This window comes from Clostridium niameyense, from assembly GCF_001243045.1.
Lineage (GTDB): Bacteria > Bacillota > Clostridia > Clostridiales > Clostridiaceae > Clostridium_F > Clostridium_F niameyense.
Map to the genome: position 1 here is coordinate 1,545,760 of NZ_LN849007.1, position 57,671 is coordinate 1,603,430.

52 protein-coding genes (1 of these 52 running past the window's edge) are annotated in these 57,671 nt (G+C 27.1%); 8 read left to right on the forward strand and 44 right to left on the reverse strand.

Annotated elements, in window-relative coordinates; translation table 11 throughout:
• Together BN1711_RS08305 and BN1711_RS08310 are read right to left on the reverse strand one after the other, a co-directional pair.
• Positions 1 to 957, reverse strand: partial view of a DUF2804 domain-containing protein gene (locus BN1711_RS08305; RefSeq protein ID WP_050607691.1) — the 5' portion only. 84 nt of this gene lie to the left of the window's left edge; 957 of the gene's 1,041 nt are visible here — the first part of the coding sequence; the start codon lies at positions 955 to 957; the stop codon falls past the left edge of the window.
• A gap of 181 nt (positions 958 to 1,138) precedes the next feature.
• A complete protein-coding gene (locus BN1711_RS08310) occupies positions 1,139 to 1,861 on the reverse strand; it encodes a DUF3298 and DUF4163 domain-containing protein (RefSeq protein ID WP_243128237.1) in 723 nt (240 codons plus the stop codon).
• 134 nt (positions 1,862 to 1,995) lie between these two features.
• Between BN1711_RS08310 and BN1711_RS08315 the strand changes: the two genes are divergently transcribed.
• The gene (locus BN1711_RS08315) at positions 1,996 to 2,445 is read left to right on the forward strand and encodes a staygreen family protein (RefSeq protein WP_050607692.1); all 450 of its coding nucleotides are present in this window, start codon (positions 1,996 to 1,998) and stop codon (positions 2,443 to 2,445) included.
• 784 nt (positions 2,446 to 3,229) lie between these two features.
• Here BN1711_RS08315 and BN1711_RS08320 read toward each other — a convergent pair.
• The 5 genes from BN1711_RS08320 to BN1711_RS08340 all read right to left on the reverse strand — a co-directional run bounded on the left by BN1711_RS08320 (position 3,230) and on the right by BN1711_RS08340 (position 7,923).
• Positions 3,230 to 4,063 (reverse strand): undecaprenyl-diphosphate phosphatase, encoded by an 834-nt coding sequence (locus tag BN1711_RS08320; RefSeq protein WP_050607693.1) that lies wholly within the window; start codon positions 4,061 to 4,063, stop codon positions 3,230 to 3,232.
• Entirely contained in the window at positions 4,063 to 4,806 is a 744-nt protein-coding gene (locus tag BN1711_RS08325; RefSeq protein ID WP_050607694.1) for an ABC transporter permease, read from the reverse strand. Before BN1711_RS08325 ends, BN1711_RS08320 begins: the two co-directional genes overlap by 1 nt.
• Positions 4,799 to 5,719, reverse strand: a complete 921-nt coding sequence (locus tag BN1711_RS08330) for an ATP-binding cassette domain-containing protein (protein WP_481128489.1) — start codon at positions 5,717 to 5,719, stop codon at positions 4,799 to 4,801. The genes BN1711_RS08325 and BN1711_RS08330 overlap by 8 nt, the downstream gene beginning before the upstream one ends.
• Before the next feature lie 152 nt (positions 5,720 to 5,871).
• Positions 5,872 to 6,486 carry a helix-turn-helix domain-containing protein gene (locus BN1711_RS08335; RefSeq protein ID WP_050607696.1) on the reverse strand — a complete coding sequence of 205 codons (615 nt, stop codon included), beginning with the start codon at positions 6,484 to 6,486 and terminating at the stop codon, positions 5,872 to 5,874.
• 603 nt (positions 6,487 to 7,089) lie between these two features.
• Positions 7,090 to 7,923, reverse strand: coding sequence for a pyridoxamine kinase (locus BN1711_RS08340; protein WP_050607697.1), 834 nt, complete (start codon positions 7,921 to 7,923; stop codon positions 7,090 to 7,092).
• Positions 7,924 to 8,290: 367 nt separating this feature from the next.
• On the opposite strand from BN1711_RS08340, the gene BN1711_RS08345 reads away from it, so the two are divergent.
• Positions 8,291 to 8,773 carry a hypothetical protein gene (locus BN1711_RS08345; RefSeq protein ID WP_050607698.1) on the forward strand — a complete coding sequence of 161 codons (483 nt, stop codon included), beginning with the start codon at positions 8,291 to 8,293 and terminating at the stop codon, positions 8,771 to 8,773.
• 43 nt (positions 8,774 to 8,816) lie between these two features.
• On the opposite strand, the gene BN1711_RS08350 is transcribed toward BN1711_RS08345, so the two are convergent.
• From BN1711_RS08350 to BN1711_RS08435, 18 genes are all read right to left on the reverse strand, one after another.
• Complete coding sequence (locus tag BN1711_RS08350) at positions 8,817 to 9,446, reverse strand: ABC transporter ATP-binding protein (protein ID WP_050607699.1); 630 nt, start codon at positions 9,444 to 9,446, stop codon at positions 8,817 to 8,819.
• A 48-nt stretch (positions 9,447 to 9,494) separates the two neighbouring features.
• Positions 9,495 to 10,262, reverse strand: a complete 768-nt coding sequence (locus BN1711_RS08355) for an ABC transporter permease (RefSeq protein WP_050607700.1) — start codon at positions 10,260 to 10,262, stop codon at positions 9,495 to 9,497.
• Positions 10,234 to 11,241 (reverse strand): ABC transporter substrate-binding protein, encoded by a 1,008-nt coding sequence (locus BN1711_RS08360; protein WP_050607701.1) that lies wholly within the window; start codon positions 11,239 to 11,241, stop codon positions 10,234 to 10,236. The genes BN1711_RS08355 and BN1711_RS08360 overlap by 29 nt, the downstream gene beginning before the upstream one ends.
• 187 nt (positions 11,242 to 11,428) lie before the next feature.
• A complete protein-coding gene (locus BN1711_RS08365; protein WP_050607702.1) occupies positions 11,429 to 12,109 on the reverse strand; it encodes an N-acetylmannosamine-6-phosphate 2-epimerase in 681 nt (226 codons plus the stop codon).
• Positions 12,110 to 12,123: 14 nt separating this feature from the next.
• Positions 12,124 to 13,659: a glucose-specific PTS transporter subunit IIBC gene (gene ptsG / locus BN1711_RS08370; protein WP_050607703.1), complete on the reverse strand. Its 1,536-nt coding sequence runs from the start codon at positions 13,657 to 13,659 to the stop codon at positions 12,124 to 12,126.
• Between the two features lie 106 nt (positions 13,660 to 13,765).
• A complete protein-coding gene (locus tag BN1711_RS08375; protein ID WP_050607704.1) occupies positions 13,766 to 14,587 on the reverse strand; it encodes a MurR/RpiR family transcriptional regulator in 822 nt (273 codons plus the stop codon).
• Positions 14,588 to 14,760: 173 nt separating this feature from the next.
• On the reverse strand, positions 14,761 to 16,104 hold the full coding sequence (locus BN1711_RS08380) for an APC family permease (RefSeq protein ID WP_050607705.1): 1,344 nt from the start codon (positions 16,102 to 16,104) through the stop codon (positions 14,761 to 14,763).
• A gap of 204 nt (positions 16,105 to 16,308) precedes the next feature.
• On the reverse strand, positions 16,309 to 16,665 hold the full coding sequence (locus BN1711_RS08385; RefSeq protein ID WP_050607706.1) for a C-GCAxxG-C-C family (seleno)protein: 357 nt from the start codon (positions 16,663 to 16,665) through the stop codon (positions 16,309 to 16,311).
• Between the two features lie 116 nt (positions 16,666 to 16,781).
• Positions 16,782 to 17,492, reverse strand: a complete 711-nt coding sequence (locus BN1711_RS08390) for an ABC transporter ATP-binding protein (RefSeq protein ID WP_050607707.1) — start codon at positions 17,490 to 17,492, stop codon at positions 16,782 to 16,784.
• 33 nt (positions 17,493 to 17,525) lie between these two features.
• Positions 17,526 to 20,030, reverse strand: a complete 2,505-nt coding sequence (locus BN1711_RS08395; RefSeq protein WP_050607708.1) for an ABC transporter permease — start codon at positions 20,028 to 20,030, stop codon at positions 17,526 to 17,528.
• 762 nt (positions 20,031 to 20,792) lie between these two features.
• Complete coding sequence (locus BN1711_RS08400) at positions 20,793 to 23,366, reverse strand: 3'-5' exonuclease (RefSeq protein WP_050607709.1); 2,574 nt, start codon at positions 23,364 to 23,366, stop codon at positions 20,793 to 20,795.
• 105 nt (positions 23,367 to 23,471) lie between these two features.
• The gene (locus BN1711_RS08405) at positions 23,472 to 24,917 is read right to left on the reverse strand and encodes a TrkH family potassium uptake protein (protein ID WP_050607710.1); all 1,446 of its coding nucleotides are present in this window, start codon (positions 24,915 to 24,917) and stop codon (positions 23,472 to 23,474) included.
• The gene (gene trkA / locus BN1711_RS08410) at positions 24,914 to 26,281 is read right to left on the reverse strand and encodes a Trk system potassium transporter TrkA (RefSeq protein ID WP_050607711.1); all 1,368 of its coding nucleotides are present in this window, start codon (positions 26,279 to 26,281) and stop codon (positions 24,914 to 24,916) included. The genes BN1711_RS08405 and trkA overlap by 4 nt, the downstream gene beginning before the upstream one ends.
• A gap of 423 nt (positions 26,282 to 26,704) precedes the next feature.
• A complete protein-coding gene (locus BN1711_RS08415; protein ID WP_243128238.1) occupies positions 26,705 to 28,447 on the reverse strand; it encodes a DUF4153 domain-containing protein in 1,743 nt (580 codons plus the stop codon).
• 92 nt (positions 28,448 to 28,539) lie between these two features.
• Positions 28,540 to 29,787, reverse strand: coding sequence for an NAD(P)-dependent oxidoreductase (locus BN1711_RS08420; protein WP_050607712.1), 1,248 nt, complete (start codon positions 29,785 to 29,787; stop codon positions 28,540 to 28,542).
• A gap of 99 nt (positions 29,788 to 29,886) precedes the next feature.
• Positions 29,887 to 30,609, reverse strand: a complete 723-nt coding sequence (gene bioD, locus BN1711_RS08425) for a dethiobiotin synthase (RefSeq protein ID WP_050607713.1) — start codon at positions 30,607 to 30,609, stop codon at positions 29,887 to 29,889.
• A complete protein-coding gene (gene bioB, locus BN1711_RS08430; RefSeq protein ID WP_050607714.1) occupies positions 30,602 to 31,579 on the reverse strand; it encodes a biotin synthase BioB in 978 nt (325 codons plus the stop codon). The genes bioD and bioB overlap by 8 nt, the downstream gene beginning before the upstream one ends.
• 149 nt (positions 31,580 to 31,728) lie before the next feature.
• Positions 31,729 to 32,298 carry a biotin transporter BioY gene (locus tag BN1711_RS08435; protein ID WP_050607715.1) on the reverse strand — a complete coding sequence of 190 codons (570 nt, stop codon included), beginning with the start codon at positions 32,296 to 32,298 and terminating at the stop codon, positions 31,729 to 31,731.
• Positions 32,299 to 32,479: 181 nt separating this feature from the next.
• On the opposite strand from BN1711_RS08435, the gene BN1711_RS08440 reads away from it, so the two are divergent.
• Positions 32,480 to 32,713: a glycine zipper domain-containing protein gene (locus tag BN1711_RS08440; RefSeq protein WP_050607716.1), complete on the forward strand. Its 234-nt coding sequence runs from the start codon at positions 32,480 to 32,482 to the stop codon at positions 32,711 to 32,713.
• Positions 32,714 to 32,826: 113 nt separating this feature from the next.
• On the opposite strand, the gene BN1711_RS08445 is transcribed toward BN1711_RS08440, so the two are convergent.
• The 4 genes from BN1711_RS08445 to BN1711_RS08460 form a co-directional block, all read right to left on the reverse strand.
• Positions 32,827 to 33,942 carry a YibE/F family protein gene (locus tag BN1711_RS08445; protein ID WP_050607717.1) on the reverse strand — a complete coding sequence of 372 codons (1,116 nt, stop codon included), beginning with the start codon at positions 33,940 to 33,942 and terminating at the stop codon, positions 32,827 to 32,829.
• A 116-nt stretch (positions 33,943 to 34,058) separates the two neighbouring features.
• Positions 34,059 to 34,610, reverse strand: coding sequence for a GGDEF domain-containing protein (locus tag BN1711_RS08450; RefSeq protein WP_050607718.1), 552 nt, complete (start codon positions 34,608 to 34,610; stop codon positions 34,059 to 34,061).
• Positions 34,611 to 34,792: 182 nt separating this feature from the next.
• Positions 34,793 to 35,197, reverse strand: coding sequence for a DUF1284 domain-containing protein (locus tag BN1711_RS08455; RefSeq protein ID WP_050607719.1), 405 nt, complete (start codon positions 35,195 to 35,197; stop codon positions 34,793 to 34,795).
• A gap of 17 nt (positions 35,198 to 35,214) precedes the next feature.
• Positions 35,215 to 35,778 carry a biotin transporter BioY gene (locus tag BN1711_RS08460; protein ID WP_050607720.1) on the reverse strand — a complete coding sequence of 188 codons (564 nt, stop codon included), beginning with the start codon at positions 35,776 to 35,778 and terminating at the stop codon, positions 35,215 to 35,217.
• Between the two features lie 195 nt (positions 35,779 to 35,973).
• Between BN1711_RS08460 and BN1711_RS08465 the strand changes: the two genes are divergently transcribed.
• Complete coding sequence (locus tag BN1711_RS08465; protein WP_050607721.1) at positions 35,974 to 36,405, forward strand: hypothetical protein; 432 nt, start codon at positions 35,974 to 35,976, stop codon at positions 36,403 to 36,405.
• A gap of 129 nt (positions 36,406 to 36,534) precedes the next feature.
• On the opposite strand, the gene BN1711_RS08470 is transcribed toward BN1711_RS08465, so the two are convergent.
• The 3 genes from BN1711_RS08470 to BN1711_RS08480 all read right to left on the reverse strand — a co-directional run bounded on the left by BN1711_RS08470 (position 36,535) and on the right by BN1711_RS08480 (position 39,024).
• Positions 36,535 to 37,323, reverse strand: coding sequence for a methyltransferase domain-containing protein (locus BN1711_RS08470; RefSeq protein WP_050607722.1), 789 nt, complete (start codon positions 37,321 to 37,323; stop codon positions 36,535 to 36,537).
• A 76-nt stretch (positions 37,324 to 37,399) separates the two neighbouring features.
• Entirely contained in the window at positions 37,400 to 37,984 is a 585-nt protein-coding gene (locus BN1711_RS08475; RefSeq protein ID WP_050607723.1) for a TetR/AcrR family transcriptional regulator, read from the reverse strand.
• Between the two features lie 125 nt (positions 37,985 to 38,109).
• Positions 38,110 to 39,024, reverse strand: coding sequence for a metal ABC transporter substrate-binding protein (locus BN1711_RS08480; RefSeq protein ID WP_082174089.1), 915 nt, complete (start codon positions 39,022 to 39,024; stop codon positions 38,110 to 38,112).
• 105 nt (positions 39,025 to 39,129) lie between these two features.
• Here BN1711_RS08480 and BN1711_RS08485 point away from each other — a divergent pair, with 105 nt between their 5' ends.
• Together BN1711_RS08485 and BN1711_RS08490 are read left to right on the forward strand one after the other, a co-directional pair.
• Positions 39,130 to 39,786 carry a metal ABC transporter ATP-binding protein gene (locus BN1711_RS08485; RefSeq protein ID WP_050607724.1) on the forward strand — a complete coding sequence of 219 codons (657 nt, stop codon included), beginning with the start codon at positions 39,130 to 39,132 and terminating at the stop codon, positions 39,784 to 39,786.
• On the forward strand, positions 39,786 to 40,622 hold the full coding sequence (locus tag BN1711_RS08490) for a metal ABC transporter permease (protein ID WP_050607725.1): 837 nt from the start codon (positions 39,786 to 39,788) through the stop codon (positions 40,620 to 40,622). The genes BN1711_RS08485 and BN1711_RS08490 overlap by 1 nt, the downstream gene beginning before the upstream one ends.
• Before the next feature lie 25 nt (positions 40,623 to 40,647).
• Here the strand turns inward: BN1711_RS08490 and BN1711_RS08495 are convergent, their stop codons facing one another.
• Entirely contained in the window at positions 40,648 to 41,157 is a 510-nt protein-coding gene (locus BN1711_RS08495) for a hypothetical protein (protein ID WP_050607726.1), read from the reverse strand.
• Positions 41,158 to 41,350: 193 nt separating this feature from the next.
• Between BN1711_RS08495 and BN1711_RS12435 the strand changes: the two genes are divergently transcribed.
• The gene (locus BN1711_RS12435) at positions 41,351 to 41,545 is read left to right on the forward strand and encodes a hypothetical protein (RefSeq protein WP_129582151.1); all 195 of its coding nucleotides are present in this window, start codon (positions 41,351 to 41,353) and stop codon (positions 41,543 to 41,545) included.
• Between the two features lie 238 nt (positions 41,546 to 41,783).
• On the opposite strand, the gene BN1711_RS08500 is transcribed toward BN1711_RS12435, so the two are convergent.
• The 11 genes from BN1711_RS08500 to BN1711_RS08550 form a co-directional block, all read right to left on the reverse strand.
• The gene (locus BN1711_RS08500) at positions 41,784 to 42,587 is read right to left on the reverse strand and encodes an ABC transporter ATP-binding protein (RefSeq protein ID WP_050607727.1); all 804 of its coding nucleotides are present in this window, start codon (positions 42,585 to 42,587) and stop codon (positions 41,784 to 41,786) included.
• Positions 42,581 to 43,384 (reverse strand): ABC transporter ATP-binding protein, encoded by an 804-nt coding sequence (locus BN1711_RS08505; RefSeq protein WP_243128240.1) that lies wholly within the window; start codon positions 43,382 to 43,384, stop codon positions 42,581 to 42,583. Before BN1711_RS08505 ends, BN1711_RS08500 begins: the two co-directional genes overlap by 7 nt.
• 95 nt (positions 43,385 to 43,479) lie before the next feature.
• On the reverse strand, positions 43,480 to 45,075 hold the full coding sequence (locus BN1711_RS08510; RefSeq protein WP_050607728.1) for an ABC transporter substrate-binding protein: 1,596 nt from the start codon (positions 45,073 to 45,075) through the stop codon (positions 43,480 to 43,482).
• 45 nt (positions 45,076 to 45,120) lie between these two features.
• Positions 45,121 to 45,921: an ABC transporter permease gene (locus BN1711_RS08515; RefSeq protein WP_050607729.1), complete on the reverse strand. Its 801-nt coding sequence runs from the start codon at positions 45,919 to 45,921 to the stop codon at positions 45,121 to 45,123.
• Position 45,922: 1 nt separating this feature from the next.
• Complete coding sequence (locus BN1711_RS08520; protein ID WP_050607730.1) at positions 45,923 to 46,888, reverse strand: ABC transporter permease subunit; 966 nt, start codon at positions 46,886 to 46,888, stop codon at positions 45,923 to 45,925.
• Between the two features lie 475 nt (positions 46,889 to 47,363).
• The gene (locus tag BN1711_RS08525) at positions 47,364 to 49,082 is read right to left on the reverse strand and encodes a methyl-accepting chemotaxis protein (protein ID WP_050607731.1); all 1,719 of its coding nucleotides are present in this window, start codon (positions 49,080 to 49,082) and stop codon (positions 47,364 to 47,366) included.
• Between the two features lie 302 nt (positions 49,083 to 49,384).
• Positions 49,385 to 50,152 carry an NAD-dependent DNA ligase LigA gene (locus BN1711_RS08530; RefSeq protein ID WP_050607732.1) on the reverse strand — a complete coding sequence of 256 codons (768 nt, stop codon included), beginning with the start codon at positions 50,150 to 50,152 and terminating at the stop codon, positions 49,385 to 49,387.
• A 54-nt stretch (positions 50,153 to 50,206) separates the two neighbouring features.
• Positions 50,207 to 51,976 carry a VWA domain-containing protein gene (locus BN1711_RS08535; RefSeq protein ID WP_050607733.1) on the reverse strand — a complete coding sequence of 590 codons (1,770 nt, stop codon included), beginning with the start codon at positions 51,974 to 51,976 and terminating at the stop codon, positions 50,207 to 50,209.
• A 19-nt stretch (positions 51,977 to 51,995) separates the two neighbouring features.
• Positions 51,996 to 53,237, reverse strand: coding sequence for an AAA family ATPase (locus BN1711_RS08540; RefSeq protein ID WP_050607734.1), 1,242 nt, complete (start codon positions 53,235 to 53,237; stop codon positions 51,996 to 51,998).
• Between the two features lie 120 nt (positions 53,238 to 53,357).
• A complete protein-coding gene (locus tag BN1711_RS08545) occupies positions 53,358 to 54,443 on the reverse strand; it encodes a putative NPN-dependent ornithine cyclodeaminase (protein ID WP_050607735.1) in 1,086 nt (361 codons plus the stop codon).
• 60 nt (positions 54,444 to 54,503) lie between these two features.
• The gene (locus BN1711_RS08550; RefSeq protein ID WP_050607736.1) at positions 54,504 to 55,580 is read right to left on the reverse strand and encodes a putative NPN-dependent ornithine cyclodeaminase; all 1,077 of its coding nucleotides are present in this window, start codon (positions 55,578 to 55,580) and stop codon (positions 54,504 to 54,506) included.
• Between the two features lie 672 nt (positions 55,581 to 56,252).
• On the opposite strand from BN1711_RS08550, the gene BN1711_RS08555 reads away from it, so the two are divergent.
• Positions 56,253 to 57,671, forward strand: a complete 1,419-nt coding sequence (locus tag BN1711_RS08555) for an APC family permease (protein ID WP_050607737.1) — start codon at positions 56,253 to 56,255, stop codon at positions 57,669 to 57,671.

A 57,671-nucleotide genomic window follows, 5' to 3' on the forward strand; every position in this document is an offset into this window, starting at 1 on the left:
TGAAAATTCCCCAATCATTTGATGTACTTTAGAATTTAATATTATAGCATTTGTTTCTGCTAATCTATCATAAAAAGGTGTGAATTTTAAACTTACTTTATCAGAAGTTTCTGTAGTTATACTCCATGGTTTCATTAAATTATTTTCATCGTAATGATATATAACTTTTTCACTAATCTTTATTATCTTACCGTTTATAAATAAAGCATTTTCTGTAATCCCTGTTCCATCTGTCCATTTTGCTCCTAAATTAAAACCTACAGTTCTACCATCCTGAATACCTGAAGCAGTAGCCCAATTCCACATTATTTTAAAAGGCCATACACCTCTACCAAAATCTAATCCTGCAAAACTATCATTTGTATGAAATATATACTTCTTATTATTTAATATTATTTGCCCTTCTACTGGAAGACAAGTTTGTTTTGAGGTGAATTGAAATTTACTTTTGCTCCAAGGTATTACTACATTTAAAGTTTCCTGTTCTTCATTATAGTGAACTTTAAAATTTGCAGTTAGATTTCTACCATTAAAGTTTTTACATTCTGTTATTATATTCATTATTTTTTTATATTTATTCCACCTAAAAAATATATTCATTTTATTGTGATAAAATTCTGTAGTGTCTAATACTTTATCTGGTAGAGAGCACCCTTTACCTAGAGGACAAATTAAAGTTTTTTCTATAAATTCCCCTGTATTAAAATCATAAAAATAAGCAAATACCATCCCTAAGTAATCCACGTTAGATATAGTTACAGAAAATAAACAATCTTTATTAAGCATATACCAATAATTCCATTTCTTCTTCCTAAACTGATGATATTTTAGATTACAGTTTATTATAGGATTTCTGCTCCATCCTATACTTCTTGCTTGTAAATTTCCCCTATCATCACAAAGATTTGTAGCTTTAAACAACTCTCTTTCCTTAAAATAATCCCCGTTATTTTTCATAATCTTAACCTCATCCCCTAATATATTTATTAAAAAGAATAAGTATAGTATATATACTAATTTATTTGTAAAAATATATCATTTATTTCAATTATAACATTTATATCTTAAATTTAAAACACAGTAATATATAATATTTATTTTTATTATATACTACTGTATTTCTTAAATAATTAGAACTTTATAACAACTTTTGTATAGGACTTGCAGGTCCTAGCAGATTTAATATATCTTTGTACGGAATTGGAATTTTAAATAATCCATAAGCATATGGAGTATAAGTATAAACTTGGTAATAAATAACAAGTTCCGTAGGAGTTAAATAAAATTGTTGATTTTTATCAATACCTTTATATTCTTCTAATATAGGTATATCATTTTGTTTTATATATTCTCTTACTTTATCTTCTAATATAGGTTTATAATTTATTCTTGTAGTAAACAAATCGTTAAAATTATAAACTTTTCCTGTATCTAAATCTATAGTAATTGAAGAGTATGCTGTATATCCATGTGCTCCTCCTGTATAAGTATATATACCAAATAATATACTTAACAGTCCTCTTTTATTTAAAGGCATTTCATAAAACTCTATAACTTCTATAAAATTTACCTTTTCTGGAAGCAAAACTTGTTCCTTGAACAAATTAGAAACTTCATTTATTATTTTATTATTTATAATTTTCTTTAAAGAATCATTTCTAATGTTTTCTACAAAGGGATAGGTTATTTTGAAGTTATCTGGTGATAATATTTGTTCATTAATTTTAGCTTTATTATATGTTTTTTTAGAATTTATAAAATTATTTTGCTTATATTTAATATCCATACTATCATATTTGTAAGAATCCATATTTTTATAATATCTATAGAATGGACAATAGTTATATGGGGAAAAGAACATAACAAATTCTCCTTATTATATTACTCTTATTATTATATGAAATTTTAAATTAAAAAGTGAATTTTTCCAGATAAATTTTAACTAAAATCGTGCTTTATTCATATTATATAAAAAGTAATTTATCAGGAGATTTTATGAGAAAATTAAATCCCAAAAAATTGCATGTAGAATTTAGAGATAATGTTACAAAAACAGAACCTATCTTAGGAAGAAAATATACCCTAACACATTCAGACACTACTGGAGAATTGTTTTTAACTGTAGGTATGAATTATGCATACAACAAAATTACCCTAACACGAGATGAAGTTTTAGTCACTTTTAAAAAAACAAATAATGGATATATGCTATTAGGAAATGTTTGTATAGATGGAGTTTATCCTTCTATTTATAAATCAAATTATAGACGTAATATATTTATGAAAGAATTACCTCTTGCTTTGGAATCTATAATTTATGGGGATAAAGAGTTTTTTAAAGCTCATAAAGATTTATATAATTCGCCTATATATATAATCTTTAATTCTATGTACCCTTGGATAAATAATACTTATTATTTTGGTACACCAAAACTATATAAATAAAAATCTATACCTTAAAATTATATAAAAAATAAGGAGATAAATAAAATTTATCTCCTTATTTTTTAATCTTCTCTAAACTATGGGGGATATTTTAGAGGGATTCTTTTAGCTTTTAGCTTATTTATATTATAACCACTTTTTATTAATTTATTATTAAACTTTAAATAGAAATACCGATTATCCACATAAACAATATATTTATCAGTAACTCAACAACTAAAAAGCATTAATTTTACCACGAATTTACCACAAATGAATAAATAATTCTTGATATGACGATAAAAAACAAAGGGAGACTTCACTAAACTGTATATCTCCCTTTCTTCATCAACGCTCATACTGACTGCATAGCTCTCATGGTAAAAGGGACGCAAGCATAATTTAGATATATTTGTTCTGCTTTCTTTCATTTAATAATACTTGTAGCCTTCTTAAACCTCTATTTCTTCTGGAATAAAGATCTAACTATTTTACTTCTGACATATCACAGAACAACAACTCACGTTTAGAAGGTGTAGTAAGCTGTCTCCTATGGTTTTTTATGGCACCTTTTATAACAATCATCATCAATGCTTAAAATTCTAATCTGATGATTTACTCCCTTTCTGCCGATAGCTGAAATATATAAGCATAAATATTCTATTTTCTTTTAATAGTAATACCATTTATACCATCCCTATGAAAACAATATAAAGAGAGATTAATGACAAAAAAGCCCGTACAATCATAATGTTTGTACGAGCTAAAGAAATAGCATATTTAGTTAACAAGTGTTGTATATAAACTATTGCATTAAAAACATGAGAAGCACAGTTATACCTAATACAATTCTATACCAACCAAATACCTTAAAATCACGTTTTTTAATAAAGCTCATTAGAAATTTAATTACAAGGACAGACACTATAAATGCTACAATCATACCAATGACAAGTGTAAGCAGTTCCGTGCTTGTAAAGTTAACTCCAAATTTTAACAGCTTCAAGGCACTTGCCCCAAGCATGGTTGGTACAGCAAGAAAGAATGTAAATTCTGTTGCGGCTACCCTTGACACATTAAGCAGCAAAGCACCTATAATCGTCGCACCTGACCGAGATGTTCCTGGAATTAGCGATAGCACTTGAAATGCTCCAATCATCAATGCTGTTTTATAGCTGATGTAAGAAAGTGTCATAGTTGCAGAAGTACGTTTTTTATTCCAATTTTCAACGATAATAAACAACACACCATAAAAAATTAACATTATTGCAATTACAATTGGCGTATGAAAATGAGCATCCAAATAATCATCAAATAGAAATCCCATAATAGCTGACGGTACACAAGCTACCGCAACCTTAAACCACAGCGAAAAAGTATACTTTTTAACAATCGGTTGTGATTTATCCTCAAATTGAAATGGAAACATTTTTCCCCAAAACATAACGACTACTGCAAGTATAGCTCCAAACTGAATAACAACAAAAAACATTTCCTTAAACGCTTCGCTCATATTAAGAGCAATAAACTCGTCCACAAGGAGCATATGACCTGTGCTGCTGATGGGCAACCATTCCGTAATTCCCTCTACAATCCCAAGAAATATGACTTTTAAAATTTCAGCAAAATCAAGTAACATTATTTCAAATCCTCCTTTTTAAAATAGTTAAATGTTAATAGAAATCCACCTAAAGATACAAATGCAATGATTGCTAAAGGAATTGAGTAGCCTGTGCTTTGCATTTTTCCCTTTACCAAAAAGAATGTAGCTGTCCATGGATAAAACGCTCCAAATTTTTGATTAGAAAGTGCTACACTCCCCATAATACTAACCGCACAAGCAATCACAGGTGCAACAAATCCCTTTGTTTTATGGGCGATATAAGTAAATGGAGAAAACGTTAAAAACATAAGCATATTGCCAAGTAAAAACTTGAATAGCCATTCAATAGCAACAAATAAGTTATATTCCTCCATAACAAAAACGGCATGATATATTCCTAATAAAGTGAATATGCCTACCCATGTTACAAAGGTGAGCATAACAATCCAAAGAAACAGAGTACAAAACTTACCAAGTAATAGTTTTGTTCTTGAAATCGGTATTGGCAGTATAGTCTTAAATGTATTCTCTGTATACTCACGGCTAAATAAATAAGCAGTGATTACAACATAAATCATCATATTGGTTAACAGCATCATATACGGCAAACTGTTATCATAGATGTTAGCCAATGTAAAAACACGTTCTGGATGCTGAAAGTGAGTTTGAAGGGCTTCAACTAACATCAGAAATGGTGTAGACATAACACCTAAAATGCTGATAAGTACCATTTTTGAATGTTTTAATTTTGATAATTCACATGAAATAAGATTAAGCAATTCCGCTACCCCCAATCAATCCTGAAAAATAATCTTCCAAGTTTTCTTCGTCTGCACTTACACTTGTTACAAACAAACCATTTTCTACAAAAGTTTTGTTGATTTCCCCAGAGTTATGAGTAAAGTCATAGACTTTTATTGTATTGTCCTGTATTGAATAATCTGTAATCTGATAGTGATTTTCTAATATTTCTGCGGCAGCTTTTACGTCAGTTAACTCAAATTTTATATATCTGCGATTGCGTTTGTGAAGTTCTGCCATGTCAACTTCCTCAATCAATCGCCCCTCATGCATAATACCGATAATATCTGCAATTTGTTCTATCTCACTTAAAACATGACTTGAAATGAAAATGGTTGTACCTTTGCTGTGACTTAACTTAGAGAGAAGTGAGCGGATTTCAGAAATACCAATAGGGTCAAGTCCGTTTATTGGTTCATCCAGTATCAGTAATTCAGGTTCGTGCATAATCGATGCTGCAATACCAAGACGCTGCTTCATTCCCAAAGAATAGTCTGCAAACACTTTGCTTGTTTCCTTATGTAATCCAACAATGCGAAGTGCCTCCTGCACCAAATTTTTATTGAGCTGTCCTCGCAATTTGGCAATAATTTTTAAGTTCTCCCACCCTGTCAAATTATTATAGAAACCTGGCGTTTCTATAATAGAACCTATTTTTCCGTAAAGGATATGGGCATGTTCTTTGTTACTTGTGCTAAATAATCGAATTGCTCCTTCAGTCGGATAAACAAGCTGTAAGATCATTTTCATTGTAGTAGTTTTTCCTGCTCCGTTTCTACCTAGTAAACCGTAGATTTTACCTTTTGGCACGTGAATATTGACCTTATCAACAACGGTAGTAGTTCCATATTGTTTAGTAAGGTTTTCTGTTTCGATAATATATTCCATAATTATCATCCCTTTCTGTGGGTCACTGTTTATACTTACCACGAATTTATTATCTGTCCCCAAATAATAAAAACCAAGATATTTACCGTCACAATAAAAAAAAGCCCTGACACTTATCGTGTCAGAGCCTATTTTTCAAAGGTTTATAGGGTTTTTTATTTAACTTTGAATTCCTTTATCAACAAAAAAATTTTCATTATAAAAAACAAAAATAAGAAAGCTGTAACATATGGTTCTTTGGCTGCACTAAAGAAAAAAACAGCTGCAATACTTAATGTGATAGATAATTTTGAAGCAATGCCACTCCATACCTCTTTATTAAAGTGAGTAAGGGTAAGCTTAGAAATACCAATTCCAATTATAGCAATAAAAGTACCCCAATAGATGATAAGATTCATCATGGTCGTTTCGGTAAATGAGAATAGATTGACCAAATAAATATAACCGTCTTCTGTTTTCCCATATAGTGGTAGAAAGATGAATATAATCGCCATTACATCCAATATCCCTATAAGAAGGCCATAAATCTTTTTAAGATTGGAGCTATTTTCTGTTTCAGCAAGGGCAACCACTTCTTCCCCTGACAATAGTTCATCTATTGAAACAGAAAAAAATTTAGAAATACATTTTAATGACTCAATATTAGGATATCCTTTTCCGCTTTCCCATTTTGAAATTGCTGTTCTAGATACATATAATTGCTCAGCAAGCTGCTGTTGTGTTAAATTTTTTTGTGTCCTAAGCTGTTGCAATTTTTCGTTAAATTCCACTCGTTTTTCTCCCCTCTCGCTGGCTTTTCAAACGTCTGTCATCGGCTTTTCTGTATCTTTTGGTATCATTCATATATGACTAAAACCATAAGTTTTCTTCACAAAGTTTTTATACTCGTCGCTCTGGAACATTCCATTTTGTCGCAACTTCTAATACTGATATTTATTCCATAGGATAGATATCCTATTGTGCTTGATTGTATTTATTATATACGGAAATAAGAATGATAGCAATAAACATTTCTCAATATAAAATGCTTATAGATTACCCTACAGCATTACGGAGCAAGTCCATTTTCATTTATCTTACGATCATCCAGTTATCTGTTTTATGTAGAGTCAACTCATATAGTGAAATTTGTACTGTCTTTGTTCACCTTAGAAAGGCTGAAATGGTAAGTGTGATTGCGTAATAAATTTACCACTTTTGAAAGGCAAGATATGAGTATTTATGATAAGAAACATGAAGTATCTACCGATAATAAAGACGCCCGCAAAGCCCACATAATAAGGCTTTGCTGACATATGAAAAGTTATAAAAAAATAATGAAAAACTTATTCTAAGTTTAAATGAATTAAAATAAAAAATTTATTTTAATTAAATTATAGAATCTTATGTAAAACTTTTTCTAAAATCATACCATCTCTATGTGGAAAATCATATTGCAAACTTATTTTTATTCCTGAATCTATAAAATCTATCGCTTTATCTACAGCTTTTTTTATATTATATTCTTTTAGCATACTTCCAACTATAACACTAGTAAATGCATCTCCTGTTCCTTGAAAATCTGCATCTAATTTAGGATTTTGTGCTAAATGAACATAATCTTTTTCTTTATCATAACAAGCAGTAGTTATTACATTTTCTTCTAAAGGCACGCTAGTTATAATAACTAATTTAGGACCAATTTTAGAAAGACTTTTAAGCATATTTATTAACTCATTTTTATCTAATTTTTCATCAAATTTTTTATTTAATATATAACAAGCCTCTGTATAATTAGGAGTAATTAAATCTGCGAGCCTTATAAATTTTCTCATATCATTAACCATTTGAAAATCTATACCCTTATATAAAGTATAATCATCTCCCATTACAGGATCTATAGCTACTAGAGTATCTAGTGTCTTGAATTCTTTTATAAATTTAGAAATTATATTTATCTGATGTACTGATCCTAAATATCCACTATATATACAATCGAATTTTAAGTTTAATGACTTCCAATGATTTATATACTCTTCCATAGATGAAGTTAAATCTATTATTTTAGGGCTACCAAATCCACCTGTATGAGTTGATAGGACAGCTGTTGGAATAGGACACACCTGTGATCCCATAGAAGATATTATGGGTATTACCGTAGTTAATGAAGCTCTACCATAACCTGAAATATCATGTATAGCTGCTACTTTCTTTAAGTCCAATTTCATTTTTCCATCTCCTAGATTTTTATAAATAATTTACGCTATTAACTATAGTATAATATTACAAAATACTGTAGCATTAATCAACTACAATAATAAAGATATTTAATATACAAATTCACAAAAACAACTCATTTTTGTTAAAGTGCAACAATTATGTTATAATACTTATATAGAGATAAAGGTTAATGTTATTGATATACAGATTTATATCAATATAGCGCGGTTAGATTATTGATATTATTACCACCTTCACTAAGGTGGTTTTTTGTATAATAGAAATTTATGCCTATTTATCCTTCAATCCTAATATTCCCACATAGTTAAAACTTGAATAAAAATATCAATTAAATAAAAAGGAGCGTTTTTTATTATGAGAAGAAATTATAAACTAAAAAAAACAATAACTATGAAGAAATTTATTGAAGAATTCAGTGAAAGTTTCTCTGAACATATGGAAAAAAGATTAATGGAGCTTGAAGTAAGAACAGTTTTAACAAGAAATGAAAATAAAAATATCTTGGATATAAAACATGTTGAGCATACAAAATACGATTGTGATTCTAAAGATACAAAAAAAGAATATGTTTATGGGGAACTTATAGTAGTTGAAGATATGTTATATTTTGCAGATAGTTGCGTGGATGATGCTAAAGTTATGCAATCTCCTGTTGTTGATACTATATACAATTCTTTAGATAACAATGGTATGATATTATATGAAAATGTAAACTGTAAAAAAATAGATGATAGCAATATAGATTTTGTAGTGGATTCTCTTCTTTCAGAGTGTCCTGACGTATCTGAAAGATATATTAAAATTGTACGTGAAATGCTTGCTCATGAAAAAAAATAATTAGTTTAATATAGTAAAATAATTAAATATTCTGGTTCACATTTTATACTTCAATTAAATGTGAACCATCTTTAAAATAGTAGGTTTCATGAGCTAAAGCCTTTGCTTCATTAATATCATGAGTTACTAATATACCAGTTCTGTTATCATATTTTAGAATTTGCTTTAGTTCTTTTATTATTTCATTTTTAAGATTAATATCAAGTCCCTTAAAAGGTTCGTCCATAAGGATTAAACTACTTTTATGACAAAAAGCTCTTGCTATAGCTACTCTTCTTTTCATCCCACCACTAAGTTCTCTTGGGAACTTATCCTTATGTTCCTTTAGTTTTACCAAGTTTAAATATTTATATACCCTTTCATCAATTTCTTTTTTGTTCATATAAGATTTCAAAACAAAAGCTATATTTTCATGCACCGTAAGCCACGGTATTAATATATCTTCTTGAAATATATAACTTATATTTTTGCACCTTGTTATTAAATTTCCTTTATCTAAACTTTCTATACCAGATATAATATTTAACAAGGTAGTTTTTCCACAACCTGAAGGTCCTAATATACCTGTAATATGATTTTCAATAAAATCTATATTTAATCCTTCAAATACTTTCTGCTTTTCATAATTTTTATATCCATTTATTATTTGTACTGTATAAACGCTATCTTTCATATATTTCTCCTAAATACTATATTAATCTTCTAATCTATAAAATCATTTTTAATATTTAGATTTTTTATTTATATAATGTTTAAAAGACATTTCAAATATAAAGCTTAACAAAACAACTACTATAGTCCACGCAAAAAGCTCTTCTGTTTCTAAAGTCGCTTTAGCATTAAAAAGATTTAACCCTATAGAATACCTAGGTGTACTTAAAACCTCAGATGCTACACAAACTTTCCATCCAATACCCAAACACATAAGTATACCAGATATTATATATTGTTTTATAGAAGGTATATAAATATCTTTTAATATATGTATCTTTTTTACTCTATAAATTTGTGACATAGTAATTAAATCTTTATTTACAGATTTTATTCCTAAAAGTACATTAGTATATATAATAGGAAAGCACATTAATATAGTTGTAAATAGAGCTACATTAGAAGATTTAAACCAAACTAATGCAATTATTATAATAGACATAACCGGAGTAGCCTTTATAATTACTATTAAAGGCTCTAAAAACTCTTCCAAAAACTTATTAAGTCCTGATATTATGCCTAAAACTATACCAAATATTATAGATATTATAAGTCCAATTATAACCCTAGTTATGCTTTTAAATACACTTATCCAAAAGTATCTTTTTCCCATAAGATTGATTAAAGTTTTAAACACATTAAAAGGTGATGGAAGTAAGATATCCTTATTTATAATAAGGGAGCAAAGCTCCCATATTATTATCCAAAATAATACTATAAAAAATTTCTTTAAAAGCTTAGATTTATCTTTATTTAGCTTTGTAATAGAATTTTTCATCTGGTAGTCTTCCTCCAATAGATTTTGGATTACTCTCCTTTAAAACATTATAAAATTTCTCCAAAGAATCCTTTGCATCCTTTGCAGATATAAATACTATGTTACATTTTGGAATGGCTACTTCCGCTACTTTCGCTTTCGGAATTATACCTTGCTCTTCTATAAGTTTACTAGCTTCAATTTTATTATTATTTACAAAATCCACAGATTTTTTATATCTGTCTAAAAACTTGTCTACATCTTTTTCTCTCTTATCTATAAAATCTTTTCTAAATATTAATGTACCCATCACTAACTTGCCATTACCTTCAGATACTTTTTCCCATTCTTTTGATAAGTTAATTGGTACATTAAGGTCTTTATCTTTTATTTTTGTTGTAGTTACAAAAGGTTCTGGTAACACTGCTACTTTAGCTTCCTTTGATGCTACTAGATTTGCTAAATCACTATGTTGGGCTTTATATTCAATTTTAACATCCTTATCTAATCCATTTTTCTTTAATATATAATTTAAAATATATTCAGGCGTAGCTCCCTTACCACTTGCATAAATAGTTTTACCTTTTAAATCCTTTATGTCTTTTATGGTATTACCATTCTCTACAATATATAAAACTCCTAATGTATTAACTCCAACCAATTGCACTTCTCCCTTGGTTTTATTATATAAGATAGATGCTAAATTAGATGGAACTGCTGCTACATCTACTTCTCCATTTATAACTTTAGAAACTATTTGATCTGGAGAATCAAATAAAGTAATATCATAATCCTCTGAATTTTCTTTTATAAGCTTTGCCATGCCCATACCTGTAGGACCTTTTAAAGTTGCTATTTTTATTTTTTCCTTTTTAGTTTCATTATTAAATTGTTCTTTAGTTGTTTCCTCCTTTTTAGGATTGTTTGAACAACCTACAGCAAATAATGTTGAAATTATCATCATCATCGCCACAAGCATTAAACTAACTTTTTTTTTCATAATATCCCTCCCATTTTTATAAATTCATTATTTAAATTAAACAATTTGAAATTAATATATTTACATACTATTTTACCACTTTCTTTTAAATTTTTTAATGATTTTTAAAAGTAGTTTTATTAACTAATTAAAGGTTAAGAAATAAGACCTTAATCTTACCTCTTAACCTTTAATTAATAGATCAATACTATTTAATTTCTTCTACAAATTTCTTAGTTATTAATTGTGGTCTTGTAATTGCACTACCTACAACTACTGAGTGTACTCCAATTTCTAAGCATCTTTTTACCTTTTCTGGAGTATTTATATTTCCTTCTGCTATTACAGGAACTTTTACTTTACTTAATATTTCCTTTATAATTTCAAAATCATTTTCATTTATATGCAAATCTTTAGTATATTCTGTATATCCAACTAAAGTAGTAGCCACAATATCAAAACCTAATTCACTTGCTTTTATAGCTTCCTCTATATTAGATGAATCCGCCATTAAAATTATATCTGGATATTTATTTCTTATTTCTTTAACAAAATCAGTTAAAGTTACTCCATTAGGTCTTAATCTATCTGTAGCATCTATAGCTATTATATCAGAATTAACTTCTACAAGTTCATCTACCTCTTTCATTGTTGGAGTAATATAAACCTCTGAATCTTCATACTCTCTTTTAACTATACCTATAACAGGTAAATCAACATTTTTCTTTATTTCTTCTATATCTTCTTTAGTATTGGCTCTTATACCTATAGCTCCACCCATGTAAGCTGCTTTAGCCATTCTGCCCATTATAAAAGAACTATGAAGTGGCTCATTTTCAAGAGCTTGACAGGAAACTATAAGTCCGCCTTTAATTTTGTCTAATACCATTGTATCCCTCTTTCCTATCCTATTATTTCTTCTATTTCATTTTTTACTATAGTAACTGCTGGTCCATAAATTACTTGTACTCCATTTCCTTTTAATATTACTCCCTTAGAACCAGTAGTTTTAAGCATATCTTTATCTACTAATTCTACATTTTTTACTGTAACTCTTAATCTTGTTGCACAACAATCTACTTCTTCTAAATTTTCTTTTCCACCTAAAGCTTTTATAATAGTTTCTGCTCTTTCACTCTTGTTTACTGTAGCTACTGACTCTTCTGATGATTCATCTTCTCTACCTGGAGTCTTAATATTAAATTTAACTATTAAAGTTCTAAATATTATATAATAAAGAACAAACATTCCTGCACCCAATATTGGTACCATAATCCAGTTTGTTTTTGAGTTTCCTTGTAAAACACCAAATAACATAAAGTCTATAAATCCACCTGAAAAAGTTTGTCCAATTGTTATTTTAAATATATGAGCTAACATAAATGACACTCCATCTAATAATGCGTGAATTACATATAAAAATGGAGCTATAAATAAGAATGAAAATTCTAATGGTTCTGTAATACCTGTTAAGAAAGAAGTTAGTGCTGCTGATAATAAAAATCCACCTACTTTTTTCTTATTTTCTGGTTTAGCAGTATGATACATAGCAAGTGCCGCTCCTAAAAGACCAAACATCATAGTTAAGAATCTACCGGACATAAATCTTGAAGTTCCTATAAAGAACTTTGTTGTATGTGGATCTGCTAATTGAGCAAAGAAAATCTTTTGAGTACCCTCAACTAAGACACCATTTATAACCATTGATCCTCCCAAACCTGTAGTCCAGAAAGGCATATAGAATATGTGGTGTAATCCTAAAGGTCCTAACATTCTTAAAATAAATGCATATATAAATGTTCCTACATAACCTGTCTTAGTAACTAACTCACCTACAGATGCAATTCCATGTTGAATTGGAGGCCATATAACAAATAAAACTGCTCCAACTAAAATTGCAACTACAGAAGATATTATAGGTACAAACCTCGAACCACTAAAGAAACCTAAAAATTGAGGTAATTGAGTTTTATTAAATCTATTGTGTAATATAGCTGTAACAACACCAATTATAATTCCGCCTAATACTCCTGTTTCAAGAGTTTGAACACCAAGAGCCATACCTTGTCCGACTGCTGCTATATTGTCTTCAGCTAACTTACCTGTTACTACTAATAGTGCTTTTATAGAAGTATTCATTACTAAATAAGATAATACCGCTGCAAGGCCTGCTGTTCCTTTATCGGATTTTGCAAGACCTACTGCAAGACCTACTGCAAATAATACAGGAAGATTAGCAAATACTATTTCTCCACACATACTCATTATTGTAAACACTACTTGTAACCATTGTATATTTAAAAATGGATATGCTTTTACAGTGTTAGGATTAGATAATGCTCCCCCGATGCCAAGTAAAAGTCCAGCTGCAGGTAATACTGCGATAGGTAGCATAAATGCTTTACCAAATTTTTGGGCTTTACTAAATAAATTATTCATCTTAATTCTCACTCCTTATAAAAATTATTTTCATATATATAATATCAAAGAAAATTATTTTTGTAAACAATATCAGATTTTTTTCAACAAAAAAGCCCATAAAAATTTATCTATTGGTTTCTTTGTACTTATAAATTACATCTAAGGTCTTTTCCATAGATTTAGATAACTCCTCATCTTCTAACAATATCATTGATAATATATCAACTAAATATATAATAGATAATTGACTATTTATAAAATTTTTTTCTCCAATAAATTTTGTATTATAAGTTATAAAACATAAATCAGCATACTTTGTAATAGCACTTTCTTTAAAACTTGTAATAGCCACTGTATACGCTTTTCTTTTTTGTGCCAATTTCAATCCTTCAATAACTTCATTAGTGGCTCCAGAATTTGATATACCTATTACTAAATCCTTTTCTGTAACTAAACTACTGTTCATTAGCATAATATGAGAATCTGTTATAGAATCTACTAACATTCCCATCCTTTGAAATCTATATTTTATTTCAATAGCTGTAAGAGCTGAACTACCTAAGCCATATATAAATATTTTTTCTGACTTCTTAATTTTCTCAATAAATTTAGTTATTGTTTCCTTATGTAATATTTTATTGTTACCACTTATTATAGTTTTGTAATAAGAATATATCTTTTCAAATAAATCATAAGATTTATCATTATTGTTATTATTATTATCTGCACATAGTTGCATTTTCATCTCTACAAAGTTTTTACAACCTATTTTTTTGCAAAAACGCGTAATGGTAGAATTCGATGTACCTGTCTTTTGAGCTAAATCATTAATATTAATATTATTTAAGGTACTACTATAGGCTATTATATAATCTGCTATCATTTTTTCCTTCTCTGAAAAAGATATATAGTTATTTTGTATTTGTATTAATATATTATGACCCATTTTTTCATCACCTCTTTAATTTTAAAGTATATTTTTAAATTATAATTGGTATATAATAAATTTTATAGATTAATTAAATCTTTTATAAACATTTGTAAAACTATATTATTATAACATAATAAAACAACAGGTTGTATTATATACAACCTGTTGTTTAAATATAAGAAGTTATATTATTTTTTAATTTGTACTATTTGATTATTATTTCTTTTTTTTAAATAAAAATAAACTGGAAGTCCTAATAAAGTTATAACTATACCAGATACAGCATATAAAGTACTAGTTACTAAGGTACTTATTAAAACGTATACACTTCCTAGTATACCTATTAAAGGTACTACTGGATAAAGTGGTACCGTATATGGCTTTTTTAAATCTTTAAATTTAGTTCTTAAAATAAATATTCCTGCTACTGCCATAGTAAAGAATATCCATAAAACAAACATTACAAGATTAGATAATGTATCAAAGGAACCGGATAAAACATAAAGACATGCTAAAAGAGTTTCAAATACAAAAGCATTTGTCGGAGTTCCTGATTTTTTATCTACCTTTTTAAAGAAGTTACTAAAAGGTGTAAGATTATCTTGAGCCATAGCTAATGGAATTCTAGATCCTGTCATCATATATCCATTTAGAGTTCCAAATATGGCAATTATTATTCCTGCAGAAATAATTTTTGAACCAGTACTACCAAATAAAACTACCGCAGCATCTGATGCAGGTTTTGATGAAGCTATTACAGCTTTTACAGGTACTATTTTAATTAAAGCTATATTTATAAATACATATACTATAATTGTTGTTGATATACCTATAATTATAGACTTAGGTAGATCCTTTTCAGGATTTTTAAGTTCTCCCGCCATATTACCTACATTAATCCAACCATCATAAGCCCATAAAGTACCTAGTAGTGCAGCCCCAAAACCAGATATTGTACTAGCTGAAGATCCTACATTTAAAGTAAGTCCTTTAGCTGTTCCCTTAATAAATCCTAAAGCTATTATAACTATAATAGGTAATAATTTTGCAACGGTTACAATTCCTTGGATTTTACTTACAAGTTTTGTAGAAATTATATTTAACGTCATTATAAATAATAAAAATGCCATAGCTACAATTTTCTGTTGTGTATCTGTTAATGGAATAAAATCTGTGATTTGAGTAGCTAAAATAATTCCTAATGCAGCACCTGCCCCTGGAATATACACTACAGATTGAACCCAACCTAATAAAAAGGATGCACACTCGCCATATAACTCTTTTATGTATATAAATATTCCCCCTGTTTTAGGAATAGCCGCAGCAATTTCTGCTACTGTAAGTCCAGATGCCATAGTGATTAATCCACCTATTATCCATGCTAGTATTCCTAGTTTTGGTGACCCAGCATCCTTAAAAACTATAGATGGTTTAAAAAATACTCCTGATCCTATAACCATACCTATAACTATAGCTATAGCATCAAATAATCCTAAAGTTCTTTTTAATGATTTGTCTTTAGAATTTTCCATTACTTATCCCCCCCATATATTTTACAAATTGCAAAAGAAAAACAGAAAGTAAAATAATTTAGATAGTATATCCCTTTATTTACTTCCTGCCTATTTTTTAAAATATGCAATATTTAACATTTAAATGGCATACACTTTTAGCAATTTGTTTTTATTAGCATGATTATTTTATCATGCTATGTTCATCAAATCAACAGTAGAATTCTATATGTACTCCTTTACAGTTTCATACGCATATTCTATAATTTCATCACAGGTTACACCTTTTTTCTTTAATTCTATGCAGTCAAAAGTTCCATAATCTTCTTTTATTTTGCTCATAACTTTTTTAGCAAAAGCTCTTGCTTCATTAGGATCTTTAGCACTTTCTCTTCCTTTTAAAGCTCCTACCACCATAAGTGCTCCTGTAATTGCGCCACAAGTTGTTCCTACAGCCATTCCTCCACCAAAAGGTGTTGCTATAGAAACAGGAATATTCATATTTTTTTCCTCATTTAATGCTTTTATAATAGATTCTGCGCAATTGTATCCTTCCTTATGAAATTTTACAGCTTGTGACATACTATCGTCTCCTTTATATAAAAATTTAAAATAATTATTTTATCTAATCCCATTACTATATACTTCATAAATACCCTAAAATCCTTTAATTTAAACAAAATTTATTTTTTATTTATTTATTTTGTCAAAGCCGCTTCTTTCATTAAATTTTTATTATTCACTATTTCTCCATCCTTTAGATAAATAATCCTTTCACCATAATCTGCAGATTCTCTAGAATGCGTAACATTTACTATAGTTACTCCTTTATCCTTATTTATTTTATTAAAAAGCTTCATTATGTCTGTACCAGTTTTAGAATCTAAATTACCTATAGGCTCATCTGCTAATATTAAATCTGGATTATAAATTAATGCCCTAGCAATAGCTACTCTTTGTTGTTGTCCCCCAGAAAGTTCTCTAGGAGTAGATTTTCTCTTATGAGAAAGTTCTATTATTTCTAAAATCTCATCTAATTCCTTTTTATATTTTTTAGGTTTTCCACCCTCTAATAAAATAGGTAATAAGATATTATCCTCTACAGATAAATTTTGTACCAAATTATAAAATTGAAATACGAATCCTAGTTCTGTTCTTCTTAGTTTACTTATTTTTTTATCATTTAACGTTGATATTTCTTGCCCCTTTATACAAACACTTCCGGAATTGTAATTATCTAATCCACCTATAATATATAATAAAGTACTTTTTCCACAACCTGATGGCCCCATTATAGATATAAATTCTCCCCTTAATACCTCCAAATTTATATTTTTAAGTACAGTAACCTCTTCTTTACCAACCTTATAACTTTTATACAAATTTTTAACCTGTATTATGTTTTCCATTTAATTACTCCTTTTTATAGATACCATAATCATCTATTCATATTTTATTTCTCTTACTATAGATATTTTAGAAGACTTTATAGCTGGAACCATAGATGCTATTAAAACTAATATGAATCCTAATAATCCTAAAAACAATATAATTTTTAAAGGTATATAAACCCTTATATAAGAGTCTAAAGAATAAGTTATTTCCCCTAAAAATTCTGATATATATAATCCCTCTAAAACTCCTAGTGTAGATCCTATAATTCCTATTATAAAACCTTCTATCAATATGAGTTTCACTCTTTGTACTTTGCTCATTCCAATTGATGCTAAAACCGCAAACTCCCTTTTTCTATATATAAAACTAACCATAAGATTATTCATCATACCTAAACTTCCTATTATTAAGGCCATAAGTGAAAAACTTTCTAAAGATTTCATAAGTCCTTTATTTACTTGCAAATCAGTTTTTAAATCCTGTTGTTTTGTAGTAATGACTATACCAAAATCTTGTAAATCATCTTTTAACTTCCTCTCTAATCCCTTTTGATAATTACATTTTAATCTTATTATACCCTGATCTTTATTGCTGTCTTTTCTTAGATTTTCAAAAGATATTAAAGCTCCTTGTCCGTTGCTTATAAACTCTGATTTTGCAAAACCCACTATATTATATTGTCTATATTTATTATCTAATTTTAAGTTAATTTTATCTGAAACTTTCAATTTACCTTTTTTCTCTAATACATCGCTTATTATTATATTCCTATTATCCTTTAATTTTCTTAATATAGTCCATTTATCATTACCATTATAGTCATATATACTTACATCTTTATAAAATTTTAAAAACTTATCCTGTTCTATTCCTTGTAATCTTCTTATTTTAAAATTCTTATCCTTAACCTCTATATTATCTAATAATATTTCTTGTTCAAAATCCTTCACATAATTTAATGACTCTACTTTGTCTTTAATCTTATAATCTTTAATCTGCTCCATTTTAAAATCATAATTTAAATTTTTGTAACCATTTGTAATTAATCCACTAACACTAAAAGAAGCTATATATATTACAACTACTGCAGCTATAATACTTGTAAGAAGCGTTCCATTATTAGTTAAAACTTTAGATTGAGCTATATTATATAAAGCTATAGCTCCCTCATTTCCTAAAAGCACTCTAAATACTTCTTTAAAGATAAAACAAATTATTTTAAGAACATAAGGCGTTACAAGTCCCATACCTATGAACACAGAAAATGCGCATAATATAGATAATAGAAAATTTCCCTTCCATCTATAATGATTAATGTAGACATAAGGTATGATTAAAAGTACTAAACCTATAACTAATTTACTAAAACCTAAATTTTTATTTTCTGAAAAACTTCCTAATATAATATCTTTAATAAATATTTTTGACGCTCTCAATATAGGTATAATAGAACTTACTATGCAAAGAATTATTGCCAACAAAAATGCCCATAAGAAATTCATCTTATCTATTGACACTACTGTCTTTACCCCATATTGTTTAAACATATTAGAGGAATCAGCTAGATAATATAGTATAGGTACTCCTAAAATATCTCCTAGTACCCCACCTATAATTCCATATAATAAACTTTCCATGAGCATAATTATATCTGTAGAAACCTTAGTTGCCCCTATACTCCTAAAGGTTCCTATAACAGATATTCGCTCTACTACGATTACCTTGTAAGCAGAAAAAATTATAAAACTTGCTACTAACATTACTAATATAAGCATTATATAAAATGGTATAGTGAATTGTTTCACTGTATTTTTTAAATCACTCTTGCTTATAGTTTCTGTTACTTCGCAGTCCTTAAAATTATCCTCACAATATTTTTTTATATTTGAAATATCATTTTCTTTTTTTACCTTAATTAATGCAGAAGTTATAGAAGGTTCCATTTGAAGCTCTCTACAAAAACCTTTTCTATCCATAATAATATTCATCTCTCCTGCACTCTCAGAAAAAAAACCTTTATTTATAGCAATAGCGTCCACTTTTAACTTTATTTCTTTTTTACTCACTTTAATTTTAAATATGTCACCTTTATCTAGATTTAATTTTTTACTTATACTTTTGGATATTACAACACCATTATCTTTTATATCGGTAAAATTCAATCTCTTACTTTCTTCACTTAATACTATTTTATTTATAGAATTTAATTCTTTTATATCAGATGCTTTTATATTTACTTTAAGTATATTATCTTGACTTTTATAGCTACCATCACCATCTAATACATACACTATTTTATGGTCCTTAAGCTTGTTGTTTATCTTTTCTTTGTCTATAAATGGAGATGGTTGATCTTTTTGTTTATGTAATACTAAGTTTGCATCTCCTACTTTTGACTTCATTCTTTCTAAAACCATATTTTCATATGATTTAGAAATTCCCATAGATGCAAAGCACATTGCTGTAGATACCATAACTGATATTATTATAAGCAATGACCTTAATTTTTTTTCCTTTATATTTTTAAACATAAATTTTAATAAAATTTTCATGTTATCTTCTCCTAGTTGCATATTTAATCTAAAACCACAATAAATTCTAGCTTAAATATAATTTTACTACAATATTTTTATAGTTAAAAGTGAAATATATAATAAAAAATGACTATCCATTATTAAGATAATCATTTCTTATAAATTATTTTTAATGTTATAATATAATTTGTTCACATTATTTAGATAATACTATATTATATTATTATAATATAAATAAAATTATCTTTCACATATAATTTTTAAAATAATATCCATTATAATCACATTAAATTATTAATGAAATTTATTGATATTTAAAAATATATATGCTATTATATTAAATAAAAAAATATTTCTTTAAGAACATAATATTTTTATTTTCAAGATTATATATTTACGCACAATGTGCTTATATATAATTTTTTATTTTTTAAAACTTTGGGAGGTGATTTCATGCTTGAACAAACTTTATTAATTTTAACTGAAGATGTTATAGAAGAGTGCTTAAGTGAATGCTTATCTGACTAAATTAATATAATTTTATATATTACCTTTAATTAAAACTAAAGATTATGGAGGATAGCTATGGTAGAAAATAGCCCCCTGAAACAATATATACAAAACATTTTTCTATAAAAATACCTATTAAGAATTCTATTTATAAAAATCTTAATAGGTATTTTTTAATATATTACTTTAAATTGCTCCTTATTATATTTAAATTTTGCTATATTACTTGTATTATTTTAAATATTGTTAAAATATAAGGTTCTTTTTTATTTATTTTTTATAGTTTTCCATATATTCTTTAGGTATATAATCTATAAACTTACTTTTTGATTTCTTTCTATTATGTTCATTTTGTGACCAAGTTAAATATAATGCTTTTTTAGCTCTTGTTATAGCTACATAGAATAATCTTCTTTCCTCCATTTCTTTTCCATCTTTAACAGATCTATAATTAGGAAATATATTATTCTGAAGTCCTGACAGAAATACATAATCAAATTCCGCCCCCTTAGCCTGATGAACTGTTATTACAGGTATTCTAGGATATTTTATAAGCATTCTATCTAATTCGCTATTAGACAAAGATGTAATCTTTAAAACTTCTATTAAATTATTTCTGAAACTTAAATTATCCTTTTCTATTTCTTTTGCTATAACATAAAACTCTCTTAAATTATTTATTTTGTGGGGTTCATTCTTATAAACTTCTTTTATTTTACTTAATTTTACTATTTCATTTATAATATCCTTAGGATTCTTTTTATAACTTAAATCTTTTAGATATTTTATATTTTCATATACTGTTGAAAATTTTTTTATATATTTGCTATATACTGACATTCTTTCTATTATAGTAGGTTTCACCTTTTCTTCTATCATTTTTATAAGTATATCTTTCGTAGCTAATATATCATCCATAGCATTATGACTAGACTTAGTATTAGTATTAAATAACTTACTCAAATATTCTAATTTGTAATTACTTAAATTAGGATAAAATCTTCTAGATATATCTAAGGTATCATAATATGTTTTAAAATTTGCTCTTTTTTTATTTAACCTTTCTAATTCACTACTTAATATAGAGATATCAAAGGTTACATTATGGCCAACTATTACAGTATCTTCTATAAAATCTATAAATTTTTGTAATACTGTTTCTTTATCTTCTCCTTTTTCTTTTAAATATTTATCACTAAATCCATGAACCAAATAGGAACTTCCTACAGATTTCAGTGGTTTTATAAACTTTTCAAATTTATCTATAACTTCCCCTTTATGATTTATTTTCACTGCTGCAATTTGCACTATTTCATCTTCTGTAGTATTAATCCCTGTACTTTCCACATCAAATACTACTACATTCTCATTACAAAGTTCTCTTATTAACAGCTCATAATAATCGCCATATTTTTGAGTATTTTCATGAATTAAATCTGTAAGCCGAACTCCTATTTTTAAATTTTGCTGTGTTTCTATTTTCTTTATTGTTTTATCTCCTATACCTTTGCCGAACCTTTTTAATATTCTTTTTAAACTATTTGAATCAAAATCATTTACTATAAGCTTTAAATAAGCTATAATATCCTTTATTTCTTTCCTTCTAAAAAATTTAAACTCATCTACCAAAAGAAAATATAGTCTTTCCTCTTTAGGCAATTTTGAATTTATTATTTTAAACTGTTCACTTAAACTTATATTAATTCTATTGCTTCTTGTTAGCACAGCTACCTTTGAAAAATCTTTTATTCCTAATCTCTTTATCTCATTAAATATAAACTCTGCCTCATACCTAATATCATAAGCATTTTCTATTTTTATCAAATTTCCTACTACATTAACTTTAGATTCTATACCTTTTGAATATATTTTATTTACCCCGTCTCCAAAAGCATTTAATAAATATCCATAAGAAGCTTTTAATAAGATTTCTGAAGATCTATAATTTTTATCAAAAACTATAATATTAGGATTATAATCCCTTATAAAATCATCAAATATTACAGAGGGCTTTGATCCCCTCCATTCATATATAGTTTGATAATAGTCACCGCTCATCATTACATTGTTATCCTTAAATAATTTAGAAATTATATTGTATTCTATATCACTGGTGTCTTGTACCTCATCTATATGAATAAATCTATACCTTTCTCTCCAATACCTCACTATGGTTTCTTTCTTAAATAAATTATACACATTTATAATTAAATCATTAAAATCTAAAGCATGACTTTCATATAGCTGCTTATCATAATTTTCTACTAATAAATATCCATATATTTTTAAATAATCTACTAAAGTTTTATCTACTATGTAATTTTCACTTTTACATATATCATTAAATATATTTTCATTATATTTAGCCATAGAATCTATTATTTCTTTATAATTTTTATTTTTATAATATAAACTTCTTTCCTTAACCCTATCAATAAATTTTTGAAGACAATAAGTGTTAAATTTATAAGGATTAAAATCTCCTATAATTTCTCTTGCATCTTCCTCATCATATACAATAAAGTCAAAGGATATATCCGTATTTTTCTTTGATTCCTTTTTTATTATGTCAAAACAAAAACTATGAAAAGTTTTTACTGTTACTTTTAAAGCTTCTTCCCCAATTGTAGTTAGTATTTTTTCTTTCATCTCCTTGCAAGCTCTATTTGTAAAAGTCAAGCAAAGAATTTCTTCTCCATGAGCTAACTTTTTATTTATTATATTTTCTATTCTATAGCTTAAAGTTTGAGTTTTTCCTGTGCCTGCTGAAGACAAAAGAAGTATATTTTTATTTAAAGTATTGATTACTTCTTGTTGTTTACTATTAATTTGTATATTTTTCACAAGCTATTCCCCCTAACACTAAACTTATAAATAAAAAGCTAAGTAATTTGAATATACTATAGTAATATAATACATTCAAGTTACTTAGCTCGTAATTTCTATATTTTAAGCTTTTCTCCATCTAGAAGGTCTTAACATAACTAACAATGGATATATTTCCAACCTTCCAAACAGCATACAAAAAGAGAATACAATCTTACTAAAAGGTGAATAACTGCCAAAGTTTCCAGCAGGACCTACTACCTTAAAACCAGGTCCTATGTTTCCTACCGTAGCTAAAACTGATGAAATGGTCGTTTCTAAATCCATGCCATCTACAGATACTAAAAGTACTGCAATTATAATAATGGCAATATAAGAAAATACAAATAATCCTACACTATATATTAAATCATCGTCAACTACCTTACCATCTAATTTTACTGAATTAACCATCTTAGGATGAATGATCTTATTTATTTCACCTTTCATAGCCTTAAATAACAAAACTATACGTACAGTTTTAATTCCTCCTCCAGTAGAACCTGCACAACATCCTGTTAGCATTAATACTGCTAAAATTGATTTACTGAGGGTTGGCCACAAGTCAAAATTAGTAGTAGAATAACCTGTTGTGGTTACAATAGATGCTACCTGAAAAGAAGACTGCCTAAATCCTTCTTTAAAGGAATTTCCGTACATTCCTTTAATGTTAAATGCTATTACTAACATAGCAAGTAATACCATTCCTAAATAATACCTTACTTCTTCATTTTTCAGTGCCTGTTTTACATTTCCTTCTAACAATTGAAAATAAAAATTAAAATTAACTCCAAAAAGTAACATGAATACTGTAATTATAACTTCTACATAAACATTATTGTATGCACCAACACTACTATTCATGTTAGAAAATCCTCCAGTACCTGCTGTACCAAAAGCATGTATTAAAGCATCATAAGGTAATAATCCTGCCATCAAAAGTAATACTATCTCTATTACAGTCATAGCAAAATATACTAAATACATTAATTTAGCTGTTTGTTTTATCCTAGGTGCAATCTTACCTGGGGTTGGGCCTGGACTTTCAGCTTTTAATAAATGTATGGTATTTCCACCAACAGAAGGCATTAAAGCTAATGTAAATATTAAAATTCCCATACCTCCTACCCAATGAGTAAAACTTCTCCAAAATAATATCCCCTTAGGTAAAGATTGTACTTCTCCTAATATAGTAGCCCCAGTAGTAGTAAATCCTGAAACTGTTTCAAATATACAATCTACAAAGGAAGGTATTGCTCCACTTATATAAAATGGTAGTGCCCCTAATAAAGATATAACTATCCAGCAAACAGAAACACTTAAGAATCCCTCTTTTGCATAGAAAGTTTTATTTTTAGGTTTAATCCTAGACATTAAGAATCCTATAAATAACATTATTGCAATAGTTATAGCAAAACTACTACTATCTCCTCCACCATAATGCATAGAAACTATAAGTGGAAATATCATAACTAAGGCTTCATATTTTACTACATTGCCTAATATCTTAAATACTATTGGGTAGTTCATATTAAACTACCTCCCTCTAATATATCATTAATATCTGTTACATTTTTTATATCTGTTATAATAATGACACTGTCTCCTTTTTGGATATAATCATTTCCTGATGGTATTATAATATCACTGTTTCTTACTATGGCTGCAATTAACACACCTTTTTTAATTTTTATATCTTTTAAAGGTATATTTAAACATTTAATAGTATCATTTGCTGAGAATTCTAAAGCTTCAGCCTGTTCTCCAACTATTTTATATAAATTTTCGATAAAGTTTCCTTTTTTATTTTTTAACCCTCTTATGTATCTTATTATTTTATTTGCAGTTATCATTTTAGGGCTTATAACACTTTCAACCCCTACATTTTTTACTATACGATTATAGTTTACTCTAGTTATTTTTGTTATAACATTATGGACACCCGAATTCAAAGCAAACAGTGATGCAACTATATTTTCTTCGTCTCTATCTGTTAAAGCTATAAAAGCATCCATTTCAGGTAAATTTTCTGACTCTAAAAGCTCCTGCTCTGTTCCATCTCCATTTATAATAATTCCTTCTGGTATTGATTCATTTAATTCCTTACATTTATTGTAGTTCTTTTCAATAATTTTTATTTTTGCTCCAACTTTATTAATTAATTTAGTAAGATAATAGGTTATTCTTCCCCCACCTATAATTAAAACCCTCTTAATCTTCTTTTGATTTTTACCCAAGTATTTTAAAAACACTGATATATTATCTTGTTTACCTATAATGTAAACTTTGTCATTGTTTTTAAAAATAAAATCCGCCGTAGGCATTAAAACTTTATCATCTCGCTCTACTGTACAAAACAATATAGAATACTTTTCAGAATTAATATCACGTATAGATTTTCCTATTATAAAATCATCTTCTTTAATTCTAAAACTAACTAAACCTACTTTACCTTGCGCAAAACTTTCTACACTAGATACTCGTTGTAATTTTATAAGTTGTGAAATTTCTAATGCTGCTTCCTTTTCTGGATTTATTATCATATCAATATCCAGCTCTTTTTTTAGCATTGTAAGTTCCTCTGCATACTCTGGATCTCTGATTCTTGCTATAGTATGTTTAGCTCCAAATTTTTTAGCGGCTAAACAGCATAGCATATTTCTTTCATCACTATTAGTTACTGCAATTACTACATCTGCATTGTTAACTTCAGCTTCTTTTAAAACATTTACTCTCGTACCATTTCCCTTAATACACATTATATCTAAATTATCTATAGCCTTTTTTAAAGCTTCTGCACTCTTATCAATGACTATAACATCATTTCCTTCTTGAGATAAATGTTTAGCTAAAGTATAACCTACTTTACCATCTCCTATAATAATAATATGCATGTCTATCCTACCTATCCTTTCATAAAATCAACACATATACTATTAAAAAGCAAAAATAAAAGCTATCTCCAAAATAAGACTTATTTTGGACCCATAGCTATTGTATTTTACATGCTAATGCTATATTTATGAAATATATTACAATATAGTATATATTACTGCAAAATATATCCATCACTAATTATAATACTTTTTTTCTAAAAATCTAATTGACTACTTATTATAAAAGCCAAATACTATTGTTTATATCAACTTTGCTCCTATTATCTATTGTTTATTATATAAGTTAATAATAAGAAACCTTAGATGCAAATTTTGTAATATTATAAAAATAATCTCTTATTTTGCTTAATATCTATATAATAATATATTAAATAAATATTGGATTCATAAAAATGGGGAGATAGATCTGCATTTACAGATCTATCTTTTAATCTTTACTAACATATAAAATTGAAGATTCTTATCTCTTATATTATTAGTAGAATAATCTTTTCTTGCTGATACATTATTAAATACAAACTTAATCTTAATTTTATTATTTTCTTCAACAAAAATCATATCTTCTGAAGAAATAATATCATTCTTTATACTAGACCCATACTTTTTAATAAGTTCATCTAAGAAAACTGTTAAGTCCTTTTTATACATTTCTTTTTCTTTAAGTCTTACTATAAGTATACTAGATTTCTCATCATAAATTACTTTTATATCATTATTGGTTATAGCATTTTCCTCATAGTAATTTGTAAAATCAAATAAATAATCATATCCATTAATATTAATACTCTTATCAGAAGGATTTTTTACAAAATGAATAAATTCTTCTTGATAATTTAAAATCTCCTCATAGTTAAATCCAAATATATTTTTCATATCTTTAATTTTAAAATTCTTAGGAACATATTTAATATCCTGTATATTGTGATTATTGTTAAAATATCCAACTATACTTATTATTTCTGATTTATCTTTTTTGGATATTGTAGTAGGTGCTTTTTTTATTTTTTCATTTTGTAACATATTATTTTTTACAAGTACTTTTTTTAGTCTATTATTTTGACTATATTTTGAAATAGAATAACTACTTAAAGGTCCCACTACAGATACTATAATAATTATAAATAAAACTATAGTAAGATTTAAATTCTTAACATGCTTAGAAAAAATATAATAAAGCATTACTCCTAGTACCCATATTCCTAAAATAATTACATAGTATCTATTCTCAGTTATTCCATAAGCTTTTACTCTTATACCCATAGAAGCAAACATTGTCATCATTATAGGCACTATTATTATAGGCATATATATCATAAATTTCCTTATCCAGTTTACACCATTTTTAATAGGGGTTACAAAAAACAATACACCTACCACTAAAATAGAATACCATAAAACCAAGTGGGAAACTAACCCAGTGGGCCATTGTCTAGTAATTATTATTTTTCCGAAATATATATATAATATAATTGTGTATATAAATATTAAAGGGATTATAATATATAAAATCAAGATTTTTAAACCCCTTGGATAATCTTCTTCCTTAAACTTCTCATTAATAAAAGGTATATTAGATAAAAAATAACAAGGAAAAAACATTAACCATACAACACTTAAAGTATCATAATATATTGATGCCCTAATATTCACCCCTAAAAGTTTATTTATCGTAAATAAACTAAGTGCTAACCCTATAAATAAGACAACTGAATAAATAGCTGTAGCAAATAAACTTGTAAATACCCTTATAATATACATTTCAAATTGTTTTTCTCTTTTAATATAAGGTATAAATAAAAATCCAATATAAAAAGCCACACTTAATCCAACATATCTAGTAATAGACGTAAAATTTAGTTTTTGTAAGAAAAAATAATAATAAAATATCAAAAATACAGCTTCTATAAAATAATATACAGCCTCTTTATATTTATTTTTTTCATTATATCTTTCAAAAAAAACTTTGATGCAAAGAGAAAACGGAATAGCTAAGGCAAAAATTAATATTATTCTATTTAGATTATATGGACTTTTTAATATTAATTCATTCTTTATTATGACCATAATTCCTACAATAATAGATACTATCATAGGTACAGGAAATCTTTTAAATCCTCTTTTAATTACTTTGTTTATATTATTAAATGTATCTTTAAGTTTCATACTTCATCACCCTTTATAAAAAATATTTAGCCTATATTTTTATAATAACAATAATACAAAAAAATATAGGCTAATTTTTGCTTATCTATTATTTATTTTAAAGATTTACAATATTCATCTATACTATTTGCAACAATCTTAGCATTATATACCGCCTCTACTACAGTTTTAGCACCTGTAACAACATCCCCTGAAGCAAATACTCCAGTAAGAGTTGTATGACCTTTTTCATCTGTTACCAATAATCCATGTTCATTGATTTTAATATTTTTAGTGCTAGAAACTATATTACTCTTAGGTGCTTGACTAACAGCAATTATAACAGAATCACATTTAAATATTTCTTCTGTTCCTTCAATATTTTTAGTTCCTACCCTTCCATTTTCATATATAATTTTCTCTGTTGATATAATCTTTATTCCTTCATCTACTATTTCCACAGGAGCTTTTAATATATTAAATTTTACTCCTTCTTTTTTTGCTTCCTCTATTTCTGCTTTAGTTGCTTTCATTTCCTCAAAGCCTTTTCTATATAAAATATGTACTTCTGCTCCGTTTCTATTAGCAGTTCTTGCAGCATCCATAGCTACATTACCAGCCCCTATTACTGCTACCTTTTTACCCACATTAAAAGAACTAGGTGACTTTAAATAATCTATAGCATAATTAACATGCCCCAAAGTTTCGCCCTTTATGTTTAAAGGTTTTGGATTCCATACACCAGTACCAATAAAAATAGCCTTATATCCATCTCTAAACATATTATCTAAAGTAATTACTGGTCCTACTAACGAGTTATATCTAATTTTAACATTTAACTCTAATAATCTCTTTTCTATAGTATCTAATATACCTTTATCTAACCTAAAGTTAGGTATACCAAATCTTAATACTCCACCTAACTTAGAATGTTTTTCAAATATAGTAACTGAATATCCTTTTTTAGCTAATATAAATGCTAATGTAATTCCCGCTGGACCAGAACCTATAATAGATATTTTATCTTTTAAATTTACTTCTTGTTTAAAATTTACATTTTCTATAAATTTTCTAGATACGTAATACTCTATAGATGCAAAATCCACAGGCTCCCCTTTAATTCCCTTAATACAATTTCCCCTACATTGTGATTCATGAGGACAAATTACTGAACATACTACAGACAATGGATTATTTTCAAATAATATCTCCCCTGCTTCTTTTATCTTATCTTCCTTAAATAATCCTATGATTCTTGGTATATCTGTATTTATAGGACAATGCTCTTTACATCTAGCATTTTTACACCTTAAGCATCTTCCACTTTCCTGTAATAATTCATCTACTGTTAGTTTACTCATGAATAAGCCTCCTATTAAAAATAAAATTATAAAATTTATGATATTTTCTCCCTAGAATATATTTTGCCATAAATCATCATTTTAATCTACTTAAATTTATTAATAAATATTATTCATAGCTTTAATTAAAATATCTACATTAATCGCTTTATTCATTTCTTTTTTTAAACTCTTTATATCTAATTTTTCTTCATTTATAAAATTCACTACTGCTAGTATTTGTATATCTATGAGCTTTTTTATCATATTTATATTATCATTACAAGCTAAAGAATTTTCATAACCATTAATTATTATACCTTTAACTTTTATTCCCAGACTTTTAATATATTTTATAGTAAGTATAGTATGATTTATAGTTCCAACACCAGCCCTAGCTACAACTATTACATCCATATTTAGATCTTTTATTAAATCCTCTAAAAGATAAACTCCATGTTCATTATCTATTAAAGGACATATTATGCCTCCACTACCCTCAGCTATAATATAATCATACTTTTTCTTTAAATAATTATATTTTTCTTTAACTTTTTCTATGTTTATGGGGTTATTTTCTATATTTCCTGCTAAATGTGGAGATACAGCCGTTTCATACATATAAGGAGTAATATTTTCAAGACTTTCCTGTAATTCACTTACCTCCCTTACAAAACTAGCATCGCAAATGATTTTATCTTTACTTTTAGAATATCCACTTAATGCAGCTTTAAAATATGTAGCATTATATCCTCTACTTCTTAATAAATACATTAATCCTGCAGTTACAACAGTTTTTCCTACTTCTGTATCTGTTCCTGTTATAAATATTCCCTTAGTCATTATTTTTAACTTCCAGACCTAAATTATTAATCATATTTATATCATCTTTAATTTTATTTCCTGAAGTAGTTAAATAATTTCCTGATATAGTGGCACTAACTCCAACCTTAAAACAGCTCTCACCAAAGTTTTCTATAAGATTTCTTCCTCCTGCTAGTCGAATATCAGCTTTAGGATTTATAAATCTAAAAATAGCCATGGTTTTAAGTATTTCTTTCTGAGTTAAGGGTTTAGCCTCTTGAAGTGGTGTTCCTTTAATGGGATTTAGAACATTTATGGGTATAGATTTAATATTTAAACTGTTAAGTTCAAAAGCTAAATCTATTCTATCTTTCATACTCTCTCCTAAACCAATAATTCCGCCACAACAGACTTTTAATCCTGCCCTCTGAGCATTTTTTATGGTATTTATTCTTTCGTCATAAGAATGGGTTGTACATATTTTTTTATAATAATTTCTGTTAGTTTCTAAATTATGATGATAAGTACTTACTCCTACTTTTTTTAAACTCACTAATTGTTCATAAGTTAAAATTCCTAAAGACGCACATAAATCTATATTAACTTTTTCCCTCAATGTTTTATATATTCTTACAATTTCATAAAATTCTTTTCCCAAAAGGCCTCTTCCACTAGTTACTAAAGAAAATTTATTTATGCCTTCCTTTTCATTTTCTAAAGCTAACTTAATAGCCTCATCTTTATCAACAATTCCATGAACTTTCACATCAGTATTATACCTTATAGATTGAGCACAAAATTTACAATCCTCACTGCATCTTCCTGATTTTGCATTCATTATAGAACATAAATCAACTTTGTTTCCCATAAATTTTTCTCTTATTCTATTAGCTCCATGAAATAATTTTTGTAAATCTTCTTCATTTAAATTATCCAAATAAATAGCTTGATCTTTAGTAATAATTTTATTTTCATAAATTTTATTTTCTAGATCTTTTATTATACTCAAATTTCCCACCCCTATATAATTGAATGTTATATTTTTATAAGAGTCTTTTATAAAATACTACACTATATTTTATATATCTTAATTAAATAGATTATTGTCTAATTAATATTAAATTAAAATATTATATTGTTAAATCACAATTTTTACTATTAATTAGCTATAGTTTTATTAGTATTAAAACCAATTTTTTCAAGTACGGGATATACCCTTGCTGCAACTATAGACGTTATTAGTGTTAAAACTAAATCTTCTGGAAATCCTAAAATAAACCCATAATAAATTATCCACTTTATATTTTTGACCTGAGAAGAAAATACATTATAGATAAGATACATATGTATAAGACCTAGAACATCCACAATTATCAACCCTAAGAATACAATTAAAAATATCTTTATCACTATAATCTTTTTTACTCTTTCTGTAATTTTTCCCATGAAATAAGCTGCTACTATAAATCCTATTAAAAATCCAAAAGTAGGTTTAAATATGTATGAAAATCCACCACCCTCAGTGAATATAGGTATTCCTATTAGTCCTGTAATTACATATACTAATTGAGATAAAGCTCCCATTCTTCCTCCTAAAAGTATAGCGGATAATGCACAAAACATAAATTGCAAAGTAAAAGGTACATAAGGTATAGGAATTTTAATAAAAGCTCCTATAGCTGTTAATGCTGCAAATAAAGATACTAAAATTACATTTTTAACTTTCAATATTAATTCCTCCTAATTTTTCATTTGATTTTTATTCTATAATACACTAATAAATTTACTTTGTAAATCAAAATATTTTATATGGTTAACAATATATCTTTTTATCTTTAATAATGATTCTCCTTATTAAAGTGTATGCTATAATCAGTATATAATCTTATATTTAGTGGAGGGATTTAATATGAAAGACAGAAAAACAGATGAAATCATTGAATCATCAAATGATATAGAAGATAACGATCCTGAAGATATAGATAACAGTGATAACTTAGCCATTGGCATCTGCCTAGGGATGTGTATAGGGGGATCCTTAGGTTATGTTCTTTTTAAAAACTTTTCAATAGGAATGTGTATAGGACTGAGTATTGGAATTGCTATTGGTACTACTCTTGATAGTAGTAAAAAGAAGAACTAAATATACAATTTAATTTTTAAATATGTTAGGAATATTATTAAATTTTCAATATAACTAAAAGAGTTTTCTCCTAATTATTTAAAGAAAACTCTTTTTATAATTTATTTAAAATTTTATTCTTCATCTACTCCTATAAGTCCTACTGCTAAAGTAGTTATAGGTATAGTAAATGCAAGTCCTATGCTACCACATAAAGCTTGTAGTACTTCTGCTGCCATGACATCTTGATTTAACATTCTTGCAAAAGGCAAATTATATGAAGATATAAACATTAAAGTGTACATAGCCCCTCCTGCATAAGCTAATATTAAAGTATTAGCCATGGTTCCCATAATATCCCTTCCAACATTCATACCAGCCTTCATTAATTGGGACTTAGTCATATTAGGATTATTTATTTTAATCTCTTTCATAGAAGATGATATTGACATACTTATATCCATTACAGCTCCTAGTGCGCCCATAAGTATTCCCGCAAACAATAGACCTTTAAAATTAAATTTAGGATTTTGAGTTATATATATAAGCATCTCTGCCTGTTCATCACCAAAACCTATAATTTGAAGAACATAGCTACTGAAAAGTGCTATTCCCCCCGCTATCATAACCCCACCTAAAGTGCCTATAATAGCTGCTAGACTCTTTTTATTTCTACCACTTATTATTAATAAGTTTAAAATACTTACACCTATACATATTACTATAGAAGAAAATATAGGACTAAAGCCTTTCATTATTAAAGGTATAAGTACTTTTAAAACTGCATAGCCTGTTATTAAAAGTGCTAAAATTGATCTAACTCCTTGCATTCCTCCCATTATAGCTAAAAGTGATAAAAATAAAAGGATTATAATAGTTAAATATTTATATCTAACTATTTCATATATATAAGCCTTTTTTATGTTATTTTTATTATCCTTATCTATATTAACTAGAACTTCATTACCTTTATGTGCAGAAGTTTGATGATAAGTCTTATCATTGATCAAGTTATCCATAACAAGGATTTTATTTTTAAAATCTCCATTTAGTATTTTAACTTTTACTTTATTCCTAGACATTTGAACTGACTTATTTTCATTTCCTACTTCCTCTATTATTTTTCCATGAATTACATCTTGCCTTATATACCTTCCTGGAATAAGCATAAAAATAATAACTAATATGGTTAATATAATAATTTTAATGTCTGATTTGCTCAGTTCCTTTATTTTGTTTGTTATTTTCATTATATTTTCATTCCTTACCTAATATTAATATTTAATTACAAAATCCGTGTTATATTTTGGATATACTTAAGCATTGTGTATACACTAAACACTTTAGTAATATTATAACAAATATATTAACACATGACATTATCATATTTATTTTTATACATATTTTGATCTGCAACACATATTAAATCACTACAAGAAAGGCATTTCTTTTCTAATTGAGCAAAGCCAACACTTAAACTTACTTCATACTTATAACTTAATGTTTGTTCCTTTAATTTATTATCCATAATATTATATAGTACCTTAGTAATATTTAAATCCTTTCCTAAAAAAACCATTACAAATTCATCTCCACCAAATCTAAATATAAAATCTTCTTTTTTCATATTTTTCTTTATAACTTCTCCTACTAGGGAAAGAACTTTATCCCCTTCATTATGTCCATATTTATCATTTATACATTTTAGCTTATTTACATCAATAAAACCTATAGTTAAAAAGCTATTATTTAATTTTGCAATTTTAACTTTATCTTCCAATAATTTTAAACCATATCTTCTATTAAAAACTTTAGTAAGAGAATCTATTCCAGCCCAATATTTTATTTTTTCTATTATTTTATCCCTACTTCTCAGTTCATATATTAATTCTTCTTTATTCATTTTTTCATATTCCATATCAGATAAATTGCTCCCCCTTTTTATTAATACATATATTTTTTACATTTTATACTGGTGAAATTCTGTCCCTGTTAAAAATCTCCATGTAATGCTTTACACATTTTACATTATACCATATTATTCCATTAATCGATAATAAAAAAGAAGCTACAGTTGCTTCTTTTAACTAAAATATTTATTTATAATTTACATGCATCATTAAACCAAAGGCACACATTATGCCAAGAACATTTACCACATATATATTTACATTTTATATTATTTTTAAGTCTTTCATTTACCTTAGAAAATACTTCTGTTCCCACTGATTCTAAAATTTTTCCTTCCTTTAATTTAAGTTCATCCATAACTTTTTTGTCCATAATATTTACATCTTCACAAACACATTTATGGTTTCGATTATTAGGACATTTTTTACATATATCATCGCAAGAAATTACTATCTGTAAATAAACTTTATTATCCTTTAAATTTATAGAATCTATAATATCTCTCATATTTTTAGTAAATTCATCACTATATCCATAACCTTGAAACCCTTGTATACATAATAAATGATGTGGTCTTACAAATACTTTTTTCATTGTTTTCTACCCCATTTTTAATTTTCAATTTTAAAGTTAACTTTTGAAAATATTTTATTTACCATAATAGATACTATAATAGCTTTAATTAAATCTCCTGGAATAAATACTAGTAGACCTGTTTTTATAGCCATTATCATAGAAATTGGAGCCCTCATAACCTTATTTAATATTATATACATATAAGGTAACCCTACTAAGTATATTACAGCATATCCTAATAATACTGATATAAATATATTTATAAAATTTTTATTTTTTCTATTTTGTATATACAATCCTGTTACATATGTTCCTAAAATAAAACCTATCAAATATCCAAAACTAGGCATTAATATAGAAGATGCTCCTCCTTTAAACCCAGAAAATATAGGTAATCCTATTATTCCTAATAATACATATATAATTTGAGACCACATTCCAAGCCTTGCCCCCATAATTGTTCCAGCTAATGCTGTAAATAAAGTTTGAAGTGTTATAGGCACTGGGCCTATAGGTATAGCTGGAATAAATGCACCTACTGCAGTTAAAGCTGTAAATAATCCTACTCTTGTTATTTCTTTCGATGTTAATGCTTTCATTTTTATCCTCCAAAAATAAAATTCTATATTAATTTTAAGGCATTAGAATAAGCATTGTCAACATATATTCATATTTTGGTTAACGAATATTTTTAATATAATTCTTGATATTTCATTAAATTCTATTGTATAATATATTAAGAGGTATTAATAACCGTTTTCGATTGAAAATCATTCAAGGAGAGTTAATTATATATGAAAAATTCAAATAATTATTTAGAAAATTTTAAATCTAAGATAATTTCTGTAGTAATGTGGGTTGAAATTATACTTGCTATTATCATAATCATTTCCGTTATATTAGGTTCTAAGGATCTAATTGATTTTATAATTCAGATTTTTTCCTTGTCAGCAGTTTCATCTTATGATATGTTTCAAAAATTTTTATCCCATATATTATTATTAGTTATAGGCTTAGAAATGGCTTTAATGCTTGTAAAACATACGCCTAACAGTATTATGGAAGTTATGCTCTATGCAGTTGCTAGGAAGCTACTAGTTTATGGTACAAGTGCTTTAGAAATACTATTAGGTGTTCTATCTTTAGTATGTATATTCTTTATAAAAAGATATTTGGTTTCATCAAAGAATGACAATTTAATTAAAAATGAAAATATATCAAATTAAATAGAGTTTCTTAAATAATCCGTAGTATATTTAAAATTATTGGTAAGAGGTATAACTTTTTTAAAAAGTTATACCTCTTTTCCATTTCATATTCATATTTTAACTTTTTAAACTCTTGTCATAAAAGCTTTATTTTATTCCATATATCAATCCCATGTTTTTTAACATCCATGGGGCCTTACAAAATAATGGAATAAATTCTAGTGATTCAGTATGAGGAATATAATGTATTTCAGCAATTCCATTTTGTTTTAATTCTTCTAAAAAATTTCCTATATCACCATATAAATGTTTCTGTTCAAATAAATCATGGAAAGCAAAAGCACCACCCTTCTTTACAACTCGTAGAGCTTCTTTTACCACTGCCCTTTTATCAGATTGAGTACGTACCTCATGAAAAACAAAGTTGCTTACCGCAGCTTCAAAGTATTCAGATGGAAAATCCAATTTTGCTGCATCACCATTTTGAAAAACTATTTGTTTTGAAACTCCCTCTGTCCTTGCATTATTTTCACATTGTTCTTTTGCATAATTCCATTCCTTTCCCCAATAATCTATACCTATAATTGAAGAGTTAGAAAAATATTTTGCGCATTTTATGCTAAGAGCACCTGCCCCACAACCAATATCTATAAGTGTTCCACTCCCTGACCATTTTAATGTTTTAATTAAAACATTATAGAATTTTTCCATGAGCCTACCCCCATTAAAAGAAAAAATATATTGACATATTTGCATATAAATACATATTATGGTTGCTATTAAAAATAAAATACCAAATATGATTTCAATAATTAAATTTCCCCAATATAGCCTGTTACAAATCCAAACAATAAGAAAAATACCTGAAATACTCCAAAGAAGAGACATAATATTAACAGAAACCCAGTTACCATAATTTGTTTTTTGTTTTTTCATAATTTACCTCCTAATTATAAATAACGATTGTTATGTTTTGTTATGTAAAAAAGTCTAAGGACAAATTCCTTAGACTTCACATTTCTTTAATTTCTTCTATTAACTTTTCAAAACCATATTCAGAATAACTGCCCATAAGAGTAGCTAACTGCACTGATTTTTCCATAGTATATACTCCTGATAAAATTTCAATATAACCTTCAATCTTCATACATACCAATATATGTATTAAATCAACATCAATAGGAATATTAGATTTTTGAAAAAATAAAGTAAAAGCACTTTCTATTTGCTTAGTAAAAGTTTCTTTGCACTTTTCATATGGTGTTCCTTCAGATTTATTTAATAAAATCAACACCTCATCCCTATGCTCCCAAAGAAATCTCATTAGCTTTGCTTCGTTTTCACATCCAGTACTTATATCTTTAAGTTCTAACTGAACCATATGTTGTATCAATAAATTTAGCTCTGTAACTGTTACTTTAACTATATTATTGAACAAATCAGACTTATTTTTAAAAGAAAAATAAAGAGCACCAGTTGTTACCTTAGCCTTAGAGCAAATATTTCTTAATGATGCTTTTTCATATCCCTTTTCTAAAAACTCATATTTGCCTGCTTCTATAATTTTTTCTTTAGTTGAAATCTCAGTAGAATGCAATTACATACACCTTCTATACATAACACTCGTTACGTTAAGATTAGCACTCACAAACTTATTTGTCAATGATTTGAAAATTAAACTAATATATACTCAACAGAATTTTTCTCATAACTTTTAATATTTTACTTTAAACTTTCATAGATTTTTTCTAAATTATACTTCATAGATTCTATATAATTTTTCCCATCTTGTTTGTTTTCTAAAGTATAAATCTTTACTACCTTTGCTCCTACTTCTTTAGCTAATGTCTTAGAAACCTCTGGACTTATATTTTCTTCTACAAATATAGTTTTTATATTATTTTTTTTGCAATAATCTACTAATTCTTTCATTTTCTTAGCAGAAGGTTCACCTTCTGCAAAAACATCCTCCACACTATTTTGCTTCAAGTCAAATTCCCTACAAAGATAACCAAAAGCAGCATGACCAGTAACAAAATGTTTATTTTCTAATTTAGCGAATTTTTCATTATAATCATTATACAAAGAATTTATTTCTTTTTGAAATTTATTAAAATTCTCTTCATAATAACTTTTATTTTTACTATCTACTTTTACTAAGGCATTCTTTATATTTTCCGAAGATTTTAAGGCAGCCTTAAGACTAAGCCATGTATGTGGATCATACTTACCATGATCTTTTATTTCATCTTTAGATATATTTTCTATAGGATTCACTCCTTTAGAAGCTTCTACTATTTCTATATTTTCTTTATCTATATTGCCTAAAACTTTTGAAACCCATCCTTCCATACCTAAACCGTTATAAACAAAAACTTGACTTTTAGATAATACTTCCATATCCTTTATTTTAGGTTCAAAATCATGAGGTTCTGCTCCTTTAGGTATCATAGTAGTAATTTCAACTTTATCTCCTCCTATAGCCTCTACAAGTTCCTTCATAGGATTAAAAGATACCACTACTTTTATTTTAGAATTATTATTTAATACTTCCTCATTATTTTTTTTATTGTTACTACAAGATATAAATATAGTAAAACTGGTTAGAATTAGAATGAAACTTATAAACTTTTTCAAAATATCACTCCTTGAAATTTGTTGCAAATTATTTGCGTTTACATGTATAATATAAATACAATTTTAAATTTTGTCAATATAATTAAGTTAGCTAGGAGGTTTTTTATGATTGTAATAAATAATTTATATTTTTCTTATAACAAAAGAAGTCCTTATATTCTAGAAAATATAAATTTAAAAATAAACAAAGGAGATTACATATCTATACTGGGGCAAAATGGTTCTGGTAAAAGTACTTTAATAAAGCTTATACTAGGATTTTTAAAACCCTTAGAAGGTGATATTACTTTAAATACAAATAATATAGGTTATGTACCTCAAAAATTTGATAATTTCAATGGTGATTTTCCTATAACTGTAGAGGAAGTCTTAAACTGTCATAGAAAAGTTTTAAAGTTAAAAGATAAATCTCTTATAAACAAGAGCTTAGAAAAGGTTAATATGCTTCCTTATAAAAATAACCTTATAGGAAATTTATCTGGAGGACAAAGACAAAAAATATTTATAGCTAGAGCTTTAATGGGCAATCCCAAACTTTTAATATTAGATGAACCTTCTACAGGTATAGATTTAAACAGTCAAAAAGAAATTTATAAACTAATAAATCATTTAAATATTACCCAACATTTAACTATTTTATCCATAGAACATAATATTTCTGCAGCTTATTATAATTCTACCCATATATTTAAAATGGAAAATGGTAAAGGGAATTTATATTTAAAAGAAGATTATATAAAAAATAACAAAGAGGTGATTTAATGTTAAGTTATAGTTTTATGAAAAGTGCTTTAATTATTTCTTTATTTATATCTATTTTATGTCCTACTATAGGAATTTACCTTGTGCTTAGAAGATATTCTATGATAGGTGATACTCTATCTCATAGTTCTTTAGCTGGAATTGCTTTAGGTTTAACCTTAAATCATAATCCTATACTAACCTCTTTTATTTTTACTTCTATAGCAGGTGTTCTAATAGAGTTTTTAAGAAATTATTATAAAAAATACGCAGAACTTATTTTATCTATAGTACTTTCTCTTAGTGTAGGTATTGCTGTAACCCTAATAAGTTCTGGTAAAGCTCCTGGAAACATAAATTCTTTCTTATTTGGAAGTGTGCTTACAGTATCTAAAAGTGAACTTATAACCGTATTTATTCTAAGTATAATTTCTTGTTTTTTATTAGCATTTCTACACAATCAGTTATTATACATATCCTTTGATGAGGAAGGTGCTAAAGTTGCTAAAGTTAATGTAACCTTTATAAATTATATTTTTGCTTTATTAGTAGCTGCAACTATATCTATTTCAATAAAAACTGTGGGCGTTTTAGTTTTAAGCTCTTTAATTGCACTACCTGTGGCCACTGCTCTTCAATTTAAAAAAGGATTTAAAACTACTTTAATTTACTCTATATTAATAAGTATATTTGATGTTATTACGTCTTTATTTTTATCCTATATTCTAAACTGCTCTCCTGGAGGAATTACAGCATTAATGTCTGTATTAGTACTTTTAGTAATTATAATATCTAGAAAACTTTGCTCATATTTTTATTGTAAAAAGGAAGTAAAAAAAGATATTAGTACTTATTAAAAATAGCATTTGCTTTATGCAAATGCTATTTTTCTAAAACTTGTTCTAAGTTACATTGAGTTTCTTTTATAACTTTCCATCGAAAATTTATTTTTTTCAAAGTAACTTTTCCTCTTAATTTTTTTTGTTTTACATTTATATTATCCTCTAATAACTTTAATCCAACATTATAAGTATAGGTGGCTGAACCATCCCTGTTTTTCTTATATTTTTCTATATTTACATTATCTACATGAATGCTATATTTAAATCTATCTGCTAAAATTTTTATTACTAAAGGTGATTGATCTTTCCATAAATCTTTATAAGCCTCTTCTGTCATAATTTTTTTTAAATTATCATGAGAATCTATGCACTCTAAACAATTACTCTTATTTTTAATATTTTTCTTAGTTTTTACTGTATATAAAAGAGTTATATATTCCTTAAATACTCTGTCTGACTCTTCCCTATTATCTAACATTTTATCTGTATATGAAGATAGTAAAAGTGCTATTAAAGTAAAGATTATAAATAATCTTATGCTTTTAGCCATTGAAACTCCTCCCAACACTCAAAACATAAATACAATGACGCATTTTCTTTTTCACTATATATTGTATAATGATTTTATTATGATATTATAGATAAGTTTTTAAATAACAGTTAATAATTATTGTATTTTCCTTTAATTATCATTAATATATTTTCTTTAAATATCATAATTATAATTAAAGCAATTATACGAGGTGTTTATTATTTTTAATTGTTTTAATGCAGATGAATTAATTACATTTTGTACTGCACTTTCATTATCTTTATCAGAAGATTTATCTATTAAAGATTTAAAAATTCTTGGAGGATTTTTAGCATCTGTGGGCACATTATTAATTCTTAAGAGTACTAAACTTGAAATTGAAATGTCTAAAAGACAAAATACATAATAAATAAACTCCGTATGTTTCAATACGGAGTTTTTTTAATATGACTGTATTTTTTAATGTTAAAGTATCGTTTATTTTCTACAAAGTAAAGAAATAACCCAAAGTTATAGGTTTAGAATTTTTAATTGAATTTATTTATACAGTCATATTTATAAACTATTTCTAGTATATTTATTTTTATAAAATAGATTCCTAAGTTTAATTAAAAACTAAAAGTCTCTATATATTTTCTTTTTAATTAAATAATTTTACGTTTATTAGGATTATTTATAGGAATAGAATCCATAAGTTTTCTCGTATATTCGTGTTTAATTTTATATAACGAATCATTATTATCTATAACCTCTACTATATCTCCTTTATACATTACAAGAATTTTAGAACATAAATATTTTATTGCACTTATATCATGAGATATAAATAAAATACCTGTATTACTAACATTATTTAATTGTTTTATCATATTTAATATAGATGCTTGAGTACATACATCTAAACTAGAAGTTATTTCATCACAAATTAAAAATTTAGGCTCCAAAATAAGAGCTCTACAAATGTTTACTCTTTGTCTTTCTCCTCCACTTATATCCTTAGGATATTTATTGAGAATACTATCTTTTAAATTCACAAATTTTAACATATTCTTAATCTTTAATATTTTATCACCTTTAGAAATATTAAAATGATTATTTAAAGGTTCCATTAAGCAATCTATTATTTTTAAATTAGGGTTTAGAGATGTTAGAGTATCTTGGAATATTATTTGACACTCTCTTCTAAATTTTTTTAAAGCTTTTCCTTTATAGTTCCATATATTTTTATTTTCATATTCAATAGTTCCTTTTGAAGGTTTCTCAAGCCTCATTATAAGTCTAGATAAAGTACTTTTTCCGCAGCCACTTTCTCCTACAAGCCCAATAATTTCATTTTTATCTACTGAGAATGTTACATTATTTACAGCATTTATGTATTCATTATTTGATTTTATAATAGATAATTTCGTATTATACTTTTTACATACATCAATAATTCTCATTAACATACTTCTACTACCTCTCTATCAAATGTAGCTTTAATTAAAGATAAAGTATATTCATGTTTAGGATTTTCAAATATTTCAAATACATCTCCACTTTCTACTACCTTACCATCTTGCATTACAAATACTTCATCTGCTATTTCTGCAACTACACCAAAATCATGAGTTATCATCAATACAGTAGTTCCGAATTCTTCCTGTATTATTTTAAACTGTTTTAAGATTTCTTTTTGAGTTGTAACATCCAAGGCAGTAGTTGGCTCATCTGCTATGATAATATCCGGTTTTATAAATATAGCACAAGCTATCATCATTCTTTGAAGCATTCCTCCACTTAGCTGAAAAGGATATTGTTCTAAAATTATAGAAGGATTATCTAAATTTAATTTTTCCATAATAATGGATATATCTTTTTTAAACTTATGTTTTTCCATTTGTTTTTCCATTTTTATATTACTAGACATAAGATCGTATATCTGTTTCCCCATAGTTATTGATGGATTAAAGCAATTTATTGGATTTTGAAAAATTGAAAATATTTTTCTACCTCTTACTTTATTTATTTCATTATAATTCATAGTTCTTAAATTTCTTCCTTGAAAGACTATGCTACCTTCTTCTATAGATATATTTTGGGGAAGCATTTTTATTATGGATTTTACAGTAATACTTTTTCCACTTCCACTTTGTCCTACTATACAAGTTATTTTGTTGCTCTTTATAGATAAATTTATTTTTTTTAAAATTTCTTTAACTTTCTTATCCTGTTTAAATACTACTTTTAAATTTCTAATTTCCAAAATATTTTCCAAAAAATCACCTAGCTTTCTTAAATAAAAAATTGAGGAGTGAAATGTTAACATTTCACATCCTAAATTTTTTATTTAAAAATGTTTTACTTTATGTTCCATTGTTCCACATTCCATAGGAATCCTGCACCATGGTGACCTAATATCTTTTCTTTTACTCCACTAACTCTCTTGTTAACACCGTATAATGCATCTAAATATACTCCAAAATTATATGGTGGATTTGCCGCTAAATCTTCTTGGAACTCATTATAATATTTTTTTCTTACATTTTCATCAAAAGTAGTTCTTGCCTTTTGAAGATCTTTGTCTACCTTAGGATCTGAATATGCACCATAGTTATCTCCACCTTCTATTTCACTTGAGTGGAATAACTTAAATGTATGATCGTCTGCATCAAATGGACTTCCCCATCCAAGTATAAATGTATCACATTTAGGTATTTCTATAGCATTCCAATCTAAAGCTTCTGCTTTAGCATCTACACCTACTTTTTTAAATTGGTTAGCATAGTATTCTGCAATCTTAACTCTAACTTCATCAGTTTTTGGAGCTGTTATTTTAAACGTTAATTTTTTACCATCTTTTACTCTTATTCCATCTGAACCTTTTTTCCAACCTGCTTCATCTAACATCTTGTTTGCTTTATCTAAATTATAAGAATATTTTTCTACCTTTTCATCATTAAACTTATTTATTTGCAATGGTGAATAAGCAACTGAACCATATCCTAATAATATACCATTTACCATACCTTTTCTGTCTATACAATAATTAAGTGCTTTTCTTAGATTAACATCCTTAAATAAATCAGATCTCATATTGTACATCATACATCTGTAATCAGCTGTTTTTAACTTATATACTTTTACATTATCAAGTTTTTCTACTTTACTTACTTGGCTTGGTTCAATATATGCAACATCAATCTCTCCTGTTTGAAGTTGCATTGCTCTAGCATTATAGTCCGCTAAAGATTTTATTACTAACTTTTCTATGTTACCAGTTTTTTCATAATAGTCTTTAAACTTAGCAAGTGTTAAATTACTTCCTTTTTCCCATTTTTCAAATTTAAATGGACCTGCCCCAATTGGATGCTGATTAAAATCCGCATTGTTTATATCCTTACCTTCTAAACAATGTTTGGGTACTATTCCTATTGTAAGTTTATCTAAAAGTGGTGGAAATTGATTCTTTAATGTTATCTTTACTTCATGGTCATTTACTGCTTGTACGTCTTTTATTTCTGTAAATTCAGGTTTAACTTCTGAATTGACTTTATCATCTAATATACTCTTTAATGTAAATACAACGTCTTCCGCTTTAACTTCTTTTCCATCATGGAATTTTATTCCTTTTTTCATTTTAAAGTCATAAGTTAATTTATCATCAGAAATAGTATAAGATTCTGCTATTTCCGGCTTAGGTAAGTTGTTTTCATCAAATCTCATAAGTCCTCTAAATATTAAATCATTTGTTAGTGAATGAGATTCTAATAAAATAGGATTTAATTTTTCATCCTCAAACTCTGCACCAAAAACAAGAGTTTTTCCTTTTTGCTCCTGTTTAGCAGGTTGGTTTGCTTCTTTTTTGTCTAAGTTTCCACATCCAACTCCAAATAAAGCCATTGATGTAACAATTAATAAACTAGCAAATAAACTTATTAGCTTTTTTCTTTTCATCTTTTCTCCTCCTAGTATTTTTCATATTTATAATGTAATTTAAATTTAAACATAGGTAGTTCTTTTCTTTAAATAATCTCCAATAAAATTTATACTTAACATAGACAATATTATTGCAATTCCTGGGAAAATAGCAATCCACCAAGAACCAGATAATATATCACTTTGCGCATTATTTAACATATTACCCCAGGATGGTACTCCCTGAGGAACTCCTATACCTAAAAAACTCATAGAAACTTCCATAAAAATAGCTTCAGTACAATTTAAAGTAGATATTACAATAATGGACGGTATACTATTTTTCAAAAGATGTTTTGTGAGTATTTTCCAATTCGGCGTTCCCATAACTATAGCTGCTTTAACAAAATTCTTACCTCTAAGTCCTCCAAATTGAGATCTAACAATTCTTGCAGTCGATAGCCATAAAGTACATCCAATAACAACAATAATACTTATTAATCCTCCTCTTATTATAGATTGTAGTGAAAGCATTATAATAAGCGTTGGTATTGCCAAAAATGTATCTAATATTCTCATCATTACGCTGTCAATTTTTCCGCCACAATAGCCACTTATTCCTCCATACACAACTCCTATAAATGTAGAAATTACTACAGAGAACACACCTACGCTTAATGATACACGCCCACCATATAAAACCCTTGAAAATAAGTCTCTTCCCATAGCATCTGTTCCCATTATATGATTAGCATTAGGCCTATGAAGTACATTTAATAGATCTACTTCATAAGGATCATATGGAGATATAATAGGAGCAAATATAGTCATAAATACAATTAATCCTAAAATTACTATCCATATTCTATAAGTCTTTTTTTTCAAGTTAATTCACCTGCCTTCTAAGTGAAGGGTTTAATATAAGTTCTAATATATCTATAATCATTATACTTACAATAACCAATATTCCTGTTATAAATATGGTCCCCATAAGAAGAGGATAATCATTAGAATTGGCTGCCTTAACACTAAGCATTCCAAGTCCTGGCCATGAAAAAACTGTTTCAATCATTACTGATCCTCCAAAAAAACTTGGTATGGTTATTCCTAAATAATTAATAAACGGTATTAACGCATTTTTAGTTATACCCCTCATTAATTTTTTCTTATCCATTCCATTTGCAATAGCAGCTGTAACATATTCACTATTTATTTCTTCTTTTACTTTTTCTTGAACGAACCTTGCATAAGCTGACACATGGGCTATTACAGTAACAACTACAGGCATAAATAGATGCTTTAAAATATCTAAGAATCCTCCCTGTCCATCTATAGATTTAATTCCTGAAGATGGGAAAATACCCATATGAACAGAAAATATAAAGATAAAGATTAATCCTAACCAAAAGGTAGGTATAGAATAAAATGTAACGCTCATTGCGCTTACAAATTTATCTAATAAAGATCCTTCATTAAATCCAGCTTTTAGTCCTAATGATAACGAAAATATAGTTATAAGCATTATAGAACTTATAAATAGTATTAACGTATTGGGAACTCTCTCTTTTAAAATATCTGTCACTTTTCTTCCTTCCAAATAAGAAATTCCCAAATCACCTTTTAACATATTTGTAGACCATTTTATATATCTCTCTATAACTGGTTTATCAATGCCGTAATTTTTATTTATTCTAACTCTTTCTTCACTAGTTAGTCTATCTGCCATAGGTCCATATAATGCTGTGGCCGGATCTCCTGGTGCAGCATTTATTATGGCAAAACTTAAAATACTTAAAAAGAATATAACTAATATTCCTTGAAATACTCTTTTTATCACAAATCGTGATATCATTTTATATTCCACTCCTCAGCATTCATTCTATATAAAATCTTTCCCTTGATAATCTAGAACTCTTTTTGTTTGTATTCCAACATATTTTCAAATCTTACCCTTACTTCATCAGTATTTCTCTGAAATAAAATAAAAGGTTATTATATTTATTTGATTACATTGGCAAATTGCTACTTCACCGCAACTCAGTAACATTCATTTTACCATTTGTTTGTAACATAAATTAATTTTATAAATACTAAAAACTTTACTATATAATGCATCAGCAATTTATATGCCAACTTTAAAGTACTAATAAAAGTCATTTTAATACAATAAAATACATTTTTATATCAATATGAGAATATTTAATATCATTTTGATACATTTATAAATCTCCTCTCATTTTGCAACAAAATATAAATCCATGTATCTACATATAGAATACATGGATTTATATTTTATGAAAAATAATTTAGATTTACTAAAAAACAACTTATATTTTAAACATATCAACACTATTTATTAATTTAGTAGAATTTTCTCTTAGAAGCTCTGTTAATTGCATTATTCTTTCACTAGCACCTACAACTTCTTCAGTATTTTCAGCTATATTAGTTGTACCATTAGCCCCTTCATTTGCAGCCTCTGCTACATTATTTATTACCTCTACCATATTTTTTACAGATGCTAATAGTTCTTCTGATGTAGCACTTAAATCATTAGATATATCATTATAATATAATGCATCATTACTATATTGGTCACAAACTTCTACTGTACCTTCATAAGATTTCACTACATATTTATCTATAAATTGCAATACATCATTAGAATTAAATTTAAGATTTTCTACCGCTTCTATAACTATTTTGGTAGTATCTTGAATTTGCACTACAGCCTTGCTTGATTCCTCTGCTAACTTTCTTATTTCATCAGCTACCACCGCAAATCCCTTTCCAGATTCTCCAGCTCTGGCTGCCTCAATTGCTGCATTTAAAGCAAGTAAATTAGTTTGAGATGTTATTTCTAATATTGCATCAGATAAAACCTTTATTTCCTCAATAGTTTTTGATTTTTCAATAGCTTTTTTTAAATTAATATCTATGTTCTCTTTTACTCTAATAGCATTTTCCTGTTCTTTAAGAGTATTTGATTTTAACTTTTCAGCTTTATTTAATATTTCAGATGCATTGTTAGATCCATTTTGTGCCTTTAATGATATATTTTCTACAGCCCTTTCAATTTCCTGCGAAGTTGCACTCATTTCTTCCGCAGATGCACCTGTTTCTTCCATACTAGCAGATAATTGTTGAGTAGCTGCTGAAGTATTTTGTATTTTGAAATTTAAATTACCTATATCCTCGTTTATTTTATTTACAGATTCCTCTGAACTATTGGCCTTATCTAATACATTTTCAACTATATCTTTTATAGAAACATACATTTTATTTACAGATAAACTAAGCTTTCCAATTTCGTCTTTTTGATTTAAAAGTTCATGGGGAAATTCCTTTGTAAAATCCCCTTCCGCTAATTTATTTAAATAATTTACAGCCATATTTAATGGATCCACTATAGATTTTGCTAATAGAAAATTCATAATTGCTCCTATTATTATACTAATAAAAGATATTCCTATTATAATCTTACTTAACAAGTTACTTTGTCTTTCACTATTTATTTTAAATTCTTCTGCTTCTTTTATACTATGATTTGATAAATCCCTAAGAGCCCTCTGATATTTTTGATTAATAGGTTTTAATTCCTCAAATTTTTCTACAGCTAAATCTGCTTTTCCCTCATTAACCAATTTAAATATGATCTCTCTGCCTTCCCTAAACTTATTTAAATTTTCTTCCATAATATTAAAAAATTTTCTTTCTTCTTCTGTATCTAGTCCTACCTTTTTATATTTATCTATGTCTTTATTAAATTTACCTATTCTTTCATTTATATCACTTTTTAATTTTTCTTGTTCATTTTTATCCTTAACCTCTAGTATTAGTTTAGCTAAATTGGCTTCTGCTGCTCTTGCTTGAGTTCTAGTATCATTTAATACTTGTACACTAATTAAATTATTATCATATAAAGATTTAATAGATTTATTAATTTTTTTATTAACATAAAATCCAGTAAAGCCAACTATTAAAATAAAAATCATCATAATTGAACTTACTAAAAACAATTTGTTTTTTACTTTTAAATTTTTCATAATAGTTCCCCCTCTGTTGAAAAATTCAGATTCATTGTCAATTAATAACATATATCGTTTAATAGCATTTATAGAGTATACCATGTTTTTCTTATATGTGCAATAAATTCATAATATTTTATTTAAAATATTTTTATATTATAATGAAATAGAAGTGTTAACTTAAACTCAAGCATGGCTCTAGCTATATATCCCATAGTAGAAAAATTTAAACTTTAATTTTATAAATACAAAACTATATTATATTTTAATAAATGTAAAAAAGACTGTGTCAAAATTTTATTTTGGCACAGTTTATTGTATTAATATAATAATTGATCTTGTTCTATAATTTCTCTAAGTTGTTCTTCAGATATTATTTTTACTCTTTTCTTATGAGCCAAGGACATCATATTAGCATTAGATAAATCTCCCGCCACAAGATAATCTAAATCATCTTCTACATCATTACATAATTGAAAACCAGCATCTTCTACAAGCTCTTCATAGTAACTATTAGGCTTATAAAAAAATCCTGTTATAGCTACCTTTATTTTTTCATCTGGATTTCTTATCTTTAAAGGAGACACATACATAAATAAGTTTCCTAAAAGCTTTTTATTATTATATATACTATCTACAACTTCGTTATTAACCCCATCTATATTTTTTAATCTACTTGCTCCATTATTTAAATCAACCACAAAGTCTGCAAAATTAAAAAAAGTATAGGCTATATTATGAGATATTGATTTATCTATCTTAGGTATAGACGCAGCATATATAAACCTGTGTAAAGGACATCTTCTTGAGTTTTGAATAGAATCGTATACTTTTTCAGCTTCTTTATAACCTTCCTTTAATATTTCATTTATTTCTTCTTTTTCTAATTCAAAAATTTTATAAGGATTTTTAATTATATGGGACTTTAAAAATTTTTCTATTCTATCCTCTGTTAACTCCTCTATATGAAGACCATCCTTATCTGCAATTTGCACGAAAAAACTCTTTACTTTTTCATATCTTTTAATCTCTTTTAAAGATTTTTCATTACTTAATTCTTCTTTGATTGCTTTTTCTTGCTTTTCCATAAAAGTACTTCTCCTTACTAATTTTTAGTTATATATTTTAAATTTAATATTCCATTATACTTTCTGGAATATTTTATGAACTATATTTGAATTAGCATTTTCAAGTTCAGCAAGTTCTGATAAAAGTAAAATTTCATCTGAAAAAGGTCTTAATGTTTTTATATTTCCCTTTTTTGAACCAGCATCTATACATACACTTATAACCTTAAATTGTTTTTGTCTTTTTATCTTATTAAATTTCCTTAAAAAGTCATCTCCAACTATACAATGACCATCAGTTATAAATACTATATCAGCTTTATTAAAAACTGAGTTTTCTATAACAGTTAATGCCTTTTCTAAGACTTCTTCAAACTCAGTGCTTCCTCCATCAAATCTTTCTGCAATATCTAATATCTTCTTAGGATCTACTTCATCTTTTTCAATTATAATAGGATCTAAAGCTTTTTCATTAAATAATATTGCTGCAAAATCCCTTTTTTGCATCTGAGCTATTTCAAGCAAAGCTATTGCTACAGCTTTAGACCATTTTTCTCTACTTCCCTTCATACTACTTGACATATCAATGCATACTACCATAGGACCTTTTATTTTTACTTTATTAGACTGTAGCTCATATTGAAGCAACTCTTTTTCACTATATTTTCTGTAAAATTCTCTTTTAGTAATAGGATTCAATAAAAGCATTTTTTCACTTGGGAGAGTTCTTATTATTTCATTTCCTATCTTAACAGAATTTATGGATAAAGCTCCATCTTTACTTTTTTTCTTTTCATCTTCTAAAGCAGTTTCTTTAAATCTACCTATTATTTTAGATAACTCTTTTAACTTTTTAGATTGTCTTATTTTTTCTACTGCATCTCTTTTTACATCAAAGGGTATTCTAGAAGGTTTCCTACTACTTTCACTCATTCCCCAGCTCTCTACACACTCTGATAATTCTCTTACTTGTATATCTGCTTCGTTAAAGGCTTCTACCATGTCTTGAGCAAAATCTTCTATGTAATCCTGTTCTCCCTTTAACTTTTCTTTAAAATATCTTTCTTTTTCTTCAAGCCTTTTCTTAGCTTCCTCCAAAGTTAAATATAGTTGTTTCATATCTTCTTGATTTAAATTTTCCCTGCTATGACCACTTTCCTCTATACTTTGTTTTATATAATCATCAGTTTCTTCTCTACTTAAACTATCCACATCTTCTTCTAGCTGTTTTAATTCATTTATTAAGTCTGGTATATTATCTTGATCAGTATTTCTACTACCTTTATCTATTCCACCTATTCCACCTAATGTGTCCTTTTTAGTCTCTTCTTCCTCTTGTTGTGTTTTTTCCTCATTCTTATCATCTTCATCTGTATGATTTTTTTGTGACATTTTTTTGAGAATTTCAATAGCTTTTTTCCCAAGTACTTCACATCCAATAGCAGAATTAAACACATCTAGGCAACAACTCTTTCTTAGCTTTTTAAACTCCCTTAATTTAACTATTTTTCTTATAATTTGGTTATTTATTTTAGAACTAGCTCTTATATTACATTCCTTATAAATAACAGGAGAATACTTATAAAGACAGAAAAAAATATCTTTATATAATCTATCAAACACTGGAAGATATTTAATTCCTTCTTCTAATAAAACCCTCATTTCCCTTGAATCTTTAAAGATATCATTATATATCTCTAAATCTATTTCATAGTGTCTTACACACTGTTCTGATAATGAAACACTATGATTAAGCCCCAAAACAGAAGATACATCCTTAGCCTTAAAGTTGAAGGATTTTTTAATATTCTCTTCAAAAAGTACATCACCATATTTTGATAACATATAGTTCTCCTCCTAAAATTTAAAAGATATCTTCATTAGAACTCAAATCTATGTTAAGAGCTTGCTCTGCTAATCTTACATTATATTTTTTTATATAAGCTATTTTATCTTCCATGTCTTTAGTTGATCTCTCATTTTCTTTAGCTTGTTTTACCACCATATGCATCTTTTTTAATATGGTATCTATAGCTACTTTTCCTTCTATGGAAGCCTTACATTTTTCATCCCTACTATATATACTCTCTATATGATTTTTTATTTCTCTAAACTTTCTAACATAATCATTTATTTTATCATCAAAAGGATTTATTATTCTTAAAATTTCTTCCTCTATTTGTTCTACATCTTTAACTTTATTCCAAAGTACATATTTTAATGATTCAAAATCCTCTAATATAACCTTGGATCTTCCTTCATATACTGCATTACCTTGCAAAACTTTTAAACATTCATTTTGTCTTCTATCTGAAATTACTATTCCTCTCATGCTAAGAGCAGTAATCAATTTTTCAAAATTATAATAAATATCTTCACTTATTTCTATCACTCTAGCTCTTTTTTGAAGAGCATATATTTCTTCTAAACTTATAGTAGCTTTCTCTTCATCTTTATTTAAACTTTTACTTGCTCTTTTATTTATATAGTTTTTATGCATTTTAACTCTGTTTTCCATGTCTTTTACATAGTCTAAAATATCTCTAAATATGATTCTATCATAAAGTGCATTTAATTCATCTTCTTCTGGAAGTTCGTTACTGGCACAAAACATAGTTATTAAAGGTACCTCTACTGGTTTTCCATCATTATAAAATATTTTTTCGTTTAAAAGAGGTAATAATATATTTAAGGTAGGCTCATTGGATTTCCATATTTCATCTATAAAAGCTATATGTGCCTCTGGAAGCTTACCATCAGTTTTTCTTGAAAACTTACCTTGTTCCATAGCTTTTATACTATATGGTCCTATTATTTCAGCAGGATCTGAAGTCTTATTTAAAAGCCACTGGAAATATTTAGCACCTTGTATTCTACTACATAATTCATAAACTAAAAGACTCTTTGCTGTTCCTGGAGGACCATATAAAAATACATGTTGACCTATAATTAAAGCCCTCATAGCATCTTTTATAACTTCTTCGCGTTCTACGAAAAATTCATTTAATTCATCTTCTATCTTGTGTAGCTTTTCCACCCCAGATTTACTTAAATTATCTATTTCATTCTTTGAAAGTTTAATATTTTTTTTTTCTGCTGAAGCCATTAATATATCCTCCCATAATTATAAAATTGTTTATTTATAAAATTGTTTATTTATAAACAAAAGCATCTGTAAACATTACAGGTGCTTTTGCCTATAAAATATCTTATATATTTTTTAATTTTATTTAACAACGCCATTTCTTACATTCATAATAAAGTCTTGGCTATTTGCAACTATTGTTCTAACTTCAAGAGTTCCTCTATCTGATAATTTATTAACTGAGAATTCTTGAATATCTATTGAGTATATAAATACTGGTCTTACTGTACCATCTTTTCTTGTATAAGATGGTGTCATGTTACCAGCTGCTATTGTGTGTAATACTGTAGATAAGCATATAAGCATTGTTGCTTTTCTTGTATGCTTTCTCATAGCATCTTGTGCTTCATATACATTATCGTATACGCATGGTAAATTAAATCTATCTCTTATAGTACCTGCAAGTATAACTGGAACATCGTGATCTACACATGCTTTTAATATTCCATCTTTAACTTTTCCTGTTGAGAAGAATTCTTCTAATGAGCCTGCTTTTCTTACCTCATTTATAGAATCAACATAGTTGTAATGTTCTTCTTTATCATAATTGAAAGTTTCTTGACCTAATACAGTTCCGAACATACCCATTTCAAGATCATAACTTCCAAGTGTATTTCCTGAGAAAAGTGCATTTACGTATCCATTAGATACAAGATCTGCAAAAGCATCTCTTGTTTCTTTATCCAACGCAACTGATGGTCCTAATACCCATACTATATGTCCATCATGTTCTTTTTCATATTGTAGTCTTTCATATAAATCATCATAATCTTTTGAGAAAGCTGTTTCTCTTGATCTTCCTGTTCTGAAAGCAAATTGGTCATTATTTCCTTCTTTTGATAAGAAACCACCTTTGTATAAATAAATACCTTCAGTACCATCTTCAGTTCTTCCTACTACAATCTTATCTCCAACATGTGCATGTCTAAATTCAATTACATCTATTCCGCCTTCATCATTTACTCTTGCAACTGAGTCCATACGACTTTCATTTGCAAGAACCCATTTTCCATTAACCTTAAAATATTCTGGATATATTGAAAGTGCGTGGTAATGTCTTGGCACTACTCCTTCTTTAACGACTTCCACAGTTTTTGCATCTGGTGCATTTCTAAAAAACTCATCTGAAAAATCTGGTGGGGTAAACTTAGCTAATTCAAAACTCATTGTCTATTCCTCCTTAAAATTCTTAAATTTCTAATCTTTTTAATCTATATTAAACCGCTATTATTTATCTAATAAATTCTTTTTAACATTAACAACAAAATCTTGAACGTTTGTATTTATTGTTGTTATTCCAACATGTCTTCTTGCATTAGCCACTTGATTTGTAGCATATTCAGCTATATCTGCAGAATACATATAAACAGGTCTTACTTCTCCACCTTTTACAGTGTATGATGGAGTTAAGTTTGAAGCTGCTACTGAATGAAGAACTGTTGCTATTGTTATAACTAATGTAGCTTTTTCTGTTTGTTCTTTCATGGCTTCTAAACCTTTTGATGCTTCTGCATAAACTGGAGGAAGTGGACCGTCATCTCTGATTGAACCACAAAGTACTATTGGAATATTATTTTCCATACATGTTTTTATGAAGCCGTTTTTAACATTTCCTTCTTCTACTAATGCTTCAAGAGAACCTGCTCTTCTTGCTTCATTTATTAAGTCTAAATGGTTATAGTGTCCTAGTGGTACTGTTTCTTGTGTATATATATTTTGACCAAGAGCTGTACCTAAAAGTCCTCCTTCAAGGTCATGTGTACACATAGCATTTCCAGCCATTAATGCATTTACATATCCTTCTTTAGCTAAAGCTGAAAGAGCTACACGTGTATCGTAGTCAAATACAACTGCAGGTCCTAGAACCCATACTATGTGACCATTATGTTCTTTTTCATATTTCATTAATTCATATAACTTTTTATAATCTCTTGAATATGAAGTTTCAGGTGATCTACCCATCTCAGTTATCATATTTGTTCCAAAACCATCTTTATATTCAAATATTCCTTCACTTGCATCTCTTTTTCTTCCAAGAATTACCTTGTCGCCTACTTTTAATTCTTGCATTTCTACTACTTTTATAACATTATCCTTAACTATCGGTACGCAATCCATAAATCCTTTTTCAGGAAGCATCCATTTTCCATTAACTTTATAGTATTCAGGATATATTGAAGTTAAATGAAAATTATCAGGAGCAACTCCTTCTTTAACTACTTCCCCTATTTTTACGTCTGGGGCATCTTTAAATAAATTCTTTGTAAAATCTGGTGGGGTAAATTTTGGTAATTCAAAACTCATTCTAATTTCCTCCTTTAAACTTATAACTTATTTAAAATTCTAATTTATATATATAATTTATCATATATATAATTAGAACTCTATAACACTTTAATATTAACTCTCAATATAAATTATATAAGAATGTATAAAAATTAACAACTTAAATAATCGTTAAATTTTACACATTGTTAAACTTATTCATAAATGAGAAATAAAAAAGTTTATCATAAAATTAACAAAGTGTTCCCTTGTCATTGAGAATAATGTTTTATACTGTAAAAAAATAACTCTCATCTTGAAACATTTTCCTAACAATGACTAGAATTTAATGTTAATTTTACTCTTAATTCAATATTTCTACATCTTCTTTCAAAATCCTTCTTTATTTTGCGAAAAATATAACAGTATTTTATATTAATATATTTATTGCACAATAATTTATTTATTTTAGTTATAAGTATAATAAATTTACTGATATAACTTCAATGTCTATAATTTATCAGAATTTTATGTTTTCCTTTCATTTCTCCATTTTAAATTGTGAAAAATAACATTAACTCATTTTTTCTCCTATTATTTCGAATTTGAGCATTTTGTTAAAAAAATATCTTGATTTTTTAACAAATTTTATTTACACTTAAGTTGGGTATACTACCCTATTACAAATTTTATATAAGGGGTGATTATAAAATGCAGAAGTCGTTAAAATTTAAAGATATGGTTCTAATGACTATGACAGCCATCTTAGGATTAAGATGGGTAGCTGTTTCAGCTAAGTATGGTGCTTCTTGTGCAGTACTTTGGGGTATCTCTGCGCTATTATTTTTTATTCCCAGCGCACTAGTTGCTGCAGAACTAGGAGGTAAATATCCTGAGCAGGGAGGATTAAGTATCTGGGTTACAAGAGCTTATGGTGAAAAAATGGGTTTTTTGGTATCCTGGCTTAACTGGGTTAGTAAATTATTTTTCTATCCTGGCTTTGTAACATATGCAGCAGTTACATTTGCATATGTCATAGATCCTAATCTTGCAAACAACAAATTTTATAACTTATTTATGGTTTTGGGAATTTTTTGGTTTATTACTTTATGGAGTTTTAGAGGAACTGGAAATAGTAAACAATTCGCAGTTTTAGGTGGACTTGTTGGTAGTGTAATTCCAGCCTTACTTGTTATAATATTGGGTTATGTGTCTGCTTTTGTCTTAAAAAGACCTCTTGCAACACATTATACTGTTAGTACAATGATACCAGATTTTTCAAATATATCCAACTTAGCCTTACTATCTTCTGTAATGTTTGGATTAACAGGTGCTGAAGTAACAGCAGCATTTGCTGGTGAAGTTGAAAATGGAAAAAAGGTAATCCCTAAAGCAATTATATTTTGTGCTATATTTATAACTATATTATATATCCTATGTTCATCTGCTATCACTTTTGTAGTAAAACCAGAAGACATTGGTGCGGCAAACGGACTTATTGAAGCTTTTAGATTAATAACCGAAAAATTCGGAATTGGACACTGGTTCTTAACTTTAATGTCATTGCTTATGACTGTGGAAGCCTTAGGTGGTACTAGCTTATATATAATGTCACCTATAACAATGTTATTTGAAACTAGTAAAAAAGGTGTTCTTCCATCATCCTTAACAAAGACAAACAAAAATGGTGTTCCAACTAATGCATTATTAGTTCAAGCTGTGGGTATTTCAATAGTAATAGCAATTACAACTCTTTTGCCAACAGTTAATGCCATATATTCAATCCTTATAATAATGACAGCTATAACAGGATTAATTCCTTATTTATTAATGTTTAGTGCTTATATAAAAATAAAGAAGAGAGAAAAAACTGAAACAAATTCAACCGAAGATTTCTATGAAATATCAAAATCAAAGAATTTTTCAATCGTAGTAGGAATCATAGGTTTTCTAAGTGTCGTTTTTGGAATAGTAACATCTTTCTTCCCACCATCAGACTATACAACAACAAGACAAATTATATTCTTTGAATTACTAAGCATAGGTGGACCAATACTTTTAAGTTGGATTGGATGGAAAATGTTTGGTAATTACGAAAAGAAAAAGAGTCAACAAAAAATATCAGGTTAA

Bases quoted from the DNA above. Each gene is read 5' to 3' on its own strand.
- BN1711_RS08465 (WP_050607721.1), top strand. From the start codon at position 35,974: ATGAAAAATTCAAATAATTATTTAGAAAATTTTAAATCTAAGATAATT.
- BN1711_RS08470 (WP_050607722.1), bottom strand. From the start codon at position 37,323: ATGAAAAAACAAAAAACAAATTATGGTAACTGGGTTTCTGTTAATATT.
- BN1711_RS08545 (WP_050607735.1), bottom strand. From the start codon at position 54,443: ATGAGTTTTGAATTAGCTAAGTTTACCCCACCAGATTTTTCAGATGAG.
- BN1711_RS08550 (WP_050607736.1), bottom strand. From the start codon at position 55,580: ATGAGTTTTGAATTACCAAAATTTACCCCACCAGATTTTACAAAGAAT.
- BN1711_RS08495 (WP_050607726.1), bottom strand. From the start codon at position 41,157: ATGGCTAAAAGCATAAGATTATTTATAATCTTTACTTTAATAGCACTT.
- BN1711_RS08450 (WP_050607718.1), bottom strand. From the start codon at position 34,610: ATGGAATATGAAAAAATGAATAAAGAAGAATTAATATATGAACTGAGA.
- trkA (WP_050607711.1), bottom strand. From the start codon at position 26,281: ATGCATATTATTATTATAGGAGATGGTAAAGTAGGTTATACTTTAGCT.
- BN1711_RS08390 (WP_050607707.1), bottom strand. From the start codon at position 17,492: ATGGAAAACATAATACAGGTTAAAAATTTGTATAAAAGTTATAAGGTT.
- BN1711_RS08500 (WP_050607727.1), bottom strand. From the start codon at position 42,587: ATGTTAATGAGAATTATTGATGTATGTAAAAAGTATAATACGAAATTA.
- BN1711_RS08415 (WP_243128238.1), bottom strand. From the start codon at position 28,447: ATGAAACTTAAAGATACATTTAATAATATAAACAAAGTAATTAAAAGA.
- BN1711_RS08375 (WP_050607704.1), bottom strand. From the start codon at position 14,587: ATGGGTCATAATATATTAATACAAATACAAAATAACTATATATCTTTT.
- BN1711_RS08555 (WP_050607737.1), top strand. From the start codon at position 56,253: ATGCAGAAGTCGTTAAAATTTAAAGATATGGTTCTAATGACTATGACA.
- BN1711_RS08380 (WP_050607705.1), bottom strand. From the start codon at position 16,104: ATGGAAAATTCTAAAGACAAATCATTAAAAAGAACTTTAGGATTATTT.
- BN1711_RS08360 (WP_050607701.1), bottom strand. From the start codon at position 11,241: ATGAAAAAAAAAGTTAGTTTAATGCTTGTGGCGATGATGATGATAATT.
- ptsG (WP_050607703.1), bottom strand. From the start codon at position 13,659: ATGAATAATTTATTTAGTAAAGCCCAAAAATTTGGTAAAGCATTTATG.
- BN1711_RS08530 (WP_050607732.1), bottom strand. From the start codon at position 50,152: ATGGAAAAGCAAGAAAAAGCAATCAAAGAAGAATTAAGTAATGAAAAA.
- bioD (WP_050607713.1), bottom strand. From the start codon at position 30,609: ATGACTAAGGGAATATTTATAACAGGAACAGATACAGAAGTAGGAAAA.
- BN1711_RS08520 (WP_050607730.1), bottom strand. From the start codon at position 46,888: ATGATATCACGATTTGTGATAAAAAGAGTATTTCAAGGAATATTAGTT.
- BN1711_RS08355 (WP_050607700.1), bottom strand. From the start codon at position 10,262: ATGAAAAATTCTATTACAAAGCTAAATAAAGATAAATCTAAGCTTTTA.
- BN1711_RS08455 (WP_050607719.1), bottom strand. From the start codon at position 35,197: ATGAAAAAAGTATTTGTAAGACCACATCATTTATTATGTATACAAGGG.
- BN1711_RS08310 (WP_243128237.1), bottom strand. From the start codon at position 1,861: ATGTTCTTTTCCCCATATAACTATTGTCCATTCTATAGATATTATAAA.
- BN1711_RS08535 (WP_050607733.1), bottom strand. From the start codon at position 51,976: ATGTTATCAAAATATGGTGATGTACTTTTTGAAGAGAATATTAAAAAA.
- BN1711_RS08540 (WP_050607734.1), bottom strand. From the start codon at position 53,237: ATGGCTTCAGCAGAAAAAAAAAATATTAAACTTTCAAAGAATGAAATA.
- BN1711_RS08350 (WP_050607699.1), bottom strand. From the start codon at position 9,446: ATGAAAGATAGCGTTTATACAGTACAAATAATAAATGGATATAAAAAT.
- BN1711_RS08320 (WP_050607693.1), bottom strand. From the start codon at position 4,063: ATGTTACTTGATTTTGCTGAAATTTTAAAAGTCATATTTCTTGGGATT.
- BN1711_RS08345 (WP_050607698.1), top strand. From the start codon at position 8,291: ATGAGAAGAAATTATAAACTAAAAAAAACAATAACTATGAAGAAATTT.
- BN1711_RS08340 (WP_050607697.1), bottom strand. From the start codon at position 7,923: ATGAAATTGGACTTAAAGAAAGTAGCAGCTATACATGATATTTCAGGT.
- BN1711_RS08405 (WP_050607710.1), bottom strand. From the start codon at position 24,917: ATGAACTACCCAATAGTATTTAAGATATTAGGCAATGTAGTAAAATAT.
- BN1711_RS08315 (WP_050607692.1), top strand. From the start codon at position 1,996: ATGAGAAAATTAAATCCCAAAAAATTGCATGTAGAATTTAGAGATAAT.
- BN1711_RS08365 (WP_050607702.1), bottom strand. From the start codon at position 12,109: ATGGTATTAGACAAAATTAAAGGCGGACTTATAGTTTCCTGTCAAGCT.
- BN1711_RS08395 (WP_050607708.1), bottom strand. From the start codon at position 20,030: ATGAAAATTTTATTAAAATTTATGTTTAAAAATATAAAGGAAAAAAAA.
- BN1711_RS08525 (WP_050607731.1), bottom strand. From the start codon at position 49,082: ATGAAAAATTTAAAAGTAAAAAACAAATTGTTTTTAGTAAGTTCAATT.
- BN1711_RS08510 (WP_050607728.1), bottom strand. From the start codon at position 45,075: ATGAAAAGAAAAAAGCTAATAAGTTTATTTGCTAGTTTATTAATTGTT.
- BN1711_RS08420 (WP_050607712.1), bottom strand. From the start codon at position 29,787: ATGAGTAAACTAACAGTAGATGAATTATTACAGGAAAGTGGAAGATGC.
- BN1711_RS08385 (WP_050607706.1), bottom strand. From the start codon at position 16,665: ATGTCACAAGCTGTAAAATTTCATAAGGAAGGATACAATTGCGCAGAA.
- BN1711_RS08490 (WP_050607725.1), top strand. From the start codon at position 39,786: ATGTTAAGTTATAGTTTTATGAAAAGTGCTTTAATTATTTCTTTATTT.
- BN1711_RS08445 (WP_050607717.1), bottom strand. From the start codon at position 33,942: ATGAAAATAACAAACAAAATAAAGGAACTGAGCAAATCAGACATTAAA.
- BN1711_RS08460 (WP_050607720.1), bottom strand. From the start codon at position 35,778: ATGAAAGCATTAACATCGAAAGAAATAACAAGAGTAGGATTATTTACA.
- BN1711_RS08440 (WP_050607716.1), top strand. From the start codon at position 32,480: ATGAAAGACAGAAAAACAGATGAAATCATTGAATCATCAAATGATATA.
- BN1711_RS08485 (WP_050607724.1), top strand. From the start codon at position 39,130: ATGATTGTAATAAATAATTTATATTTTTCTTATAACAAAAGAAGTCCT.